General features: G+C 65.9%; 58 protein-coding genes (2 of these 58 running past the window's edge). 31 read left to right on the top strand and 27 right to left on the bottom strand.

Annotation, left to right across the window (positions count from 1 at the left end; genetic code table 11):
* On the top strand, nt 1-405 hold the 3' portion of the coding sequence (locus MUG98_RS14390; protein WP_265108136.1) for an SPW repeat domain-containing protein. 141 nt of this gene lie to the left of the window's left edge; only the last 405 of its 546 coding nucleotides appear in the window; the start codon falls outside the window, past its left edge; it ends in the stop codon at nt 403-405.
* A gap of 15 nt (nt 406-420) precedes the next feature.
* Here MUG98_RS14390 and MUG98_RS14385 read toward each other — a convergent pair whose 3' ends face one another.
* Nucleotides 421-672, bottom strand: a complete 252-nt coding sequence (locus MUG98_RS14385; RefSeq protein WP_265108135.1) for a hypothetical protein — start codon at nt 670-672, stop codon at nt 421-423.
* A 139-nt stretch (nt 673-811) separates the two neighbouring features.
* Here MUG98_RS14385 and MUG98_RS14380 point away from each other — a divergent pair, with 139 nt between their 5' ends.
* The 3 genes from MUG98_RS14380 (at nt 812) to MUG98_RS14370 (ending at nt 2,128) form a co-directional block, all read left to right on the top strand.
* Nucleotides 812-1,363, top strand: a complete 552-nt coding sequence (locus MUG98_RS14380; RefSeq protein WP_265108134.1) for a hypothetical protein — start codon at nt 812-814, stop codon at nt 1,361-1,363.
* Between the two features lie 79 nt (nt 1,364-1,442).
* Nucleotides 1,443-1,916, top strand: a complete 474-nt coding sequence (locus tag MUG98_RS14375; protein ID WP_265108133.1) for a nuclear transport factor 2 family protein — start codon at nt 1,443-1,445, stop codon at nt 1,914-1,916.
* Nucleotides 1,913-2,128 (top strand): hypothetical protein, encoded by a 216-nt coding sequence (locus MUG98_RS14370; RefSeq protein WP_265108132.1) that lies wholly within the window; start codon nt 1,913-1,915, stop codon nt 2,126-2,128. Before MUG98_RS14375 ends, MUG98_RS14370 begins: the two co-directional genes overlap by 4 nt.
* A 51-nt stretch (nt 2,129-2,179) precedes the next feature.
* Here MUG98_RS14370 and MUG98_RS14365 read toward each other — a convergent pair whose 3' ends face one another.
* Nucleotides 2,180-3,136, bottom strand: a complete 957-nt coding sequence (locus MUG98_RS14365) for a zinc-dependent metalloprotease (protein ID WP_265108131.1) — start codon at nt 3,134-3,136, stop codon at nt 2,180-2,182.
* Between the two features lie 78 nt (nt 3,137-3,214).
* A complete protein-coding gene (locus MUG98_RS14360) occupies nt 3,215-3,526 on the bottom strand; it encodes a hypothetical protein (protein ID WP_265108130.1) in 312 nt (103 codons plus the stop codon).
* A gap of 108 nt (nt 3,527-3,634) precedes the next feature.
* Between MUG98_RS14360 and MUG98_RS14355 the strand changes: the two genes are divergently transcribed.
* The 10 genes from MUG98_RS14355 to MUG98_RS14310 all read left to right on the top strand — a co-directional run bounded on the left by MUG98_RS14355 (nt 3,635) and on the right by MUG98_RS14310 (nt 11,661).
* Nucleotides 3,635-3,859: an LSM domain-containing protein gene (locus MUG98_RS14355; protein WP_265108129.1), complete on the top strand. Its 225-nt coding sequence runs from the start codon at nt 3,635-3,637 to the stop codon at nt 3,857-3,859.
* Nucleotides 3,856-4,032 carry a 50S ribosomal protein L37e gene (locus tag MUG98_RS14350; RefSeq protein WP_138781879.1) on the top strand — a complete coding sequence of 59 codons (177 nt, stop codon included), beginning with the start codon at nt 3,856-3,858 and terminating at the stop codon, nt 4,030-4,032. Before MUG98_RS14355 ends, MUG98_RS14350 begins: the two co-directional genes overlap by 4 nt.
* A gap of 190 nt (nt 4,033-4,222) precedes the next feature.
* On the top strand, nt 4,223-5,416 hold the full coding sequence (locus MUG98_RS14345) for a threonine synthase (RefSeq protein ID WP_265108128.1): 1,194 nt from the start codon (nt 4,223-4,225) through the stop codon (nt 5,414-5,416).
* A 464-nt stretch (nt 5,417-5,880) separates the two neighbouring features.
* Nucleotides 5,881-6,108 carry a hypothetical protein gene (locus tag MUG98_RS14340; protein ID WP_265108127.1) on the top strand — a complete coding sequence of 76 codons (228 nt, stop codon included), beginning with the start codon at nt 5,881-5,883 and terminating at the stop codon, nt 6,106-6,108.
* Between the two features lie 7 nt (nt 6,109-6,115).
* The gene (locus MUG98_RS14335) at nt 6,116-7,048 is read left to right on the top strand and encodes a hypothetical protein (protein ID WP_265108126.1); all 933 of its coding nucleotides are present in this window, start codon (nt 6,116-6,118) and stop codon (nt 7,046-7,048) included.
* A gap of 441 nt (nt 7,049-7,489) precedes the next feature.
* On the top strand, nt 7,490-9,271 hold the full coding sequence (locus MUG98_RS14330) for a M3 family oligoendopeptidase (protein ID WP_265108125.1): 1,782 nt from the start codon (nt 7,490-7,492) through the stop codon (nt 9,269-9,271).
* A 323-nt stretch (nt 9,272-9,594) separates the two neighbouring features.
* On the top strand, nt 9,595-10,302 hold the full coding sequence (locus MUG98_RS14325; protein WP_265108124.1) for a phosphoglycerol geranylgeranyltransferase: 708 nt from the start codon (nt 9,595-9,597) through the stop codon (nt 10,300-10,302).
* A gap of 74 nt (nt 10,303-10,376) precedes the next feature.
* The gene (locus MUG98_RS14320; RefSeq protein WP_265108123.1) at nt 10,377-11,036 is read left to right on the top strand and encodes a helix-turn-helix domain-containing protein; all 660 of its coding nucleotides are present in this window, start codon (nt 10,377-10,379) and stop codon (nt 11,034-11,036) included.
* A gap of 146 nt (nt 11,037-11,182) precedes the next feature.
* On the top strand, nt 11,183-11,458 hold the full coding sequence (locus MUG98_RS14315) for a hypothetical protein (protein WP_265108122.1): 276 nt from the start codon (nt 11,183-11,185) through the stop codon (nt 11,456-11,458).
* Complete coding sequence (locus MUG98_RS14310; protein WP_265108121.1) at nt 11,455-11,661, top strand: hypothetical protein; 207 nt, start codon at nt 11,455-11,457, stop codon at nt 11,659-11,661. The genes MUG98_RS14315 and MUG98_RS14310 overlap by 4 nt, the downstream gene beginning before the upstream one ends.
* A gap of 84 nt (nt 11,662-11,745) precedes the next feature.
* Here the strand turns inward: MUG98_RS14310 and MUG98_RS14305 are convergent, their stop codons facing one another.
* Nucleotides 11,746-12,537, bottom strand: a complete 792-nt coding sequence (locus MUG98_RS14305) for an SIR2 family NAD-dependent protein deacylase (protein ID WP_265108120.1) — start codon at nt 12,535-12,537, stop codon at nt 11,746-11,748.
* Between the two features lie 79 nt (nt 12,538-12,616).
* Entirely contained in the window at nt 12,617-13,285 is a 669-nt protein-coding gene (locus MUG98_RS14300) for a helix-turn-helix domain-containing protein (RefSeq protein ID WP_265108119.1), read from the bottom strand.
* A gap of 150 nt (nt 13,286-13,435) precedes the next feature.
* Here MUG98_RS14300 and MUG98_RS14295 point away from each other — a divergent pair, with 150 nt between their 5' ends.
* Nucleotides 13,436-14,782: a cytochrome P450 gene (locus MUG98_RS14295; RefSeq protein ID WP_265108118.1), complete on the top strand. Its 1,347-nt coding sequence runs from the start codon at nt 13,436-13,438 to the stop codon at nt 14,780-14,782.
* Here MUG98_RS14295 and MUG98_RS14290 read toward each other — a convergent pair.
* On the bottom strand, nt 14,779-15,594 hold the full coding sequence (locus MUG98_RS14290) for a DUF8170 family protein (protein ID WP_265108117.1): 816 nt from the start codon (nt 15,592-15,594) through the stop codon (nt 14,779-14,781). The genes MUG98_RS14295 and MUG98_RS14290 overlap by 4 nt on opposite strands.
* 121 nt (nt 15,595-15,715) lie before the next feature.
* On the opposite strand from MUG98_RS14290, the gene MUG98_RS14285 reads away from it, so the two are divergent.
* From MUG98_RS14285 to MUG98_RS14275, 3 genes are all read left to right on the top strand, one after another.
* A complete protein-coding gene (locus tag MUG98_RS14285) occupies nt 15,716-16,357 on the top strand; it encodes a hypothetical protein (protein ID WP_265108116.1) in 642 nt (213 codons plus the stop codon).
* Nucleotides 16,358-16,740: 383 nt separating this feature from the next.
* Entirely contained in the window at nt 16,741-18,045 is a 1,305-nt protein-coding gene (gene aspS / locus MUG98_RS14280) for an aspartate--tRNA(Asn) ligase (protein WP_265108115.1), read from the top strand.
* A gap of 118 nt (nt 18,046-18,163) precedes the next feature.
* Nucleotides 18,164-18,949, top strand: a complete 786-nt coding sequence (locus tag MUG98_RS14275; RefSeq protein ID WP_265108114.1) for a hypothetical protein — start codon at nt 18,164-18,166, stop codon at nt 18,947-18,949.
* A 38-nt stretch (nt 18,950-18,987) separates the two neighbouring features.
* On the opposite strand, the gene MUG98_RS14270 is transcribed toward MUG98_RS14275, so the two are convergent.
* Nucleotides 18,988-20,394 (bottom strand): WD40/YVTN/BNR-like repeat-containing protein, encoded by a 1,407-nt coding sequence (locus tag MUG98_RS14270; protein WP_265108113.1) that lies wholly within the window; start codon nt 20,392-20,394, stop codon nt 18,988-18,990.
* Nucleotides 20,395-20,614: 220 nt separating this feature from the next.
* On the opposite strand from MUG98_RS14270, the gene MUG98_RS14265 reads away from it, so the two are divergent.
* The 3 genes from MUG98_RS14265 (at nt 20,615) to MUG98_RS14255 (ending at nt 25,566) form a co-directional block, all read left to right on the top strand.
* A complete protein-coding gene (locus tag MUG98_RS14265; RefSeq protein WP_265108112.1) occupies nt 20,615-21,448 on the top strand; it encodes a pantoate kinase in 834 nt (277 codons plus the stop codon).
* A 312-nt stretch (nt 21,449-21,760) separates the two neighbouring features.
* Entirely contained in the window at nt 21,761-24,652 is a 2,892-nt protein-coding gene (locus tag MUG98_RS14260; protein ID WP_265108111.1) for a DUF1508 domain-containing protein, read from the top strand.
* A gap of 137 nt (nt 24,653-24,789) precedes the next feature.
* Nucleotides 24,790-25,566, top strand: coding sequence for a 4-phosphopantoate--beta-alanine ligase (locus MUG98_RS14255; RefSeq protein ID WP_265108110.1), 777 nt, complete (start codon nt 24,790-24,792; stop codon nt 25,564-25,566).
* Nucleotides 25,567-25,688: 122 nt separating this feature from the next.
* Here MUG98_RS14255 and MUG98_RS14250 read toward each other — a convergent pair whose 3' ends face one another.
* Complete coding sequence (locus MUG98_RS14250) at nt 25,689-26,012, bottom strand: hypothetical protein (RefSeq protein WP_265108109.1); 324 nt, start codon at nt 26,010-26,012, stop codon at nt 25,689-25,691.
* A gap of 5 nt (nt 26,013-26,017) precedes the next feature.
* On the opposite strand from MUG98_RS14250, the gene MUG98_RS14245 reads away from it, so the two are divergent.
* The gene (locus tag MUG98_RS14245) at nt 26,018-26,293 is read left to right on the top strand and encodes a HalOD1 output domain-containing protein (RefSeq protein ID WP_265108108.1); all 276 of its coding nucleotides are present in this window, start codon (nt 26,018-26,020) and stop codon (nt 26,291-26,293) included.
* Nucleotides 26,294-26,364: 71 nt separating this feature from the next.
* Nucleotides 26,365-27,345 carry a tyrosine--tRNA ligase gene (locus MUG98_RS14240; protein ID WP_265108107.1) on the top strand — a complete coding sequence of 327 codons (981 nt, stop codon included), beginning with the start codon at nt 26,365-26,367 and terminating at the stop codon, nt 27,343-27,345.
* 26 nt (nt 27,346-27,371) lie between these two features.
* Here MUG98_RS14240 and MUG98_RS14235 read toward each other — a convergent pair whose 3' ends face one another.
* The gene (locus MUG98_RS14235) at nt 27,372-28,196 is read right to left on the bottom strand and encodes a DUF7504 family protein (RefSeq protein ID WP_265108106.1); all 825 of its coding nucleotides are present in this window, start codon (nt 28,194-28,196) and stop codon (nt 27,372-27,374) included.
* A 504-nt stretch (nt 28,197-28,700) separates the two neighbouring features.
* Here MUG98_RS14235 and MUG98_RS14230 point away from each other — a divergent pair.
* Nucleotides 28,701-30,647, top strand: coding sequence for a bifunctional metallophosphatase/5'-nucleotidase (locus MUG98_RS14230; RefSeq protein ID WP_265108105.1), 1,947 nt, complete (start codon nt 28,701-28,703; stop codon nt 30,645-30,647).
* 469 nt (nt 30,648-31,116) lie between these two features.
* Entirely contained in the window at nt 31,117-32,052 is a 936-nt protein-coding gene (locus MUG98_RS14225) for a biotin--[acetyl-CoA-carboxylase] ligase (protein ID WP_265108104.1), read from the top strand.
* A 33-nt stretch (nt 32,053-32,085) separates the two neighbouring features.
* Here the strand turns inward: MUG98_RS14225 and MUG98_RS14220 are convergent, their stop codons facing one another.
* Nucleotides 32,086-32,859 (bottom strand): hypothetical protein, encoded by a 774-nt coding sequence (locus tag MUG98_RS14220; protein WP_265108103.1) that lies wholly within the window; start codon nt 32,857-32,859, stop codon nt 32,086-32,088.
* Between the two features lie 105 nt (nt 32,860-32,964).
* Here MUG98_RS14220 and MUG98_RS14215 point away from each other — a divergent pair, with 105 nt between their 5' ends.
* Complete coding sequence (locus MUG98_RS14215; protein ID WP_265108102.1) at nt 32,965-33,135, top strand: DUF1059 domain-containing protein; 171 nt, start codon at nt 32,965-32,967, stop codon at nt 33,133-33,135.
* A gap of 124 nt (nt 33,136-33,259) precedes the next feature.
* Here MUG98_RS14215 and MUG98_RS14210 read toward each other — a convergent pair whose 3' ends face one another.
* Both MUG98_RS14210 and MUG98_RS14205 read right to left on the bottom strand, forming a co-directional pair.
* Entirely contained in the window at nt 33,260-33,736 is a 477-nt protein-coding gene (locus tag MUG98_RS14210) for a universal stress protein (RefSeq protein WP_265112463.1), read from the bottom strand.
* 93 nt (nt 33,737-33,829) lie between these two features.
* On the bottom strand, nt 33,830-34,852 hold the full coding sequence (locus MUG98_RS14205) for an amidohydrolase family protein (RefSeq protein WP_265108101.1): 1,023 nt from the start codon (nt 34,850-34,852) through the stop codon (nt 33,830-33,832).
* A 201-nt stretch (nt 34,853-35,053) separates the two neighbouring features.
* Between MUG98_RS14205 and MUG98_RS14200 the strand changes: the two genes are divergently transcribed.
* Nucleotides 35,054-35,353 (top strand): DUF7130 family rubredoxin-like protein, encoded by a 300-nt coding sequence (locus MUG98_RS14200; protein WP_265108100.1) that lies wholly within the window; start codon nt 35,054-35,056, stop codon nt 35,351-35,353.
* 50 nt (nt 35,354-35,403) lie between these two features.
* Here the strand turns inward: MUG98_RS14200 and MUG98_RS14195 are convergent, their stop codons facing one another.
* Nucleotides 35,404-36,636, bottom strand: coding sequence for an HD domain-containing protein (locus MUG98_RS14195; RefSeq protein ID WP_265108099.1), 1,233 nt, complete (start codon nt 36,634-36,636; stop codon nt 35,404-35,406).
* Between the two features lie 213 nt (nt 36,637-36,849).
* Between MUG98_RS14195 and MUG98_RS14190 the strand changes: the two genes are divergently transcribed.
* A complete protein-coding gene (locus MUG98_RS14190; RefSeq protein ID WP_265108098.1) occupies nt 36,850-37,098 on the top strand; it encodes a hypothetical protein in 249 nt (82 codons plus the stop codon).
* 149 nt (nt 37,099-37,247) lie between these two features.
* Nucleotides 37,248-38,339: an AI-2E family transporter gene (locus MUG98_RS14185; protein WP_265108097.1), complete on the top strand. Its 1,092-nt coding sequence runs from the start codon at nt 37,248-37,250 to the stop codon at nt 38,337-38,339.
* Between the two features lie 107 nt (nt 38,340-38,446).
* Here MUG98_RS14185 and MUG98_RS14180 read toward each other — a convergent pair whose 3' ends face one another.
* On the bottom strand, nt 38,447-39,565 hold the full coding sequence (locus tag MUG98_RS14180) for a Gfo/Idh/MocA family protein (RefSeq protein ID WP_265108096.1): 1,119 nt from the start codon (nt 39,563-39,565) through the stop codon (nt 38,447-38,449).
* Between the two features lie 108 nt (nt 39,566-39,673).
* Nucleotides 39,674-40,639 (bottom strand): alpha/beta hydrolase, encoded by a 966-nt coding sequence (locus tag MUG98_RS14175; RefSeq protein ID WP_265108095.1) that lies wholly within the window; start codon nt 40,637-40,639, stop codon nt 39,674-39,676.
* Nucleotides 40,640-40,834: 195 nt separating this feature from the next.
* Here MUG98_RS14175 and kynU point away from each other — a divergent pair, with 195 nt between their 5' ends.
* Entirely contained in the window at nt 40,835-42,133 is a 1,299-nt protein-coding gene (gene kynU / locus MUG98_RS14170) for a kynureninase (protein ID WP_265108094.1), read from the top strand.
* A gap of 26 nt (nt 42,134-42,159) precedes the next feature.
* Here kynU and MUG98_RS14165 read toward each other — a convergent pair whose 3' ends face one another.
* From MUG98_RS14165 to MUG98_RS14130, 8 genes are all read right to left on the bottom strand, one after another.
* The gene (locus tag MUG98_RS14165) at nt 42,160-43,128 is read right to left on the bottom strand and encodes a sugar phosphate isomerase/epimerase family protein (RefSeq protein WP_265108093.1); all 969 of its coding nucleotides are present in this window, start codon (nt 43,126-43,128) and stop codon (nt 42,160-42,162) included.
* A gap of 218 nt (nt 43,129-43,346) precedes the next feature.
* Nucleotides 43,347-44,429, bottom strand: coding sequence for a Gfo/Idh/MocA family protein (locus tag MUG98_RS14160; RefSeq protein ID WP_265108092.1), 1,083 nt, complete (start codon nt 44,427-44,429; stop codon nt 43,347-43,349).
* A gap of 90 nt (nt 44,430-44,519) precedes the next feature.
* On the bottom strand, nt 44,520-44,723 hold the full coding sequence (locus MUG98_RS14155) for a DUF8005 family protein (protein WP_265108091.1): 204 nt from the start codon (nt 44,721-44,723) through the stop codon (nt 44,520-44,522).
* Nucleotides 44,716-45,927 (bottom strand): ABC transporter ATP-binding protein, encoded by a 1,212-nt coding sequence (locus MUG98_RS14150; RefSeq protein WP_265108090.1) that lies wholly within the window; start codon nt 45,925-45,927, stop codon nt 44,716-44,718. Before MUG98_RS14150 ends, MUG98_RS14155 begins: the two co-directional genes overlap by 8 nt.
* A 2-nt stretch (nt 45,928-45,929) precedes the next feature.
* Nucleotides 45,930-46,937, bottom strand: coding sequence for a carbohydrate ABC transporter permease (locus tag MUG98_RS14145; RefSeq protein WP_265108089.1), 1,008 nt, complete (start codon nt 46,935-46,937; stop codon nt 45,930-45,932).
* Between the two features lies 1 nt (nt 46,938).
* On the bottom strand, nt 46,939-47,952 hold the full coding sequence (locus MUG98_RS14140; protein WP_265108088.1) for a carbohydrate ABC transporter permease: 1,014 nt from the start codon (nt 47,950-47,952) through the stop codon (nt 46,939-46,941).
* Entirely contained in the window at nt 47,949-49,418 is a 1,470-nt protein-coding gene (locus MUG98_RS14135) for an extracellular solute-binding protein (protein ID WP_265108087.1), read from the bottom strand. Before MUG98_RS14135 ends, MUG98_RS14140 begins: the two co-directional genes overlap by 4 nt.
* Before the next feature lie 225 nt (nt 49,419-49,643).
* Nucleotides 49,644-50,720 (bottom strand): TrmB family transcriptional regulator, encoded by a 1,077-nt coding sequence (locus MUG98_RS14130; RefSeq protein WP_265108086.1) that lies wholly within the window; start codon nt 50,718-50,720, stop codon nt 49,644-49,646.
* A gap of 202 nt (nt 50,721-50,922) precedes the next feature.
* Between MUG98_RS14130 and MUG98_RS14125 the strand changes: the two genes are divergently transcribed.
* Nucleotides 50,923-51,762 carry a DUF8054 domain-containing protein gene (locus tag MUG98_RS14125; protein ID WP_265108085.1) on the top strand — a complete coding sequence of 280 codons (840 nt, stop codon included), beginning with the start codon at nt 50,923-50,925 and terminating at the stop codon, nt 51,760-51,762.
* 19 nt (nt 51,763-51,781) lie between these two features.
* Here MUG98_RS14125 and MUG98_RS14120 read toward each other — a convergent pair whose 3' ends face one another.
* The 4 genes from MUG98_RS14120 to MUG98_RS14105 form a co-directional block, all read right to left on the bottom strand.
* Nucleotides 51,782-52,753 (bottom strand): carbohydrate kinase family protein, encoded by a 972-nt coding sequence (locus MUG98_RS14120; protein ID WP_265108084.1) that lies wholly within the window; start codon nt 52,751-52,753, stop codon nt 51,782-51,784.
* Nucleotides 52,754-52,817: 64 nt separating this feature from the next.
* On the bottom strand, nt 52,818-53,894 hold the full coding sequence (locus tag MUG98_RS14115; RefSeq protein WP_265108083.1) for a methionine synthase: 1,077 nt from the start codon (nt 53,892-53,894) through the stop codon (nt 52,818-52,820).
* Nucleotides 53,891-54,919 carry a 5-methyltetrahydropteroyltriglutamate--homocysteine methyltransferase gene (locus tag MUG98_RS14110; protein WP_265108082.1) on the bottom strand — a complete coding sequence of 343 codons (1,029 nt, stop codon included), beginning with the start codon at nt 54,917-54,919 and terminating at the stop codon, nt 53,891-53,893. The genes MUG98_RS14115 and MUG98_RS14110 overlap by 4 nt, the downstream gene beginning before the upstream one ends.
* Nucleotides 54,920-55,090: 171 nt before the next feature.
* Nucleotides 55,091-55,350 carry the final stretch of an outer membrane protein assembly factor BamB family protein gene (locus MUG98_RS14105; RefSeq protein ID WP_265108081.1) on the bottom strand. 958 nt of this gene lie beyond the right edge of the window, so 260 of the gene's 1,218 nt are visible here — the last part of the coding sequence; its start codon lies off the right edge, out of view — the gene reads right to left on this strand; the stop codon is at nt 55,091-55,093.

The raw sequence follows: 55,350 nt of genomic DNA, 5'->3' as shown, positions 1-55,350 counted from the left end.
GAGTCGACGCAGATCGCGAACGAAGAGCGACGGCGCAAGACGTCGATGGTCAGCCTGATCGTCGCCGTCCTCGGCGCGTGGGTCGCCCTGTCGGTACTCGTCTACGACGTCGCGGCGGCGACGCTGTGGAACAACGTCCTCGTCGGTGCCGTCGTCTTCCTCGCCGCCGGTTACAATTACTACCGTCTCAACAACGACGTGCCGCTCAGCGTCGGTATCGCCGTGCTGGTCGCACTGCTGGGGATCTGGCTGATCGTCGCACCTGCACTGTTCGGGATGACCACGGGTCCGTTCTGGAGCACGCTCGTCACCGGGCTGCTCATCGCGGGACTGGCCGGCTACAACGCCTACGACGCGCGTGAGGCCAGAGCGGTCGCAACCGAACCCGAGGCAGAGCCGCCCTGAGCCGATCGCGGCCGGTCAGTTGGCGGATCCGAACTCCGACTCGAGGGTCCGAAGGTGCTGTTCGGCGGCGTGATGCCCCGTCGCGGCGACGGCAAACGCCACCATCGTGACGGCGAAGGCGAGCGAGACGACCGGCGAAACGCCGTTGACGTAGCTGTTGAGGAGTTGCCCGGCGGCCAGCGTCAGCGGAGCGAACAGGAGCAGAGAACTCGTCGCCGGATCGGCGCGAAACAGTGAGACGATCGAGGAAATACGACGTGTTGACATAGTCAAGTGTCGGTTACACGGTCTGTCGAGAGCACCACCGTATTCCTTTTGGTTCGGCGTGGGTCCGGTGACCACGTTCGGCGTGTTCGAATTCGTTCCAACCGATACGTTCTTTCCGTCCGCGTCACAACGGTCACCTATGCGGATTCGCGAGTGGCAGGACATCCTCGAAGACGTCACCGAGCGGGATGCCGACCCCGACGACTGGCGGGCAGTCGCCGGTGACCGGGCCGGAGGCGTCGGCGAAGACATGTACCTCGCGCACCCCCGCGCTGGCGTCTTCTTCCTGAAGACCTACGCGAAGAACCCCTTCGAGGTTCGTGGCGTTGGCACGCAAGTCGCCCGGAAACTCGACGACGAGATCGGGTCGTTCATGCCCCGGGAGGATTCTGGCGGGCGGTTCGCCGTCCAGTCGCCCCCCGAGGACGAGAGCCACGCCGAGACCGTCTCGAAGCGACTCGAGACGGTTCTCGAGACGCACTCGGACGCGCCCACCCGACCGCAGGACCTCTTCGACGACGTGATGGAGGCCCTCGAGAGTCCGGCGTTCGGCCCGATGGAGTACGACCAGTACGATCGCCCGGGCGAACTCGACGACCTCGCCGATCGGTTCGAGGAGGCCGACGAACTACTCGATGCGGAACTCGAGGATCTCATCGAGACCGACGAGGTCGATCGGGGTTTCATGTGAGGGCGCTCGCAGGGGGACGATCGCCCTGCGTTTGCCTCCGGTGGGCCTTTGGGAGCGGACTCCGACACCAACGATAGAGATGAGTGACACTGCCGAAGCCGTCGTCCGAGACTACTACGCGGCGCTCCGTCGGGGTGACCCGCTATCACCGTACTTTCTCGAGCACGAGTCGACGGTCAAGTTCGGCATCAGCGAGGCCCTGTTCGGGTTCGACGAGGTCCGCGAGGCCCTCCACGCACAGACCGAGACGACCGACGGCTGGACCGTCGAGAGTTCGAATCTCGTCGTCGAGAACCGCGGCGGGTACGCCACGTTCGCCGACGAGGTCACGATGGCCTGGACCGATACGGCGAGCGACGAGGACTACCGCTTCGAGACGCGCTGGAGCGGGACGCTGGTCGGGCAGAACGGAGAGCGCGGAAGGAACCCGGTCGATACCGGCGAGTCGAGCACGGCGACTGCAGCCACCGGGGACGCCGATCGCGACCACGAGCACGATCGCCCCGACTGGCTGTTCGCCTCGATGCACGTCAGTGCCCCGCACGAACTATGAGGCGCAGTCCGGGTCGTGACCCCTCGACACCGACCGCGCTGACGTCGGCGTCGACGCGACTCGCGATCGGGTTCGTCCTGCTCGTCGGACTCTCGGGCGGAACGATCGCGTTACAGGGTGGTGCGTCGCTCGTGGTCGTCGCGGGCGCCGTGCTGGGTGGGCTCCTCGTCGGCAGTGCGTTGACGTGGTATCTGTACCGGATCGTCTCGTGACTGCGGACGCGACGGTCGCGAGACGGGCGACCGCCGCTCGGCACGCGAGGCTCACCGTTCGACGCGCTGGAGCCACAGCCCCGGCGTGTCGAGTTCGTCGTGCGTCGGGAGGTTGTCCGGGTGCTCCCAGACCAGACTCGCCGTCTCGAGGTCGCGGACCGCGACGACGTGTTCGAAGAAGTTCTTCCCGCGTTCGTACTGGCGCTGTTTGAGGCCGAGGCCGAGCAGCCGCCGGAACAGTTTCTGGAGCGGCCCGCGGCCCTGCCGGCGCGCGTCGAGTTTCCGGCGCAGGTCCTCGTACTCGTCGTCGAAGGCGTGGTCCATCAGGAGTTCCGCGTAGCCCTCGACGACGGTCATCGCCGTGTCGAGGTCCCGAAACGCCTCCCTGTCGAACGAGCCGTCCGACAGCGCCGAGATCCCGTCCTCCATCCGGTTTTCGAGGTGCGTCGAGAGCCACGGGGCGGCCCCGAACTCGGCGGCGTGGGTCACCTCGTGGAAGGCGATCCAGCGCCGGAACCGATCGTAGTCGACCTCCAGCATGTCGGCGACCTTGAGGATGTTCGGTCGGACGAAGTAGAGGGCGTGCTCGTTGGTCGGCGACTCGGCGAGCAAGAGCGGATCGTACTGGCCGAGGACGTTCCGCCCGAGAAAGGAGAGCAGGACGGTCATCGTCCCGGTGTTGATCGTCCGTGCGACGCCGGGGAACGTCTCGGTGTGGGTCTCGAGCGTCCCCATCACGCGCTCGAACGTCGCGACGTTGGCGTCGATCCAGTGGTGGCGGTTCTGGATCTCGACGGTGTCGGGGACGTCGAAGTCGACGCCGGCGATCGATCGGACCGCGGCGCGGGCGTCACGGACGTCGCGACCGTAGGCCTCGCGCTCGCCCGACTCGAGGTCGAGCGAGCCGGGTTCCGTCGCCGCCTTGGCCGCGTCGGCGGCCGACCGCCAGTCGATCGCGTCGTCGCCGGACGCCCCGGCAACGGCCCGGGCGCTGCGATAGAGATTCACGAATACGGGTACGGGAGGCGGACGCAAAAGCGTTCGGCTCGGTTTACACTGCCGGACAAAAACGTTCGATCGGCAGTATTAGTTGACGATCACGTCCGGTTCTTCCTCGCGTTCGTACTCGTGCTCGTCCTCGTCGTCGCCGGCAAACTTCTTGGCGGCGACGCCGATCCCGATCAGGACGACGAGCGCGATAACCGCACCGATAGCGCCCCTGCCTCCGGATTCGTCGTCGGCCGCGGCGGCCTCGTCCTCGTCGGTCTCCGTCTCCGATTCGAGTTCCTCGTCCGTCTCGGTCCCGCCGATCGGCAGTGCGCTGTCGATGGCCTTTGGGCCGAATTGGGTGTCGCCGTCTAGATGCAACTCGATGAACGTGAATTTCCTGTCGCCCATATCCGGGGAGTCAACGAGTGCATACTTAGCCGTTTGGTTGGCTGTAGATGACTGCAATCCGACCGCTGGACCGGTACGATTAAGTGTCCATCAACTGCGGTCTTTCGTATGAGTGGACGACCGCTGGACGTCCTCGAGGCGTCGCTCGGCGAACGCGTCTCGGTACGTCTCAAGAGTGGCGACGAGTACGTCGGCGATCTGGCCGGCTACGACCAGCACATGAACCTCGTACTGGAAGACGTGACGATTCCGATCGAGGGCGGTGTGGAGGAAGCGCCGGTCGAAGACACAACGATTATACGCGGCGATAACGTCGTCTCGATCACTCCATGACTGGTGCAGGAACCCCGAGCCAAGGAAAGAAGAACAAGACGACCCACACCAAGTGTCGTCGCTGCGGAGAGAAATCCTACCACACCAAGAAGAAGGTCTGCTCGTCGTGTGGCTTCGGCAAGTCCGCCAAACGCCGCGACTACGAGTGGCAGTCGAAGGCCGGCGACAACTGAGCGATCGACCCCATCTTCTCTCACTGCCGTCGACTCCCGAGCGGCGCGACTGCGGCCCGTCGTTCGCTGGCCGGACGTCGATCGGCACCCGTACTGGCTGCGACTTCACCATTGACGCCCGTACTGGCCGCGACTTCGCTGCCGAATCCGCGATGGACAGCCATTAGTCTCGGGCCGCGAACACTCGCGTATGGAGACGACAGCCGCCTTCACCGGCCTCGAGTGTCGTGACTGCGGGCGTGCGTTCGACGCCGCCGAGACCGCACACCGGTGTCCGGACTGTGACGGCATCCTCGATCCGGCCTACGACTACGACGCGATCGACCTCGATCGAGAGACGCTCGCGTCGCGGCCGTTCGACTCGCTGTGGCGCTACGCCGAGTTGCTGCCGTTCACCCGCGAATCGGCGGTGACGATGGACGAGGGGGCGACGCCGCTGGTCGACTGTCCGAAACTGGCCGAGGAACTCGGCGTCGGTCAGGTCCTGCTCAAAGACGAGGGCCGGAACCCGACGGGCACGTTCAAGGACCGCGGCCAGACGGTGGCCGTGACGGCCGCCCGGCAACACGGTGCGTCCGACGTCGCACTCGCCTCCGCGGGGAACGCGGGGCAGGCGGCCGCGGCCTACGCCGGCCGGGCCGGCCTCGACTCGCACGTCTACCTGCCGGCCCGATCGGGCTTTACGAACAAGGCGATGGTCAACGTCCACGGCGGCGACATGACCGTCGTCGGCGGGCGGATCGGCGACGCCGCCGCGGCGTTCGAGGAGGCCCTCGAGGAGCACGACGACTGGTACCCGCTCCAGACGTTCGTCACGCCCTACCGCCACGAGGGCAAGAAGACGATGTACTACGAAATCGTCGAGCAACTCGACTGGGAGGTGCCCGACGCGATCTGTTATCCCACCGGCGGCGGCGTCGGCCTCGTGGGGATGTACAAGGCCGCCCGGGAGTTCCGCGATCTCGGGCTGACCGACGCGTTCCCCGCCTTCTACGCGACCCAGGCCGCCGGCTGTGCGCCGATCGTCGAGGCCTTCGAGACCGATCGCGACGAACACGTCCCCGTGGAGAACCCGGACACCATCTGCGGCGGGATCGAGATTCCGGACCCCGGCGCGAGCCCGTGGATCCTCGAGGCGCTTCGCGAGAGCGACGGTGGTGCGGTGGCGACGGACGACCCGGACATCCTCGAGGCCGCGGTCCAGGTCGCCCAGCAGGAGGGACTGGAGATGGCCCCGACCTGTGCCGCGGCGGTCAGCGGAGCCCGAGAACTCGCCGATCGCGGCGCGTTCGACGGTGACGAGACGATCGTCGTACTCAACACTGGCACCGGAAACAAGGAGGCCGACGTCCTGCGGAGTCACCTGATGAGCCAGGGTGTCTAGCGTCGGGGCGTCAGAGAATCGTTCTCGTCCTCTCGTTTCGATTACGGGCCGATGGTGAGTACGGGCGACCGAGGTCCCACGCCAGTCCGTAATTCGTCCGGGATCGGCCATCAGCAGGTTCGACCGCGGCGAAATTTCCCGTTGGTGTGGTATCTCGGATTCCGGTCGGTCAAAATCCGTTGTTTCGTTTCGGTCCGCCCGCGGTCAACTTCGAGTGACCAGCCGGTTGATCCGGGCGACCAGTCCCTCGATCGTTGCATCTGATTCCTGTTCGTCCTGGGACTGATCTGATTCGGACATCGGTAGCAATTCCCACCTCCTTTATTTAAAACCAAATGATTGTTCTGAATACATAATTTATGGCGTCTGATGCCGCCAGACAACCGATCTGGTGGGTGATTTCACAGCTCTTACGACTGGCCAGAAATTAAACGGTGATGAACGGACGCCACCGTTTAACGGGTATGTCTCGTGTCGAATTACCCGTGCAAACCGACACCTACAGAACGAACGACGAAGCGGAGTGCTGGGACGAACCTGCCACAAAAATCGTCGCTGAGGGTACTCAAGCGAGAGGTGGTGATCCGCTCGATCCCGACCCGCTGTACGAGGGGGCCGGCGTCTCTCGCGTCGGTACGGCGGCTCTCCGGGACGATGCCGACCGTTCGTTCGAGGAAGCGTCCCGTCGCTAACAGTGGCATGGAGAAACACGACAGTCGCAGACGGTCATCGAGCTCCTCCGAGGAACCGTTCGACCGGTCGGTAGACGACGTCCTCGACGAGCTACTCGACGCCCTCAGATCGGACCAGGGCGGGGCGCGAACGGAAGCTCTCAAACGGGCACTCGAACAGGAGTCCGGCACCCGGAGTGTGGAACGCGAGCGGATCGCGGACCTCGAGTCGAAGGTGGAGCAATTATCGACCGACGTCGATGCGGAATCGGAAGGCGACATCGGGGCAGCCCTCGAGGATCTTCGATCCGAGCTCGACTCGACCCGCGACGAACTGGCGACGCTCCGAACGGCGGTCGACTCCGACGAGTCGACGGATGCGACCCTCGAATCCCGAATCGACGACCTCGAAGCCGCGATCGCTGCGTTCGCCGATCGCCTCGCGAGCGTCGAGGAGTCGACACGCAGCGGACGTTCGGAACGCTCCGCGGCCCGCGACTCCTCCGACGACGTCGCCGGGAGCGGGGAACCGGCCGAGGTCTCGGCGGAACGAGTCGATGACGACGTCGCCCGACGGGTCCAGCACATCGAGAAGAATCTGGACACGCGAACCACCGCCCTGGCGTCCCGGATACAGGATATCGAAACGTTGGAGGCTCGTATCGATACCCTCGAGGACCGAATCGACGAACGAACGGCCGCCCTCGAAACCGGAATCGGTGAGGTCAATTCCACGATGGAGGAGGCGATCACGCTGCTCCGAAAGGAAACGAAATCGGAACTGTCGGCCGTCCAGTCGGACCTCGAAAATCTCGACGACGGGTTACGCTCATCGATCGAATCCCTGGAGGAGGACGTCGATGCTCTCGAGGCGCACGCGGCGGACATGACCCTGTGGCGTAACTCGATAGAGGGGTCGACCGGGGACCCGGGAGATGGCCGGGAAGACGAGCCCCAGTGACCTTCTGCGCGTCAAATCGTCGGGAATCGTTGCGGCTGCTGTTCGAGCGTCCGGAAGCGATCGTCGACGCCGTTACCGCGTTCGCGCTACGTGGTATCAGTCCTGCGGAGTACGATACCGCGACTAGTGGAGAAAGTGCATCGAGCGTGGTGAGTCGTGTCCACCCGAGCCTGATCTGCGTGGTCGAACCGATCGCAGGGCCGACTCGGCCCTGCAGTCGGTGGATGGGAATGGACTCCCGCTCGAGCGCTACTTCGGCGGTGCGGGTTCGTCCCCGTCGAACACGTTAGCCGACCGATGCATTTTTGTAACGGACGCGCGATAGCTGGTCTACGGTAGGCGTCCGATGACCAACTAATTTCTCTCCCGACTGGCGCGCGTTTCGACCAGTCAGGCTGCCGTATCGCGTTCGACCGACACGCCGACAGCGACCAGCAACGTATGAGTCTACCGTCACGAGACGACATCGACGAACAGTACCGATTCGACCTGACGCACATCTTCGCGACGCCTGCCGAGTGGGACGACGCCGAAGCGACGCTGCGAGAGCGACTCGCCGCGCTGGAGTCCCGATCGGCCGAGGAACTCCGCTCGGTCGACGACCTCCGCGGGCTGCTCGAACTGACGGCGGAGTGCCACCGACGAAAACAGCGACTCGAACTGTACGCGATGCTCAGTGCGAACGTCGACACCGAATCCGACGCCGCAGCGACGCGGCAGCGTCGTGTCCGCGACCTCGAATCCGCGTTCGAACCGACCGTCGCAGCCGTCCGCCGTCGACTCGGGGAGACGGACGATCGACGGCTCGACGACCTCGTCGACTCGCTCGAGGGGTACCGTCGATACGCGGAGTCCCTCCGCCAGCAGGCTGCCCACGTCCGGGAGCCCGCGGTCGAACGCGTGATCGCCGACCACGGCGAGGTACGCTCCGCGCCGACGCGGATCCTGCGAGCGATCAAGACGGACGATTTCGACCCGCCCACTGTCGAGCGACCGGACGGAGAGACCGTCGCCGTTCGACCGGGGAATCGACGGTCGGAACTGTCCCATCCCGATCGGGACTATCGCCGCCGCGTCTACGACGCGTACTGGGCCGAGTTCGATCGCTTCGAGGGGACGTACGCCCGATCGTACGCGGAAAAACTGTCCGCCGCAGCCACCGACGCGGCGGTTCGGAACTACGCGTCCGTTCGCGATCGCGACCTCCGCGGGACCTACCCCGAGTCGGGGCTCGAGCCGGCGATTCCCGGCACGGTTCACGAAACGCTCCTCGAGGCGATTCGATCGACCCTCGACCCGTTCCATCGCGCACAGCGACGCCGTCGGGATCGGCTCGACGTCGACTCGCTTCGGCCGTGGGACCTCGACGTGTCGATCGCCGACCCGCCTGCCCCGGAGATTCCGTACGAGGACGCGCGAGACCACATCCTCGCGGCGCTCGCCCCACTCGGCGAGGAGTACGTCGATCGGGCGCGATCGTTCTTCGAACAGCGCCGAATCGACGTGTTCCCCACGCAGGACAAACGGACGGACATCCCCGCGTACTGTCCGTCCTCGGCGGCCGACGGCGCGTTCGTGCTCGCGAACTATCGCGGGGACGTCCGTACGATGTTCTTCCTCTGTCACGAACTCGGCCACGCCCTCAACGTCTCGTTCCACCGCGAGGGAGCGACGCCGTACGCGACGTGTCCGACCCCGGTCTCGGAGGTGCCGTCGATCCTCCACGAACTCCTGCTCGTGGATCACTGTCTCGAGGTCGGCGGACCGCTCGCGGCACACGCTCGGAACCGGTTCCTCGAGTGCATCGGCGGCAACCTCTTCGACGGGACGATGCACTCCGCGTTCGCTCACCGGCTCGTAACCGCGATCGAGTCCGGGGAAGCCCTCACCGCAGCCCGAATTCGGGAGGCGTACGCGACACTGCTCGCGGAGTTCCGACCGATCGTCGACTACGGGGACCGGGCCGGGCGAAACTGGCTCGGAACGGGGCTTCGCGAGCCGTACAGTAGCTACCAGTACGTCCTCGGTGCGACCGGCGCGCTCGTCGTCCGCGATCGACTTCGCGACGGGACGCTCGACCCCGGGACGTATCACGCGTTCCTCCGGAACACGGGGCGGGAGCCACCGATCGACCTGTTCGACCGTCTGGGCGCGCCGGTGGCGACTCCCGAGCCGTACGAACGGGCGGCCACTGCGTTCGACGAGTATCTCGAGCGGGTATAGGTCACCCACCACAACCAAGTATTTCTCCTGGGCGTTTGCTGAACACGTATCGATCGTCGTCCGCCACGTCGTTTCGCCGATCGACAGCGAGGGCGACCCGGAACTGTCAGTCGGCGCGATCGAGGCTGGACTCGCTGCGGCACGCGAGTTGCTCGACCGCACCGAAGCGGTGCAGGAGCGTGGCAACTGACCCCCTGTCGGGACGCAGGTCCTGCGCTCGTGTCGGTACGGGTGTCGTCGATCGCTAGCGCCCCGCTTCGGCATGCCCGGCGATCGGGGGCGTTTTCGTAGCGTTTTTGAGCGTTACCGGGAAATCGGGGGGTATGACTGCTCCCTGGGACGACTGGAACCACGTTCTCAAACTCGATCCGGACAAGGAACTCCCCGAGGGAATCACCTACGGCGACCTCTGTGCGACCGGGACCGACGCGATCGAGGTCGGCGGTACGATGGGGATGACCGAGGAGAACATGACCGCCGTCATCGAGGCCTGCGCGGAACACGACGTCCCGCTGTACCAGGAACCCTCGAACCCGAGCGTCGTCGTCGACAACGACGCCCTCGAGGGGTACCTCGTTCCGACGGTGTTCAACGCCGGCTCCCCGTTCTGGATCACCGAGGCGCACAAGGAGTGGGTCCGTCTCGACGACGACCTCGACTGGGAGCGGACGACGCTCGAGGCCTACATCGTCATGAACCCCGAGGCCGACGTCGCGGAACTGACGGAAGCAAACTGCGACCTCGCGGCGGACGACGTCGCGGCCTACGCGACGGTCGCCGAACGGATGTTCGGCCAGGAGATCGTCTACGTCGAGTACTCGGGGATGTACGGTGACGTGGACGTGGTCGCGGCGGCGGGCGAGGCCGTCGACGACGCGACGCTGTTCTACGGCGGCGGCGTCCACGATTACGACTCGTCGTACGCGATGGCCGAGCACGCCGACGTCGTCGTCGTCGGTGACCTCGCCCACGACGAGGGCGTCGAGGCCGTCCGCCGGACGGTCGAGGCTGCCAACGACGCCTCCCGTTAGTCTCACTCCGTTCTCGATCTCAAAAATATCAACGGCCTAAACTGTTTTGCGTCTCCATCGCTAATTACTGTCGTATGAGTCTCCTCGCGGAGTTCGAGGCGGTCGCTCCCGACTTCGTTCTCGGACCCACGCTGTCGGCGATACCGTCGCTCGAGGTAGAACTCGAGGACCAGTACGCCCTCGATCCCGACCGGCCGCTCGCGGTCTGCTGGTTTCGCTGCGACGACCCCGAGCGCCTCGATCCGACGCTGGACGGTGACGGAACGATCGACGAGTTCGAACGGATCGACGAGGGGGACGAGTGGTTCCTCTACCGGATCCGCCGCAGCGACTCGGGCGTCGTCGACGCGTACCGACAGTGGGTCGCCGCCGGCGGCGAACTGCTCGCCGGTCGCGCCAGGAACGGCCGGTGGGAGATCGAGATGCGGTTTCCCGATCGGGACACCTTCAGCAGCTACCACGCGTTTCTGAAAGCCGAAGGCGTGACCGTCGAACTCCGCCGTCTCGCCGACGGCCCGCGCCCCGATCGTCACGACGGTGACGAACGGGCGACGCTGACGGACTCCCAGCGGGAAGCGCTCCGGATCGCCCACGAGCACGGCTTCTTCGAGGTCCCACGCGAGACTGAACTGTCGGCAATCGCCGACGCCCTCGGGATTTCGGACCAGGCCGTCAGTGAGCGACTGCGTCGCGGACAGGCCCGACTGATCGAGGAGCACGTCGTCTCGGACTGACCCTGATCGGATATGGGGGCGACGAGAGCAGAGAGGCGACGAGATCGGGACGATCGCCGCGTCCCTGGCCGTGGGTTGCTACCGCTGGTGGGCCCGTCCGAACTCGGTTCGTCATTCTTATTCAGTGCGGTGACTTCGGACGGATGATGGCAACGCAGTCACCCGCACGACCTGAACGCGGTGAACCGGGATCGTCCGGAATTGCCCGCGAGGGTGCGGCCAGAGACGGCGTCGATCCGACGAAGGTGCCACCGCTGGAGCACAGTCCCGATCCGACGGCGCTGGATGATTCCTTCGGACCGATCACCGCTGGCAACCATCCTGATCGCGGGATCGCAACCGACGACCCGACCCGGGGCAGCGTCGACGGCGACGGCGACGGAACGATCGGCCCGGCCCACCAGCGGACGGACACCCAATGAAATTCTGCCACGACTGCGACTGGTTCGCGGCTGTCGAGGAGGGCACGACGGAACGGGAGCGATCGAAACTGGCGCTCGAGCACTTCGTCGAGACGGGCCACTCGATCGACTCGAGCGAGTCGGTCGGCAGACCGATGCCGCCGGCGATCTGTGAGGAACTCCTCCTCCGCGAACTCCTCCCGTCGCCCGATCGGAAGAACTGAGACGGCCGATCCGGCGTTCGCGCGTTCGTCTCGTCGTCCCGGTCCGCGAACCGTCGTCGAACGGCTACTGTTCCGTGACGAGCGTTACGGTCCCTCGACGAGCGCTCGGATATCCGGCAGTACCTCGACGACGTCGTCCCGACAGATCACGTCGGCGACGCCGTCGCACGGCGTCCGATCGAGGGTGACGATCCCGACGGTCGCACCGGACGCGGCGGCCAGTCGTGGGAGCGACGCGGCGGGTTCGACGACGAGCGACGAGCCGATCGCGAGGAAGACGTCGCTTTCGCGGGCGAGCGATCGGGCGCGCTGGATAACTGCGCCGGGGAGTTGCTCGCCGAAGAGCACGACGTCGGGCCTGTAGATCCCGCCGCAGTCGCACGTCGGCGGGAGTTCGCCGTCCGCGGCGCGATCGAAGATCGGCTCCGCGGCGGTCCGGGTTCCGCAGTCGGCACAGCGAACGCGTCGGGCGTTGCCGTGGAGTTCGAGGAGCGGCAGGTCGTCGCCGCCGGACTCGTCTGCGGAGCGGTCGGCGACGGACGCGGCCGCGTCCCCGTGGAGGCCGTCCGTGTTCTGCGTGAGGATCGCGTCGAGGTGGCCGTCCCGCCCCAGTGCCGCGAGGGCCTCGTGGGCCGCGTTGGGTGCGAATTCGTCGCCGAACAGTTCTCGCTGCAGGTCGAGTCGATCGGCCCAGAAGCCCGCGGGGTCGGACCGGAACCGACCGTAGGTGAACTGCCCCTCGTCGAAGCGCTCCCAGACGCCGTCGTCGCCGCGGAACGTCGGGACGCCTGAGGGGGCGGAGATGCCGGCTCCGGTGAGAGCGACCGCGGTCGCTCCGTTGCCGATCGCGTCGGCGAGTCGCTCGAGGTCGTCCATGCGAGTCGATTGTGGCTGCTCGGTGAAAAGCCCGGATGACACCGTCCGATAGCCGCGGCGCGGCGTCGCCGCTGTTCGACTACTCCAGTGACGTGGCGTACGCCGTGGCCAGTCTCGCTTCGATTCGCCGCAGGTGTTCGCCGACGGTCCCCGTCGCGAGATCGAGCGTCTCGGCGAGTTCGCGCTGGGTCGTCTCCCGCGGCACCTCGTAGTACCCCTCGCGGATGGCCACCTCGAAGAGTTCCCGCTGGCGCTCGGTCAGGTCGGGCGTGGTCCGGTCGACGTCCGGATCGTAGCTGCCGAGTCGCCGGAGGTCGAGGTCGACCCCCTCGGGGAGGTCCGCGACCGCACGCTGGATCGCTCGACTCGAGCCGATGACCGTGAGTTCGAGCCCGCGGTTACTCCCGCCCTCGACGTACTTCAGGGGCCAGTCGACGACTATCTCGCGTCGCCAGAGGATCGACAGGAAATCGCCGACGAGTCCGACGGTGCGACACTGCACGTAGGCGACGCCCCGATCGTCCTCGCCGGCGACGTCGTGTTCGATGGTCTCCGAGGACGCTTCGAGCAGCGTTCGCGCGCGTTCGAGGTCGCCGCGGAGTTCGAGTAGTTCGACGTAGCGCTCCCCGTGGACGGGATGTACGTACCGGATCGCGTCGATCGTCACCGCGTCGCTCCCACCGAAGATGTCGGCGATCGGGTTGCCGCGGTCGTCGTCCCACGACAGTGTGACCGTCGCGGCCCTCATCGCGGCCCTCCGCGGGTCAAACGGCGGGCCCCACCGCGTGCAATCGGTCTGTGCGCGTCCATACGGAGACCGTGTCGACCGATACTTAAGAACCCCGAGCGTGCTCGGCTTCAGGCATAGGTGTCTCGCGCCCCTCGGGTCGACTGCAAAATGAGCAGCGATACCCCCGCTATCGCCGACGATCGACCGCCGGGTCCCGACGGACTGCCGTTCTTCGGCAATCAACTCGCCTTCCTCCGTGACCCGTACGGCTTCATGACGCGAACGGCCCGCGAGTACGGTGACATCGCCCACTGGGAGGACCCCGGTGGGCCGGTGTTCCAGCTCAACCATCCCGACTACATCGAGCAGGTACTCGTCCAGAACAACCAGAACTACGTCAAGGGGGCCCGGTTCCAGAACGTCCTCGGCCCCGTCACCGGCGACGGCATCCTGAACAGCGAGGGGGCGGTCTGGCGGCGCAACCGTCACCTCATCCAGCCCGCGTTCAATCCCGGCCGGATCGAGGAGTACGCCTCGATGATGACCGAGTTCATCGAGGAGGCCCTCGAGGGCTGGGCGGACGGCCAGACCCGGCTGTTCCACGAGGACATGATGGAGGTGACGCTGAAGATCGTCGCCCGGGCGCTGTTCGGCGTCGACATCGACGATTCCGTCGACACCGTGGGCTCGGCCCTCGAGGAGTTCATGCTGGCGTCCGAGAGCCTCTCGCATCTGGTCCTTCCCCCGAACGTTCCCACGCCCTCCCGACGGCGTATCCAGCGTGCGCGAAAAGACCTCGACGCCATCGTCTACCGGCTGATCGAGGAGCGGAAAGCGGACCCGACCGACCGGGACGTCATCTCGAAACTCCTCGAGGTGACCGACGAGAACGGGAACCGCCTTTCGGACGAGCAGATCCGCGACGAGGTCGTGACCCTGTTGCTCGCCGGCCACGAGACGACGGCGCTCTCGCTGACGTTTACGGCGTATCTCCTCGCGACGAACCCCGCCGTCGAGCGGCGACTCGTCGACGAACTCGAGACGGAGCTAGGGGGCGAGACGCCGACGATGGCGGACCTCTCCGATCTCTCGTACACGGAGCAGGTAGTCAAAGAGTCGATGCGCCTCTACCCGCCGGTTCCGGGGATCGTCCGCGAACCGGTCAAACCCGATATCATCGGCGGCTACGAGATCCCGGCGGGTGCGACCATCCGGATGCACCAGTGGGTCGTCCACCGCGATCCCCGGTGGTACGACGATCCGCTGGCCTTCCGCCCGGAGCGGTGGACCGACGAGATGGAGTCCGACCTCCCGAAGCTGGCGTATTTCCCGTTCGGGGCGGGACCGCGACGGTGCATCGGCGATCGCTTCGCGATGCTCGAGGCACGGCTCATCCTCGCGACGATCTACCAGCAGTACCACCTCGAACTCGTCCCCGGGACGGATCTCGACCTGATGGCGACCATTACTGCCCGGCCGAAAGACGAGATCCCGATGACGGTGCAGGAACGCTAGTCGAGGTCGTCGGCCTCGAGTTCCCACCGGGGCGACGCCCCGAGAGCGACGTCGTCGACTGCCGCCCGGAGATCCGGTTCGGTGTGCCAGGTGCGACAGCGACCGTCTTCCTCGAACCGGCGAAACAGTGCGAGGTGGACCCAGCTGTAGGACGGTTCATCGTCTCTGGACGCGAGTTCGTCCTCGAGAAACGCCGTCAGTTCGTGTTCGGTCACGTCGATGCCGTCGTCCCGCGCGGTGGCGATCAGGCCCCGGAGCTCCGCTTTCCGCTGGCCGTCGTCGAGGTCGTCCGCGAACGCGACGTGGCGAGCGATCTCGAATACGTCGTCTTTCGTCTCGAAGCGCCGGCGCCCGAGCCCGTAGTAATCCCGCGGCAGGACCACGGTCCGTCTGAAACAGTGGTCGTGACGGAGCAAGCCGAGTTCGACGGCTTCGCCGCCGGAATCCTTCTCGTAGATCGCGACGTTCCGATCGGCGAACTCGGTCAACAGGTGGAACTTGATCTCGAACTCGAGCGGATCGGTCCGGCCGCGACCGATGGTGAGCCCGAGCGGCGGGGTGTCCCCGAGAACGACGGCGGTGGCGGTCGTCGGTTTGGCGAGTTCGTACTGGGAGATCCGCAGGGACCGGTGGTAGCTCCCGCGATAGCTTCCGAAGACGACGTAGGCCGTGTAGCCGGCGGCCTGCAGCTGTGGGAGTTCCTCGTTCACCCACGTCCGAATGGCCGTATAATCCTCACTGGGAAGCTGTACGTCCGCGAGCGCTCGCTGGAGCGCAGCGTGTACGCACCGCCGATCGTCGCCAGGGGACATCTCTATTATTTTCCAGCCGTCGTCACCTAATGAACGTTTCCAATACGTCGGCTATTTCGAGAATAACCGTCACGGTTCCCCCGAAACACTTACCGGGCTGGCTGCGGTAGTTTCGAGCGAGATGAGCTATCCGCACGCCCCCGGCGATCGGGCGACGTCCGGACGGGGTCCCTCCATCGATCGCGTCTTCGACGTAGAGGACGGGGCGCCGTACGAGACCCAGCGGACCGTCCAGCGGTATCTCTCCCAGGAGACGCGGCACAACCTCCTGCAGGTGATCCTCGGCCACCCGCGACACCTCGTCTCGGTCACCGAGTTCGACTACTACGTCCCGAAGAGTCGATCGACGATCAGCGAACAACTGGCCGACCTGGCCGACCACGAAATCGTCGCGAAATACCGCCACGAACCCAACGCCGACCGGCGGGACGTCCCCGCCGACTTCTGGAGCCTCACGGCGTTCGGCGTCGAACTGCTCGAGGAGTACAACTACCTGCGGGGCCAGCCGATTATGCGCGCGGCCCACGACGCGACCCACAAGACGGAGACGGTCCAGCGCCACGAAGACGCCCCGCGTCCACCCCTTCCGGAAGCGGTCGGCGAGGCGCTCGAGTACGACGAACCGGACCGAGACGACCCGCCGGTAGAAACGTCGATCGCGGAACTCCGCGAGGAGACGTTCTACGCTGACGCTGCCCCTGCCGATCCGGCCGTGCTGAACGAGGACGGAGACGGCGATCGGACGCTGGACGAGTTGTTCTGATCGTCCTGTTGTGCAAATAACGGCAGTGTAGTCGATGATTCGAAAGTAGTATCGAGACCAGGCCCGGTGTGTGAATCGTCGCGGTGACTTCCTTCGTTCGCACCATTCGTGTGAGCGTCGTTGGTGAGACCGTCGGCACCGTCGCTATAGTACGTCGTCGAACCAGTCGAAGACCATCTGGTTCATGATACTCAGATTCCCCGCACCCACGTGCGCGTTCGCGCCCTTCCGCCGGAAGAATCTTCACCGCCACTTCCGGGTGGTCGATTCGCTCGAGCGCTTCGTCCTGCCAGCCGCCGACGACGTCGGAACTCCCATTCCCACCGTTCCCTTTTCGGACGCGAACGATTGCGCTTAAGTTCCGGCGACGGAAATCGAGTGGTATGCAGGACAGAACGTATACTGCCGACGCCGAGCCGGGCGACGACGTGACGGTCGCCGGCTGGGTCCACGAGATTCGAGACCTCGGCGGGATCGCCTTCCTGATCCTCCGGGACACCACGGGCAAGATCCAGATCAAGTTCGAGAAAGACGAGATGGACGACGCCCTCGTCGAGACCGGGCTGGACGTCTCTCGCGAGAGCGTCGTGAAGGTCTCCGGTGTGGTCGAGGAGGAGCCCCGCGCGCCGACGGGCGTCGAGATCACGCCCGACGCCGTCGAGGTCGTCGCGCCCGCGGACCCCGAACTGCCGCTCGATCCCTCGGGGAAAGTCGACGCCGACCTCTCGACGCGACTCGACAACCGGACGCTCGACCTGCGCAAGGACGACGTGCAGGCGGTCTTCGAGGTCCGATCTGAGATCCTGCGTGCGGTCCGCGAGCAGTTCCGCGAGTTCCGCTGTACGGAGATCAACACGCCCAAGATCGTCGCCACGGGGACCGAGGGCGGCACCGAGCTATTCCCGATCACGTACTTCGGCGAGGAGGCCTTCATGAACCAGTCGCCGCAGCTGTTCAAGCAGCTCATCGCGGGGTCGAACATCGAGCGCGTCTTCGAGATCGGTCCGATCTTCCGCGCGGAAGAGCACAACACGCCCCGGCACCTGAACGAGGCGACCTCGATCGACTTCGAGGGGGCGTTCTGTGACGCCGGCGACGCGATGGACGTCGCCGAGGGAATCGTCAAAGCCGCCTACGAGGCGGTGACCGAGAACTGCAGCGAGGAACTCGAGGCGCTCGGCCTCGAAGACGAGTTCGCGGTTCCCGAGGGTGACTTCCCCCGCATCAGCTACGAGGAGGCGATCGAGCGCATCAACGCGACGGGCGAACTCGACGAGCAACTCGTCTGGGGCGACGACCTCTCGACGGAAGCCGAGAAGGCGCTCGGGCAGGACGTCGGCGGCCACTACTTCATCACCGACTGGCCCAGCGAGATCAAGCCGTTCTACATCAAGGATCACGACGACGACGAGCAGCTCTCGACCGGCTTCGACCTGATGCACCCGCGCATGGAACTGGTCTCGGGCGGCCAGCGCGAACACCGCCACGAGCACCTGATCGAGGGCTTCGAACAGCAGGGCCTCGATCCCGACCAGTTCGAGTACTACACGAAGATGTTCAAGTACGGGATGCCGCCCCACGCCGGCTTCGGCCTCGGCGGCGAACGGCTCATCATGACGATCCTCGGCCTGGAGAACATCCGCGAGGCCGTTCTCTTCCCGCGAGACCGGCAGCGGCTGAGCCCGTAACCGGTCCGCTCACGGGGCGTAGATTCCGATCGGACGAGGAGACACGTTCTCCGGCCGTAGTCGATACCGGCCGTCGGTCCCGTCGTCGACTCCCGGCGAGACGCGGCTCGAGGCACGCATGACACACCGACGCACACTCGGAATCGCACTCCTGACCGTGGCGCTCGTCGTCGCGCTCCTGGCCGGCGGGCTCTTCGTACTCGGCGAGATGTTTTACGAGGACAGTTATTCGAGCGAGTACAACTACGACGTCCGGATGGAGACGAACGGGACGCTTTCGAACGCGACGGTCCTCGTCCCGGTACCGGTTCAGGACGGCGGGGTGACCGTCAGTGGCGCGATCGACGACGGCGACTACTACGCACACCCGGAGGCGTTCTCGACCCGGATCGTCGAGACCGATCGCGGACCGATGCTCGAGATCAGCGTCGACGAGTTCGTCGTCGAGCCCGAATACTACCGGGTCGTCGAAGACGGCGACGTGGGTCGGACGGAACGGATCGCGGCCGACGAGTACGACCCGGACGATCCCGACACGTTCGTGCGGGACCGCCAGTCCTACGAACTGACGCTCCGGATCGAGAGCGACGACTCGATCGAGACTCGCGATCCCGTCGGTACGGAGCCGATGCTCGAGCCGCGCGTCGACGTCACCGAGACGACGTGTCCCGACGGGGCGGAACGCTGCTACGAGTACGCGGGACTCGTTTACGCCGAGTACGACGCCGATCCGGCCACCGAGGTCTCGATACGAGTCTCCCACGGCGGCGAGAACTCTTGGTGGGTCGGCGGCTGGAGCGGAAACTGGTACGCAGACGAGGTCGACGCGAACCTCGTCGGCCCGCAAGCGGACTGGATCACTGCGAACGGTGAACTCGAGGCCGGACGGGGATCGTACCGGTAACCGGCAGTCGGCGGATCGCGCCGACGCCGGTCCGCCGCTCACCGCCGCTCGACCACGGTCCCCTCGGCACCGACGGCGATCGATCGATCGGGGCCGATCGCGACGCCGTGGAGCGGCCCGCTCGCGCCCGTGAAGACCCGCTCCCAGTCAGCGGTCGGATCGGCCCGATCGTAGACTGCACCCTCGTCGTCGGTCGCGACGAGTCGATCGCCGTGGCGGGCGAGCGCCGACAGCGCACCGTCGGTGATCCGATCGGGCGTCCACGTACTCCCGTCGTACCGGTGGACGACGCCCGCGTCCGTGCTGACGTGGCACGCTCCTCCCTCGCCCGCCGCGACGTCGGTGAGCGTCCCGTCGGTCCCGTCGACCCCGATCGCGTCGTACGTCTGCCCGCCGTCGTCGGTCCGGAAGACGCCGTCGTTCGTGTCGCAGCAGTAGCCGATCGCGTCGTCGAGCAAATCGACGCCGCTCAGGCTGGAGCCACTCCCCGGCGTCTTGGGGCCGTCCCACGCGAGGTCGCCGTCCCGGTAGCGGCCCCGGATCACTTCTCCCGAACCGTTCGCGAGGAGGATCGTCTCGTCGCCGGTCGCGCCCGCGACGGCCAGTCCGGTCAGGTTGTCCGTTCGATCGGCCGGGGCGGAGTGGTCCGCGTGTCGCCCCGTCGTAATCTCGACTCGTCCAACGGCGCCACCGTCGCCGGCGACCCAGGCGACGTCGCCGTCGGCCGTCGCGTCGACCGCTCGAAGGTCCTGTCCCTGCGCACCCGGGCCGTCCTCGAGAGCGGGATCCCAGTCGTCGCCGGCGGCCACGAGCACCGCGCCACCGTCCCCGACGGCGACCGCGCCGCCGTCAGCGATCGCGACGTCGGCGAGTGTCGCGTCCGTCGGCACGTCGACGGGCGTCCAGTGCAGGTCCGCTTCGCTTTCGTCCTCCTGTTCGCCGATCCCGGGCTTCTGCCCGCCGACTTCGAGTTCCTCCTCACCGGTCTCGGGTCCCAATTCGTCAGGTTCGGGCCCTCCGTCGTCCGTTTCAGGTACGCCCTCGATCCCGGACTCCCGGTCGATCGCCTCACCGTCGGCCGTCGGCTTGGGGTCCCGTCCGTCGGTGGAAGCGGCGTCCGGGGGCGTCGCCGCCGGAGGATCGACTCGCTCGCTCGCGCCGGAATCCGTCCCGAAATCGGTCTGATCGGCCAGTGCGGCCTCGGTCGGCGATCGAGATTCGTCACCGCCCGTCGCGGTCGGGGCCTCGGGGCCGCGCGTCCGCGAGAGATAGAGCACGATCGGCGGCACGACGTAACTGGCGATCGCCAGGACGACGAATCCCCGGTGGACGATGGTGAGCGTCCCGAACGCGGTGAGCCCGGCCGTCGCGACGGCGTGCATCCAGGTCTTCGTGTACCGCCTGAAGAACGCGCCGAAGCCGCCGCTCTCGGACCGGGTCGCCATCCTGTCAGACTCCGCCGGCGATCGATCGATCGGGCGATCGACCCGGACGTTCGTCTCGCATCGCCGGTGTCGACGCGGTCACGACCGTAAACGTGTCCTGTCCGTCCATCGACTCCAACTGGGATTTCAGGAGGGAAAAGTAACGACCCTGTGTGTGCCAGAGCGAGACCGGAGCGGCGAACCTATAGGATTATATCGGCCGAGACGAAAACGGAGGCTAATGCGCGAGGAGGCGACGGCGTTCGTTCCGGGGCACATCACGGGCTTTTTCAGTGCGCATCCGGCCGAGGATCCGACGAAGGCTGGCTCCCGTGGAGCGGGACTGACGCTCACGGACGGGGTCGAGGTCACCGTCGAACCCGCCACGGAATCGGACCCGACAGTCGTACTGGACGGCGAACCGATCGACGTCGAACCGGTGACGACGGTGCTCAAGGCCCTCGATGCACCGGCCCACGTCGAAGCCGAGTCGGACCTGCCGATCGGTGCTGGATTCGGCGTCTCCGGGGCGATGGCGCTCGGGACGGCACTCGCAGCGAACCACGTCTTCGAGCGGAAACTCTCGCGAAACGAACTGGTGACGATCGCTCATGGCGCGGAGGTCCAGGCCGGCACCGGTCTCGGCGACGTGGTCGCACAGGCCCACGGCGGCGTACCAATTCGGCTCGAACCCGGCGGCCCGCAGGACAACAAACTCGACGCGATCCCCGCCCGCGCACGTGTCGAATACGTTACGTTCGGCCAGTTGTCGACGGCGGAGGTGCTCTCCGGCGACACGGACCAGTTGACGGCCGCCGGCAAGGAGGCGCTCTCCCGCGTCGTCGAGGAACCGACGCTCCTGTCGTTCATGTACGCGTCCCGGACCTTCGCCCGCGAAGCGGACCTGCTCACCGAGGACGTCGTCGGATCGATCAGGGACGTCGCGGCGGTCGACGGCCAGGCGTCGATGGCGATGCTCGGCGAGACGGTGTTCGCACTCGGTACGGGGCTGTCCGACGCCGGCTACGAACCGGCGGTCTGTGCGACCCATCCCGCCGGTGCTGTCATCAAGTGAGTAGATACGCCTCTCCTATCAGACTGAATATGGGCCCGTCACGTCGCGACTGTGACTGCGTCGTCACACCTCGCGTGACAGTCTGTGATCGATGACCCGTCGGTCGCTGGACCACTCGGGTGTCGTCTTCGCCGCTCGAAATTCGGTTTTTCTCGGCAGACTTCGGTTCTTTCGACCGTCGCTCACGCTGGACTGTCACATTCACTGAATCGAAGCCTCGCGTCGTTTCCCAGATGAATTATATGACAGGAATGGAAACGATTGCCGAAACTTTATTATATTCCGTTCCAGTTATCGTGGCAAGCTTTGGAAATGTCCTTCAAGACTGACCTTCATCAAGACCTGTTTCGGTTGTACGAACGATACGTCGGCGAACCCGACTCAAAGAAGGACGTATACGGCTACTGGCTGTTCATTCTCGGCTACGTCATCGGTGCCGCGGGCGTGTTCACGTTCGTCCTCGGCTACGCGGGGAACGCCGACTCCTATACTCTGATCAGGATATCCGGCGTGACGGCCGCGACGGGACTCGCGTTCTGTCTGTTCGGGATCGTACTCATGTTGCCGGTCCGGCGACGCGGTATTCAGGCAGGGGCGCTGGGACTGGCTGTCGCCCTGGGAGGCGTCGTCTTCTTCGGATACGCCTATCCGTACAACTGGCGGGAACTCGGGGCCGACTACAGCGTCGAGGTGATCACGGTATACACGATCGGTATCGGGATCATCGCGGGCGTGACGGCACTCGTTCCGATCCTCACGGGGCGGAAAGGGATGTTCGTCGAAGAGGAAGGCACGACCGAAGACCCGCCGATCCTGACCGGCGACGCGCTCGAAGGAGCCCAGTTCGCGGTCTTCCGGGACGAGAACGGTGACTGGACGTGGAACGTCCTTCACCTCGAGGCGCTCGCGGGAACCGAGAGCAGCGCCGTCACCCGCCCCGACGCGCGGGAGGGGATCGAACGCGTCAAGTCCCAGATCAGTTCCGCCGGTCTGATGGAGCTGACGACCTCGGCGTTCCGCCTCTACGAGGGCCGCGACGGCACCTGGCAGTGGGCGCTCGCCCGCGACGACGGCAGCATCGTCGGCACCTGTGCAGGCGAGTTCGACCAGCGAGACGCGGCCGAGAACTCGGTGAGCTTTCTGAAGGACCGGGGCCCGAAGGCCGACGTCATCGAGATCGACGACGCTGCCTTCACCTACACCGAGGAGCGCGACCAGTGGTTCTGGAAACTCGTCGACGACGAGCGAAACCCGCTGGCCGCGGGCGAGGACGGCTACCACACGCAGGAACGCGCCGAAGAAGCCGCCCGGACGTTCGCCGAGCGGTACGATCAGGCGCGGCTGCTCGACATCGAGCACGTCGGCGTCGAACTCCACGAGCGAGGGGACGACTGGACGTGGCGGATCGTCGACGACGCGGACGACGTCGTCGCGACCTGTACCGACGCGTTCGGCTCGCGACGCGGCGCGGAGGAGGCCGCCGAGGCGCTGCTCCCGGAACTCGGATCGGCTGCGATCACCGTCGCCGGCGAACCGACCTACGAGCACTACCAGTCCCGCGACGAGTGGCACTGGCGGCTGGTCGACGAGAACGAACACGTCGTCGCCCAGTCTCCCGAGGGGGTGGCCGATCACGACGACTCGGAGCGACGCGCCGAGGCCCTCCAGACGAACGCCCGCGACGCGGACGTCGCCGAGATCGAAACTGCGGAGTACGAGGTGTTCCCCGCGGCCCAGAAGCTGACGTTCGACGAGGACGACGACCTGTCGATGAGCGCGAACGACCAGTCGGTGGTCACCGACGGCGGAACGGCCGCGGCCGACGGCGAGGACACGACCGAGTGGCAGTGGCGACTCGTCACCAGCGATCGCGAGATCATCGCCGGGAGCAGGGAGCCTTGCGGCAGTCCCGAGGCGGCGGAGGACGCGATCGATCGGGTCCGCGAACAGGCCAACGAGGCGGACCTCATCGAGTTCGAGAACGCGGCGTTCCAGGTGTACGAGGCCGACGACGGCGAGTGGCGCTGGCGGCTGATCGACGAGGACGGCAACGTGCTCGCCGACAGCGGCGAGGAACACACCTCCCGGAGCGAGGCCGCGGAGGCGATGATGACGCTGAAAGAGCAGGCTCCCGACGCGGAACTGCTCGAGATCGAGACCGCGGCGTTCGAACTGTTCGTCAACGAGGACGACGAGTGGGGCTGGCGGCTGATCGACGAGGGCGGCAAACTCGTCGCCGAGGATCCGTCGACCCACCCGACTCGCGATGACGCACGCGAGGCGATGAACCGGCTGCTCGAACACCTCGACTCGAACGTTCGAACGATGGATCGGGCCATCTTCCAGCCGTACGCGGACGACGATTGGCACTGGCGGTTCGTCCTTCCGTCGGGCGAGACCGTCGCCGTCGAAGGCGAGGAGCATCCGACTCGCGACGAACTGGTCGACAGTATCGACTCGATCCGCGAGGCGGCCGCGTCCGCCCAGGCCTACACGGTCGGTGACGTCGCCGTCCAGCTCTACGGCAGCAACGAGTGGCGGTTCCGGCTCCTCGATCGGGACCGCGAGGAAATCGCCGACGCGGACGGCTCCTACGCCGACCGCGACGCCGCACTCGCGGCCGTGGAAGAACTCACGGCCCACGCCGACGAGGCCCCGATCTTCGCGATCGAAGAGGCCGCGATCCGCCTCGACAGCAGCGAGGGCTGGACGTGGGACCTGGTCGATCGGGACCGCGAGGTCATCGCGAGCGGCGTCGGCACGGCGTCGAACAAGGAGGCGGTCATGTCCGACATCGAGACCGTCCGCGATCTCGCGCCGATCGCCGGCCGCGTCGACTTCGACGTCGCCTCGTTCGAACTGGTCGCGGACGAGGACGACGAGTGGCGCTGGCGGCTGCTCGACGAGGACGGCCGGACCGTCGCGACCGGCAACGAGAGCCACGTCTCGAACGAGGCCGCCCGCGAGGCGATCGAGGACGTCCGCTCGCTGATCGAGAAAGCGAGCATCCTCGAGATCGACAGCGTCTCCTTCGAACTCCACAGCGCGGAGGACGAGGACGGCTGGGTGTGGCGGCTGGTCGACGAGTACGGCACCTCGATGGCCGAGAGCACCCAGACCTACGAGGCCAGAACGGAGGCGCGCGAGGCGATGAACAACGTGAAGGCCCACGCGCCCGAGGGCTGGATCACGTTCACCGAGTGATCGCCTGACCGCGACGGCGCGAATCGATTCCGACGACTCTCGTTTTCACCCGTTCCGTTTTCGACACTCGCTCGCGGCGCCGACGCGTTCGACGAGCGACCGGGCCGTTTTTTATCGACTACCTCCAGTGAACGACCGTGACCGATTACGAGACCGTCTCTGCAGAGGTCGAGGACGAGGAAGAGATCCCGGAGGACCACCCCAGATACCAGGATCTCCTCACTCGCCACCGGATCGAGGAGGGCGTCGAGAAGGGGATCACCCACCTCCAGGGAATGCACGCCGAAGGCCGCGGGAGCGCCTTCGACTACCTGCTCGGCGAGGAGACGATTCCCAGCGCGGACGAGGCCGAACGCGTGGCCGCCGCGCACCTGCTGCTCGCCGATCGGCCGGTCCTCTCGATCAACGGCAACGTGGCGGCGCTCGTCCCCGGCGAGATGGTCGCCCTCGCCGAGGTGACCGGGGCCGACCTCGAGGTGAACCTGTTCAACCGGACGCCCGAACGGATCGCGGCGATCGCCGACCACCTTCGCGAGCACGGTGCCGAGGCGGTCAAGGGGCTGGAGGCCGACGCCCGGATCCCGAACCTCGACCACCAGCGCGCGAAAGTCGACGCCGACGGGATCTACGCGGCCGACGTCGTCCTCGTCCCGCTGGAGGACGGCGATCGGGCGGAGGCGTTAGACGAGATGAACAAGACCGAGATCGTGATCGATCTCAATCCCCTCTCGCGATCGCCGCAGGTCGCAGACGTACCGATCGTCGACAACATCATTCGCGCGGTGCCGAACATGACCGCACACGCGCGGGATCTGGCGGCTGCCGACGAGGACGAACTGCGGGGAATCGTCGAGGGATTCGATCGAGAGCGTGCCCTCGAGAACGCGGAAGACCGGATTCGAAACGGTGTCTGAAGGCTCTCGGTGTCCCGGGGGATCCGATGGCCCGCCAGCGATCGCGCGGCCTCGAATTCGTATCGCTGGGTACGACGCGGACAACTGTTCACATATCGTCTTCGAGGAGTAGGCGGGGTAGGTTACTCGAGACGGTGCCAGTACGGGGAATCCTCGAGTCGTGGGCGGGCCGTCTGCAGGTCCGATCGAGCAGCGCCGTAGAACCGTTCCCGTCCGACAGGTGTACGGACCTTCAGGATGACGGTATTATCTGTCACACGGAAGATCGACAGCAGCCACGACGATCCCGTCCGCTCCCACTCGCTGTGAAGTGTCGACTCGTCGTCCCCCACGACACGCGATCCCAGTTCCCAACTCAACCGCGTTAGATGGGGCAGCGTAAACGGGACGACGTCGGGGAGTTCGGCACCAGCGTCGCCACCGTTCTGCGGTGCATGGGTTGCCATACCACGTGGGGTACTTCTCCGTCACCAAAAATACAACCATTTCTCCTCGACACCGTGGCCCGCTCGTCGTTTCGATCGATCGTCAACGACTCGTCGCCGATATCGAAGACGCCGATCCAGCGGACATCGAACCGATCTACGACTGTATCGGCGGGCTGATCGCCGCCCTCTTCTCGTCGCCGCCGCCAGCAGCGGCCGACGCGGAACTGGAGTTCACCTACCGGGGATACCGGATTCACGTCTCCCAAGACGGGACCACCACCGTTCGTCACGCGACGTGACGTCCCCTCGTCGCCGCCCGACGAGCGGGCATTCAGGAGGTATAAATCCCTCCTCCGGCTTTTGTCCACACATGGACACCTACGACCTGATCACGCGAAACGCCGAGGAGGTCGTCACCGACGAGGAGGTTCGCGATCTCGCCGCGGATCCGGCGGGCAAGCGCGTCTACGTCGGCTACGAGCCCTCCGGCGTGCTCCATCTCGGCCACCTGCTGACGGCGAACAAACTCATCGACCTTCAGGAGGCCGGCATGGACGTCGTCGTCCTGCTCGCGGACGTCCACGCCTACCTCAACGGGAAAGGGACGTTCGAGGAGATCCGTGACACCGCCGAGCAGATGAAAGCCCAGTTCGTCGCCTACGGCCTCGACGAGGAGAGGTCGGAGTTCGTCTACGGCTCCGAGTTCCAGCTCGACGAGGAGTACACTCTCGATCTTCACGAACTCGAACTCTCGACGACGATGAACCGCGCCCAGCGTGCGATGGCCGAGATTCAGGGCGACGAGACGGCCAAGGTGAGCCACCTCGTCTACCCGCTGATGCAGGCGCTTGACATCGAGTACCTCGACCTCGACCTCGCGGTCGGCGGCCTGGACCAGCGGAAGGTCCACATGCTCGCCCGCGAGAAGCTTCCCGAACTCGACTACGAGGTTCGGCCCGCCATCCACACACCGATCGTCGCCGACCTCACCACCGGCGAGGGGAAGATGTCCTCGAGCGAGGGCGTGACAATCTCGATGGAAGATTCCACCGCGGAACTCGAGGAGAAGGTCAACTCGGCGTTCTGTCCGCCGACGCGCGACCCTGAAGGCGACCTCGAGAACCCCGTGCTCGAACTGTTCGAGTACCACGTGTTCCCGCGGTTCGAGGAGATCACCGTCGAGCGACCCGAGAAGTACGGCGGCGACCTCACCTACGAATCCTACGAGGCCCTCGCCGCGGACCTCGAATCCGGCGACCTCCACCCCGCCGACGCGAAGAGCACGCTGGCGGCGTCTCTCGACGAACTGATCGCACCCGGTCGCGAGAAACTGCGCGAACTGCGAGCCTGATCGTCGGGCCCGTCGGGTGACGATACCTAGGGCTCTCGGACTCGGAGGTCGGTCGCTCCCCGTTCGACGGTCACGTCGACGATCGATTCGAGCGCGTCCAGCTCGGGCCCGGGACAGGAGTCGGCGTCGACGTGGTAGTGTGCGATCGCGTCGGCAGCACTGATTTCCCGAGTGAGCGCCTCGAGAAACCGTCGTGCAGCCGTCGAATCGACGTGCTGTAACAGTTCGGTGATCGAGTGGAAGCAGACGACGGTCGGGTTCTGGGTTCCCTCCCACGCCGAGAGCTGATCGGCAATCGCGGATTCGAGCGCCGACAGGTCGGTCGGATCCGCGACCGAGGCGACCGACGGGAGGTCGGGTGCCCCGGACGTTCGAGCCGGTGCCGTCGAGGACTGCGATGTAGAGCGGGTGAATCCGCCGACGGTGACGATTCCCGTTTCGGCCGGATGGCCCTCGAGATGAACGGTCGGGTCGTCGAACGAGACGCTGAGAACGTTCTCCCACTCCGGCGGATACGGGGTCAGGAGTTCGGTGCACGCGTCGGTTCGATCCGTCGTCGGCACGAGCACGTTCGAGACGCCGGCGAGTTCCGCGTAAATCGAGTCCGTGTCCCGGACGACCAGTCGCGTCCCGTTCAAGATGGTCACGTGAAACCCCTCGTAGACGACGGAAACGAACTGCGTGGGCTCGTCACGGACGACGGTCTCCAGCGCCTCCGGATCGATGGTCCCGTGAAGCGGCGCTAGCTCGTCGCGGTCCTCGTCGACGATCGACGAGATAGCCCGAACGATCTGTCCTCCGAGCGGTGGGCCTTCTTCGAGGTGTACGTAGCGGGGGGTGTCGGCTGGCATGAAACTACGTATCGGATTCCGTTACGGTCCTCTTATATTGACTGGACGGTTCAGCGATTTACCACCCGCTAATCAGCACCGGCGGGACGGCGATCGGGCGTCGATACTACGATCCGGTGGCGTCGCGATGGCCGGCCCTCGACGGTGGACCGTCGACGATCGATCCGGGTCGGCGCTGTGTCGAACAACGTACAGTTACGCGGAAGGGGATCCGGGACGCGGGCGTTCGGTGACGGGAAACCCGGACCAATCGCCGCCGAATACGAGTCCGACGAACGCTGCCCCACCGAGTTGGTTCGGGAACGGACGGAGCGGGAGACGAAGTGAGAGGATTCCCGTACTGCCCGGCGACGCGCGTGACCGACCGCGAAGAAGGCACGATTCACGGCCGCGTATTCACCACTTTCGACGATCGAACCTATTGATAACGGCCCGGCACTGTCGACATTATCCATACTTTAATCGTCAAAAAAGACTTTACCGAAAAATTGCATCAAAGGGTGTATGGGAAAGCACACGGACCGACCCGATTCGGACGCGTACGAGATCGGCCGGCGAAACGTTCTTTCGGGAGCGATCGGTGGGATCGCAGTCGGACTCGGGGTCGCGGGAACCACCACTGCGAGTGCCCAGTCCGACCCGACGGTAACCGTTCTCCACGATACGCACTTCCACGGACGCTTCGGGGATCCGACCGACGACGGGACGATGGACATCGCCCGGTATCAGACTCTCGTCGACAAACGGCGTACGGCCCGGGAGAACGCCGTCTTCCTCGGGATCGGCGACGACATCGCACCCTCGATCATGGGACTGGCCTACGAGGGCGCGCACATGATCGAGGCGCTGAACTACATGGATCCGCTCGCGGTCGGCGCCGGGAATCACGAGTTCGACTTCGGAATCGACGTGGCCGTCGACCGGTTTGCGGAAAGCGAGTTCCCGTGGGTCGTCGCCAACCTCCTCACCCCCGAGGACGAACCCGTTCCGGAGACGGAACGGTGGATTACCCGAGACGTCGGTGATATTACGCTCGGAATCTTCGGCAGCGGTGTCGGTGCCTTCCACGACATCACCGACTACCCGGACGACTACCGGGCGCTCGATCCGGTCGAGGCGAGCCGGGAGGCGACGGCCGCACTCAGGGACGCTGGTGCCGACGTCGTCGTCCTCGCCTCGCACGCGAATCACTCGACGCACTACGACATCGCCGAGGCCGTCGACGATCTGGACGCGATCGTCGGCTCTCACTCCGAGGTCGTCTTCGACGAACCCGAGACCCACGCGGGCACGCTCATCAGCGAGTTCGGCGACGAGTTCGACCACCTCGGCGAACTCACGCTCGATGCTGACGGAAATCTCGTGGACTGGGACCGACACGATCCCGATCCCGCGGACCTCGACCCCGACGAGGGCATGGCCGCGATCGTCGCCGACTGGCGAACCGCCCTGGAGGAGGAGTACGGTCGAGAGTACTTCGCCTCCGACGTCGCCCTCGACGCCCGATTCGACACCAACTACGCGCGGGAGAGCGAGTTGGGGAATCTGATCTGTGACCTCATGATGGAGTACGCCGAGGAACACGCCGACGGCGTCGAGCAGGTCGACGTCGCACTGCAGAACGCCGGCGGGATCCGATCGAATCGGGTGTACGGGCCCGGCCCCATCACGGGGCTCGCGTGGCTCGACGTGCTTCCCTTCCCCAACACGATCGTCACCATGGAAGTCGACGGGAGCACCGTCGAAGAGATCCTCGAGAGTCAGATCGCGGCGCTCCCGTGGTCCGCGTTCGGTGCACAGCAGTCCGTCCAGGTCGGCGGCGTCCAGTACGAGTGGACCGGCCACTTCGGTGACGGGTCGGTCGAGAACGTCTACGTGCAGGGTGCGCCCCTCGACCGGGAGGCGACGTACACGTTCACGACGAACGACTACGTCGCCGGATTCGACGAGTTCGACGACGCCGAGGTGATCCACGAGTCCGACGACTTCCTCGGGTTCATCACCCTCGAGATGCTCGAAGAGAAGGGCGCGGTATCGCCCTCCGTCGACCATCGCATCCAACGGGTCGACGAGGACGTCGACTCCCTCACGGACCTGGTACGCCGTCGCGGTCGGACGAGCGTCCGCTTCGACGCGCCCGAGAGCCAGACTGCTATCGAAGGCGAGTCGTTCTACGCGGTGAACCAGAACGGCGAACGTCTGGACGCGACCCGTACCGACCTCGAGGACGACGATCTGTGGGTCAGTTTCCCCACCGAACGGTTACAGCAACTCGCTGCGGGTCGCGGCGACCAGGACGTTCGGGTGTTCGGCGGGTTCGACCCGGACGAATCGTGGTACGGGTACGAGGACGACGGCGAACTCCTCGAATTGCCCGTCGCGGCGGCCTGGGACCACTTCGTGATGAAAGGTGACGTCGACGACGAGGCCATTCGAGGTCGCGGACCGTGATCGGTCCGTCGATACCGACTCGCGGCCCGGTTTCCATCGCGGGTCGGCCCCGCTCGCGTTCGAAGCGATCGAGCGAGGGGGGTTCTCACGGTCAAGACCCGAGGCCTGCAGCGTTCGCCACTCGCACGCAAAAGAACGGCGTTGCTCAGAACTCGACCGCCCCGATTGCCGTCTCGTCCGCGCAGTGACGGCAGTCGAAGGTGGTCCTGTATTCTTCACACGGTTCGTGGAGTTCGCGCCCGCACGTCTCGCAGACGTCGATCTCTGCATCGTCTATGCGGGTCTCACAGACGGTACAGATATCGCCTATTTTCATGAGTGATGTTAGCGTACGACACCCCGTACTCGGACCTGCGTTACCGGTCCCGAAAAGCCTAGGGATCGGCTGGAGAGCAAACAGGTCGGGAGATCGGGACGATCGATCGCGAATTCCTCCCGATTGAAGTACGAGCGGCCCCCTTGCGAGCCTATGAACGAGACGCGACGGGCGATCCTCGCGGCGATCGGCGACGGGCCGCTATCGGGCCCGGAACTGGCCGCCGAACTGGACGTCTCGCGAGCGGCCGTCTGGAAGCACATCGAGGCGCTCCGCGAGGCTGGCTTCGAGATCGAGAGCGGTCCCGACGGCTACGACCTCGCCGGGGTCACGGCCTACAACGGCCCGGCGGTCGAGTACGGACTCGACGCACCGTTCACGATCGAGTACCACGACTCGATCGGGAACACGAACGATCGGGCGCGCGAACTGGCGGCGGAGGGGGCCGCGGACGTCGCCGTCCTCGCTGACGAGCAGACCGGCGGGCGCGGCCGCCTCGAACGCGAGTGGTCCTCCCCCTCGGGTGGTGTCTGGGTAAGCGTCGTCTCGCGACCGGCGATCACGCCGGCGAGGGCGCCGCTGTACACGCTCGCCGCCTCGGTCGCGATCACGCAGGCGGCCCGCGAGGCGGGCGTCGACGCGCGGATCAAGTGGCCGAACGACGTGATCGTCCCGATCGACGGGACCGACTACCGGAAACTCGCGGGCATCCTCACGGAGATGGAAGGGGAGACGGACCGTGTCGAGTGGCTCGTCGTCGGGATCGGCGTCAACGCGAATATCGACGCCGACGATCTGCCCGAGACGGCCACCAGTATCCGCGCCGAGGCCGGCGACGTCGATCGCCGGCGCTTCGTCCAACGACTTCTGGAGGCGTTCGACCGGTACCGATCGGACCTCGAGTCGGTCGTGCCGGCCTGGCGCGAGCACGCGCTGACGCTCGGCCAGCGGGTGCGGATCGATCGGCCGACCGGCGACCTCGTGGGGGAGGCGATCGACGTGACCGACTCGGGTGCGCTCGTCGTCGAGACCGACGACGGACGGGAGACCGTCTCCGCGGGCGACTGCGAGCACCTCCGCCCGGTCTGACGGTGCGGGTTCGTCCGGCGTTCGGGCACCGACTTACATGAACCGGGACCAGACCAAGTCCCGCTCGACGTCGCGCAGGATCGATCGCATCTCCTCGAGATCGACCCCGTCGGAACTCGGTGACTCGATCCGCGAGCCCCGGCGTGGCTCTCGACTGCGATCGGTCTCGGCGAACGGTTCCAGGTCGAGTTCTTCGATTAGCTCCGGCGAGGAGATCGAGGCGATGAGGCGCAATATCGACCGATTCACGCCCTTCATGGCTCGCCGCATCTGTCGGAGGTCCGCCAACCGTCGTCGGGTTTCTTCCGAGAGGTCGTCTTCGGTGACGGACGTGCCCGGGTCGACGTCGAGTTCGGTCGGATCGATCACGATGTGTACGTTCCCGATATCGTCGAAGTGAATCCGTTCTCTGTGCTGGCGCAACCGGTTGATCCGATCGACGGTATCGTACAACTCGAACAACGAACGGCGAATCTCGGGCGAGAGCCGGAGGAACATGCCAGTGTGTTTCAACTGTTCGAACGCGGTGGTCGAGAGGGAACTGGGAAACGAGACGACGTACCGGATCTCCATCCTCGTTCCCGGTGGCACCTCGACGGGCAGGTCGACCTGCTGGCGTTGCAGGTCGTCAGTGAGGAGATCGGCGAGTTCCCGCACCCGTTCGCCGTTCTGGTCGAGTTCCGTCTGCATCGCCCGGAGGGACTGGATCTCCTGCCACTGATTCCGCAAGTAAAACGTGAGAAAGACGGCGATCAGCGCGGTCACTCCACCAGCGAGAACCGAGATACTCGTCCCCGTCGCCACCATACGTCGTTCAATCGAGGCCGGAATACAAATGCTTCAACGCCGGCACTGGGACGAACCGTCCCCCGTAAGCAGCAGGTACATGATGTTTGCGCTACTCGATTTCACATGGTCACGGAACGGTATCGATTCGAATGCCACGACGTCGCCGACTGCGACGTGGTCGTCTACAGCGAGTTCGAGGAGTCGATATACGAGGCTGCACGGTCCCACCTGAAGGACGTCCATGGGCGGGACGTCACCGACGAAGACGTCGCGCCATATATCGAGGAACTCTGAGACCACGCGCGTCGCTGCGACGGTCGCTCGTGGCCCCGTACTACGACCTCCGCCGACCGGAGTACAGACCGACGCCGACGCTGTGCGTATCGACGGCGCGACGCGTCCCGCGGAGAACTCGCCCTTACTCGACGGCGACGGGTGACCGTTCGGCCGCCTCGTCGCCTTTCTCGTCGCCGACCCGGACCGTAAGCACGGGGACGTCGGCCCGGCGGACGACCCGTTCCGCGACGCTCCCCAGGAGGAGTCGATCGATGCCGCCGCGGCCGTGGGTGCCCATCACGACGAGATCGCAGTTCTCGGGGGCCGCCCGTTCGATGATCGTTCGACTCGGTGCCCCCTCGCGCACGCTGGTTTCGACTTCGACGTCGTCCGGTGCGAGTTCCTTGGCTCGTTCAACGGCGCCTTCGCCTTCCGTGTACAGTGCGTCGCTGATCCCTTCCCACGCCGTCTCCATGGGAAGGCCGCCGTAGCCGGCGACGTTGACGACGTACAGCACGCGAACCGTTGCGTCGTGGGCGCGCGCGAGGTCGAACGCGTACTCGAGGGCGTACTCGCCCTCTTCCGACCCGTCGGTCGGGACGAGGATACAGTCGTACATCTTGTTACTAGATATCATACCGCACCCACGGGCATAACGTTACGTGAACGTGTAGCAGCGACGATAGGTCCGGGCGGGCCGAGTACCACCCCGTCAGCCCCCGAACACGACCTCGCTGACGTCGTCGACGCCGGCACGCCGGACGACGGCCCGGACCGGGTCCCGTGCCCCGGCGAGGTTGTCCGAGTCCCCGTCGAGAACCAGGAATTCGGCCTCGCGTCCCGGTTCGAGAACGCCGTACTCGAGGTTCGCGAGTTCGGCACCGTTGATCGTGGCCATCCGGAGGATTTCCTCGGCCGGCAGGTCGGAACACTTCGCGACGAACTCCATCTCCCGGAACATCGACGGCGAGTTGAGCATCACGTTGTCCGTACCGAGCGCGAGCGTCGTCCGCTCGGCGAGTTCGTCGACGGGTGGGAAGCCGACGTCGGTCACGAGGTTCGATCGGGGACAGACGACGATCGGGACGTCCTGCTCGGCCACCCGGTCCAGGTGATCCGGCTCGGGATGGACCACGTGCACCAGGAAGTCCGGTTCGAGGTCCAGCGCCGGATCGACGTCGCTCGAATCGACCTCGCCGGCGTGGATCCCGAACGGCTTTCCTGCCTCCCGAGTCGCCGCCCGTTCCCGATCGAACCTGTCGTCGTTGGCACCGCTCGCACCGAAGCCGGCCCCCTCGTGCATGGCGTCGATCGAACCCCGGGCGAACGCGAGCGCCTCGACGTCGAGGCCGTCGGCGGCCTCCTCGAGCATCCGGACGCCGACGACGTCACCCTCGCGGAAATCGAGGCAGGCTGCCGTCCCGCCGCGTTGCATGAACCGGAGCGAGCGGCGCATCCCGGTGACCAGTTCCTCGCGGGAGGCCGCCCGGAGCAGCCGGTGTTTCAACCCGTCCGGCGGAGCGACCAGGTCCTCGAGGGAGAGTCCGCCGCCGGCTTCCTTGGCGATCGAGTCGCCGATGTGGGTGTGAGCGTTGACGAACGCCGGGACGATGACGTCGGTGCCGTCGACCGACTCCTCCTCGATGGCCTCGATTCGGCCGTCGTCGTCCACGACGAGTCGTCCTTCGACGGGGTCGAAGTCCCGCCCTCGCAGTATCGTCCCCGTTCGTTCCATGGAGGAGTGTTCGTGGGGAGTCCCTTCAACGGTTCGGGGTCGGATCGTCGGTCGCGGGATCGACCCCGAATCGATTGTCCGAGAACCGCTGCGCCAACCGGCCGATCGAGAACGGGCCCGGCGTTCGCATTCACGGACTGACCTGTCGCGGGAGGAGAGCCGTGGGTAACGACTATGCGTGACCATACCACACATTCGAGTATGAGTCAACGGGACGACCACCTGTTTGCTGGCGTCACGGTTGGCCAGACGGTCTACGACGACGACGGAACGGAACTCGGCACCGTCCGCGGCGTCGACGACGACGGGTTCTACGTGCTCGCGCCCGACGCGTCCCCCGAGAAGACCATCGGCGAGGCTCGAGACATCACCGGGAAGGACTACGTTATGTGGCGGTGCTGGGAGTGCGGCGAACTGGGCCGGATCGAGGACGAGTTACCCCCCGAGTGTCCGGACTGCGGTGCTCCGCGCGAGGAACTCTACTACTGGGCGGAGGACTGACCGCGACGCGTGACCGGAGCCGATCGGCGGACGCGGTCGCCCGCCGCCGATCACTCGACGAACTGGTCCAGCGTCGCGTCCAGCCCGTCCCGGACCTCGCTCACCAGCGCCCCCTCGATGTCGAGACCGAGCACGGAGACGGCGGCCCGGCCGACCCGATCGCGCACCTCGGCCGGCGAGTAGACGCCCAGCCGCCACTGCGAGTACTGGGCGGCCCGGAGCGCCCCGACCAGCGGCGACTGGTGTTCGAGGGGCCGAATCTCGCCGTTGACCATCACGCGCGACGTCGACTCCGTCATCGACGGTCGACTCGGAACGTCGAGGATCACCGCCTCGGGATCGACGGCTGCCTCGCTCGCGATGTCGCGCTCGAACGCCCGTATCGCCTCGTGGTCGGCCTCGATGATCCCGCCCGGCACGTCGTCCATCTCGGCCCACACCGCCCGCTTGAACAGGTCCCGCTGGTCGAGCCGTCGCGAGAACTCGCCCGTCTCGTCACACGATCGGAGCGCGACGATCAGGTCGTGATCGTCCATCCGCTGGAGGGTGGCGGCGTCGACGTCGGCGTCGGGGGCCTCGAGCAGCCGTTCGGCCGCGCGACGGAGCATCGCCTTGCTGATCCGGGCGACGCTGTGGCTGTAGACGGTCGGATTCATCAGCGCCCGGGCGACCAGCAGGCTCTCGGCGGTCTGGACGTTTCCCTCGTCGAGGACGAGTTCGCCGTCGGCGAACGTCAGTTCCCGGACCAGCCGGCCCGTGTCGATCGTTCCGTACGGAACGCCAGTGTGGTGGGCGTCCCGGACGAGGTAGTCCATCCGATCGACGTCGAGTTCGCCGGAGACCAGTTGCCCGAACCGGCCATCGCCCGCGACGAGGTCGGCGACCGCGTCGGGATCGAGGTCGTGATTCCGCAGGACGTCGCCGACCTGCCCTTCGTCGAGGAGGTCGTGGACGTCGTCGTGGTAGCGGCCCGTCCGGCGGTGGGTCAGCGACTCGAGGTTGTGACTGAACGGGCCGTGGCCCACGTCGTGCAGGAGCGCGGCCGCGTGGACGCGCTCGGCCTGTGTTCCCTCGATACCGAGCTGCTCGAGGCCCGCACACGCGAGGTGATAGACGCCGAGGCTGTGCTCGAAGCGGGTGTGGTTGGCAGAGGGGTAGACGAGCGAGACGGTCCCCAGCTGGCTGATCCGCCGGAGTCGCTGGACGGCCGGCGTATCGATGAGGTCCCGTGCCACACCCTCGACCTGGATGTGGTCGTGGACGCTATCCTTGATGATTTTCATGGGCCTCCATTGGGCGTTCTCCCACAAAAACCGTCGTGAACGGGAGGACGGGCGGCGACGATCGGGGGATCAGTGTGGTTTTCGCGCGCCGATCACTCGCTGTTTGTGCTCCCGCCGTGCACCTCCCGCGCTCACGCGGGGACGATCACCACGAGGGTCGCGATTGCCAGCACTATCCCTAATGGCGTGGCGGTCGACGTCCGGACGCTACGGATGACCGAACTCACGATACCACCGCATCTGGACGAGCAACAGATCGCCGAACTCGTCGCCGAACACGTCGAGGTCGGTGACGAGGTCCAGGTCTGGGAGGCCGATCGAACGGGGGCGGACGATCCCGAACACAGCGGAACAGTGACGGGGATCGAACCCGGCTACCTCGAACTCGACGGACAGCCGCTCGACGAAGGGAGCGTCCGCTACGACGAGATCCACAACGTCGTCCGCGTCGAATCCGGGTGAGCGACGCCGGCCGACGCGACTGCGTGAACCTGGGTACGGCGACGCTGGGCGTAGCAGAACCCCGCGCTCGTGACGTGCACCCGAAGGCCCCTGCAACTGCGTGCAGTGTCACGCCGGTCGCTTTTGCTGCGCGCCCTCGTTTACGGACCATGTGCGCGTTCCACGGGTGGAACGGCCGCCGTGCCATCTGGACAGGTCTCGGTCTGGCCATTGCCGTCGCGATCGGATTCGCCCTCTACAGCTACCTCGGGACCCTGCTCTTCGCGATCTTCCTCTACTACGCTACCCGTCCACTCAACCGCCTGCTCGATCGTCGCGTCGGCCATCCGAACGTCACGGCCTCGATCACGATCCTGCTCGTCGTTCTCCCGATGATGGCCGTCGTCGGCTACGCGGGGCTCGTGGCGCTTCGCGAACTCGACCAGTTCCTCGCCGCGAGCGACCTCGAGACCTACCGGTCGGCCCTCGATCCGTACCTCTCGGTGGCTCGCGAGGGGGACGTGGACCGCTTTCGGGAGGCGCTCGCCTCGGACACTGGCCAATCGATCGCCGCTGCGCTCCAACAGGGGCTTCCGGGCGCTCTCGGCCCGCTCTCGTCGATCGCCGGATCCGTCTTCGGGATCCTCGTGCGGTTCTTCCTCATGATCACGTTCCTCTTTTACCTGCTGCGAGACGACTCGAAGCTTCGACGGTGGTTCTCACGGAGCGTCGACCACGACGAGAATATCGTCTCGTTCCTCGAGGCCGTCGACGACGACCTCGAGACGATTTTCGTCGGCAACCTCGCAATCGTCGGGGTGGCGGCCGTCATCGCCGCCGGTACCTACGTGGCGCTGAACCTGTTCGCGTCGGGCGGCCAGGTCGTCGCCACGCCGGTGTTGCTCGCCTTTCTGATCGGTATCGGGACGCTGATCCCGGCCGTCGGAATGAAAATCGTCTACGTGCCGTACGGGCTGTACCTCTTCGTCCTGTCGCTTGCGACCCCCACGCCGCTCTGGCAGCCGATCGTGTTTTTCCTCCTCTCGTTCACCGTCGTCGACACCGTACCTGACTTCTTCGCCCGGTCGTTACTCTCCGCACGAAGCGGGATTCACATGGGGCTCGTCCTCCTCGGGTACTTCCTCGGGACGCTGGCGTTCGGCTGGTACGGCCTGTTTCTCGGCCCGATCGTCGTCGTGCTCGCGGTACATTTTTCCCACCGGCGATTCCCCGTCCTCGCGAGCACGCTCCTCTCCGAGTGATGCGCTGAGCGTTGCCAGTGAGATGACCGCGTATTGCACGACGAAACCGATCCGAAGCAGAGAAATCAGGGAGAATCGGCCTCGACGCGGTCGGATCGAACCGGTCGCTACTCGATCGAGACCCACTCGCCGCGCTCGTCGCTCTCCTCGATCGCCGCGAGTACGCGCTGGGCGTCGAGACCGTCTTCGAAGCTCGGCGCGAAGTCCTCCTCGGCGGCGACCGCGCTCAGGAACTCGTAGTTCTCGTGGACGAAGGTGTGCTCCCAGCCGATGACGTGGCCCGGCGGCCACCAGTGGTCGACGTAGGGGTCGTCCGCGTCCGTGACGAGGATCGTCTCGTAGCCTCGATCACCCTCCCGCAGGAGTTCGAGTTCGTTCAGGCGTTCGAGCGAGAACCTGAGACTGCCTTTCGAGCCGTGGATCTCGATCGTGTGGTCGTTCTTGTGGCCGTTCGCGAAGCGCGAGGCCTCGAGGGTTCCCATCGCGCCGTTTTCGAACGCGACCTGCGCGGAGTAGGCGTCGTCGACGGTGACGGGGCGAGTTTCGTCGCTGCCCTCCACCGGTCGTTTATCGACGAAGGTCTGTAAGTGGCCGCTCACGCGCTCCATCTCGCCCGCGAGGTCGTCGTCGCCGACGAGGAAGCGAAGCAGGTCGACCGTGTGCGCGCCGAGGTCGCCGAGCGCGCCGGAACCGGCCATCACCTCGTCGTTGCGCCACGACCACGGGGCGTCGGGATCGACGAGCCAGTCCTGGAGGTACCGCCCGCGGACGTGGTGGATCTCCCCGAGTTCGCCGTCGTCGAGCAGCCCTTTCGCGTACCGGATCGCGGGGACGAATCGGTAGTTGAACGCAGTACCGTTCGTGACGCCGGCGTCGCGGGCGGCGTCGGTCATCCGCCGGGCGTCCTCGAGGGTCGGCGCGAGCGGCTTCTCGCAGAAAACCGGCGTGCCGGCCTCGAGCGCGGCGATCGAGGGCTCGGCGTGGACGTGGTTCGGCCCGAGATTGTAGAAGACGTCGACGTCGTCGACGACGGGTTCCCAGTCGGTCGCGATCGAGTCGAACCCGAGTCGATCCGCCGCCTCGCGCAGTGCCTCTTCGTCGCGGCCGACGAGCACGCTCCGCTCGACGTCCGGGGCGTCCGGGAAGAACATCGGGAGCCGAGAGAGGGCGTTTGCGTGAGCTTTCCCCATGAACCGATAGCCGAGTACGCCGACTTCGAGCGTCATGTGTATTCGTTCACAACAGCTATAGTTAGAAGTTTTCGTCCCGACGATCGAGTTCGTGTCCGGATATGTCTCGAAAGCGGAAATGCCGACGTCTCGAGAGCCGAAACGTCACAGCAACGACGACCCGTTCCCTCCGATCGCGGTGGTTATCTCGTCTATCGCGACCGCGGCGCGGTCGACGTCGTCGGTGAGGCTCAGAAATCCGTGCGCGAGCGACGGATAGTGGAAGTGGTGGGTCTCGACGCCGGCCGCTTCCAGTCGGTCGGCGTACGCGACTCCCTCGGACCGGAGTACGTCGTGACCGGCAGTTGCGATCACGGCGGGCGGACAGCCTGCAAGCGTCTCGGCGCGCAACGGCGCTGCGAGCGGATCGTCGGCGTCGGTGGGATCCGCGAGGTACTGCTCCCAGAACCACTCCATATCCGCGCGAGAGAGGAGCACGGCGTCGGCGTGCTCGCGGTACGATCGAGCGTCGAAATCGCGGTCGAGGATCGGATAACAGAGCACCTGCGCAGCCAGCGAAACGTCTCGATCGCGCGCTCGGAGCGCGACTGCGGCGGCGAGGCCGCCCCCGGCGCTGGTCCCCGCGACGCCCAGGCGATCGGGATCAACGCCGATCGAATCGGCGTTGTCGCGCGTCCACTCGAGGGCGGCCCAGGCGTCTTCGACGGCCGCGGGAAACGGATGCTCGGGTGCCAGTCGGTAGTCGACCGAAATCACCACCGAACCGACGCGCGTCGCGAACTCCCGGCAGAGGTCGTCGGCGGAATCGAGCGTGCCGAGGACCCAGCCGCCGCCGTGACAGAAGACCAGCGCCGGCAGGGAACCGTTCGTCGCCTCGGCCGGCGTTTCGGGCCAGTAGATCCGCAGGGAAAGGTCACCGCCGGGTCCGTCGATACGCCGGCCGACGACCTCCTCGACGGGTGGCCCGGTTCCCGCCGAAAACGCCTCGTCTTCGACGCGCCGCGCTTCGGCGACGGACATGCTGTGCCACGGAGGGAGGTCGGCTACCCGGCCCTCCCGGAGAACGTCGGCGAACTGCGGGTCCAGTTCGTCGGCTGCGTCTCGATCCATACGCCGTTCCACGTACCGACTCCCAATTAGCGGTTCCCATCGTGTCGAGGCAGTCGGAGCGCGACGAGTGACGCGTGTCGTCGGTGCCCACCACCCCGCAACCCCACGGGGACGGAAGGACGAGTTCCGTGAGTACGATACCAGTGAGCGTGCGGACGTCGAAACGTTTCAGTCGGACCCGTCCAACCGTACCCCATGGACGATTTCGACCCGGACCGAACTCACGACGACGGCGTCGCGTACGCCCGCCGTCGGGACGCCGACGACCCGCTCTCGGGGTTTCAAGATCGGTTCGACGTTCCGGACGACATCTATCTGGACGGCAACTCGCTGGGACCGATCTCGGATGCGGCCGAGCAGGCACTCGAGCGAGCGGTCGAGGAGTGGCGGGAGCTCGGTATCAGGGGATGGACGGACGCGGGCCGGCCCTGGTTCTGGTACGGCGAGTCGCTCGGAGACGACCTCGCGCCGCTGGTCGGTGCCGACGGCGAGGAGGTGGTCGTCGCAAATTCCACGACGGTCAACATCCACACGCTCGTCGGCACGTTTCTGGACGCTCGAGGGGACCGCCCGCCGGGGATTCTGGTCAACGAACTCGACTTCCCGACCGACCACTACGCGATCCGTGCACAGTTGCGCCAGCGCGGGTACGATCCGGACGAACACCTCCACGTCGTCGAGAGCCGAGACGGCCGCACGATCGCGGAGGCTGACATCGTTGCCGCGGTAGACGACCACGAGGTCGGCATCGTGTTCATGCCGTCGGTGCTCTATCGAAGCGGACAACTGCTCGATATCGAGCGCATCACCAGTGCGGCCCACGAACGGAACGCACTCGCCGGGTTCGACCTCGCACACTCGGTCGGCGTCGTCCCGCACGACCTCTCGGACGTCGGCGTCGACTTCGCGGTCTGGTGTCACTACAAGTACCTCAACGCCGGACCGGGTGCGATCGCCGGACTGTACGTCAACGACCGTCACTTCGGTACGACCCCGGCGCTGGCGGGGTGGTGGGGACACGAGAAGGAAACCCAGTTCGAACTGCGCGAGCGGTTCACGCCCGCCGATTCGGCCGGGGCGTGGCAGATCGGGACCGTCCCGGTGTTCAGTGCCGCGCCCCTCGCCGGGGTGCTCGAGCTCGTCGACGAGGCCGGTATCGACGCGATTCGAGCCAAGTCGCTCGCGCTGACCTCGTATCTCATCGCGCTCGTCGACGACCGGCTCGCGGATCTGGACTGTTCGATCGCTACACCGCGGGCCCCGGACGAGCGGGGCGGCCACGTGGCAATCGAACACCCCGAGGCGGAACGTGTCAGCGAAACCCTCCGCGAGCGCGGCATCGTCGTCGACTTCCGCCCGCCGAATATCGTTCGAGTCTGTCCGGCACCGCTGTACACTCGCTTCGTCGACGTCTGGGAGTTCACGGAGCAGCTTCGAGAGGTTCTCACGAATCGCGACTACGAGAACGCAGACGTCGGCGACGAGGTGACGTGACGGGCAGAGAGAAAGACGTGTATTCCCTACTCGGCCCAGTAGGCTTCCCCGGGCTGTTCCCGGAACAGAGCCCGATCGAGCAGTTCGACGGCCTTCTCGAGTCCCTCGCGGGAACTGGTCAGCGAGTCCTCGTGCTCGATGCTCAGCGTGCCGTCGTAGCCGACCATCCGCAGGGTCGAGACGAGGTCCTTCCAGTGGGACTCGTCGTGGCCGTAGCCGACCGATCGGAACAGCCACGAGCGGTTCGGTTCGTCGTCGTACGCGGTCGTGTCGAGGACCCCCTTCTCTCGGGCCTGTTCCTCGTAGATTCGGGTGTCCTTCGCGTGGAAGTGGTGGATGGCGTCGCGCTCGCCGAGAAAGCGGATCGCGTCGGTGATCGAGATGCCCTGCCAGTAGAGGTGTGAGGGGTCGAAGTTCGCGCCGACGCGCTCGTTGGTCGCCTCGCGCAGCCGGGCCATCCCGTGGGGCTCGTAGACCAGCATGTTCGGGTGCATCTCGATCGCCAGATCGACGCCGCGGTCGTCCGCGAACGCCGCGAGGTCGGTCCAGTAGTCGACCGCGACCTCCCACTGGTACTCGTGGGCCTCGGCGTGTTCCGGCGGCCACGGGGCCGTGATCCAGTTCGGGACCTCGTCGTCCGGACCGCCGGCGGGCAGTCCCGAGAAGCAGGTGACCGTATTCACGTCGAGCTGGTCGGCGAGTTCGATCGCCTCCCGAAGTTCCGCGTCGGCCTCGTCGGCCCGATCGTCGTCCGGGTGCAGCGGGTTGTTGTGCGTCGCGAGCGCGCTAACGTGCATCCCGTACTCGTCGAGCAGGCCGTGAAGGTTCGCCTGGGCGTCCTCGTCGTCGAGATAGTCGTCGCGGACGAGGTGGTCGTCGCCGGGATAGCCGCCGACGCCCGGTTCGATCGCGTCGACGCCGATGTTCGAGAGGTACTCCAGTGCGCCTTCGAGCGATTCGTCCGCCAGTGGCGGGGTGTGAACGCCGATATCCATACGGTGAATCCGACGGCATCACCGACCATAAATCCAGTGCTGGAAAATCGTACAATTTGACGGGTAGCGCAGCTCTAGGATCGATTTTCGGGCTTTCAGTCCGGGCCGAGTCGGTGGTCGCGTCGTTCCGTCCCGACGGTCGCGCCGAAGCCGATCGGGGCCTCCGTCTCCGGGTCAGACCTCCTGGAGTCTCCGGATCGGCCCGTCCGGAGTCCGAGTCAGACCTCCTGGAGTCGCTTCTCCAGCGATACCGTGTGTCCCTCGGCGCTCGATCGGTAGATCGCGTCGACGATCCGCTGGACGGTCAGCGCCTCCTCGACGCCGCTGCCGTCCTCGCGCCCGGCGTCGATCGCTTCGAAGAACGCTCGCTGTTCGGCCGCGTGCGGGTCGTTCTCGCGAGGTTCGATGGTCGCGTCCACGAAGTGGTCCGTCCCGTCGGAACTCGCCGAGTGGAGCGTGAGTTCGTTCTCCATGAGGTCGAACCGGGCGGCGGCCTCCGTCCCGCGGATGACGAACTCGTGGGTCGGCGGCCGGTTCGTCGCCCACGCGACCTCGAGCGAGATCGTCCGGTTGCCCGCACAGCGAACGAACGCGCTCGCTGAGTCGTCGACGTCGAACGCACCCGGGCCGCTGTCGTCGCCCCACATCTCGAGGTACGCGTAGTCCTCGCGTGAGCCGAACTCGGATCGGGTGACGCCGGAGGCCTCTTGGACGTCGGGGTCGCCGAGCAGGTACAGCGCGAGGTCGATCGCGTGGACGCCGAGGTCGATGAGCGCGCCGCCACCGGAGATTTCGCGTCGGGTGAACCACGATCCGCGACCGGGTACGCCGCGCCGACGGACGTAATTCGCCTCGACGTGGGTCACCTCGCCGAGGTCGCCGCGATCGATCCGCTCCCGGAGCAGTCGGACCGTGTTCCGGAACCGGTTGTTGAACCCGACCATGCACGTACTGTCGGCGTCCGCGGCCGCGTCGGCGATCCGTTCGGCGCTCTCGATCGAGTGGGCGAGCGGCTTCTCGAGGAGGACGTGCAGGTCGCGATCGAAGGCCTCGACGGCGTACTCCTCGTGGAACTTGTTGGGGGTCGTGATCACGACGGCGTCGATGTCGTCGAAGAGGCGGTGGTGATCCGCGTAGGTCTCGACGCCGTAGCGATCGGCGAATCGGTCGCGCGCCTCGGCCGAGACGTCCATCCCGCCCACGAGGGGGACGCCGAGTTCCGCGAGTCGATCGGCGTGGTGCTGGCCGATGTTTCCGAGCCCGACGATGCCGGTCCGGACGGATGGCGCTCCCGACGTCATCGATCCTCCACTGACTCGTTACGTTCGGCCGACTCCGCTCGATCGACGTCTCCGATCGTCGTTCGCTGCGCGCGGGGACCGCCGCTGCGCTCAGTACAACTGCTCTTCGTTCTCCTGTCGCTCATTGTCGTGTTCCTGCTGTCGGTTGCGTCGGTGTCTGTTGCGCCGATACTGTCTGATTCCCGGGAGGATCTTGTTCTTCACGTCGAGGGCGAACGAGACGATCCCGTAGATCCAGAAGAAAAACAGGACCGTCAGCCCGCCGTAGTAGACGATCGGCACGAGGCTACTCATGCTGGCCACCGGATTCGGCTTCCGCCGCGGCCTCCGCGTTGCCACCCGCAAGCTGCCGGGCCGACAGGTCCGCGATGCCGTGCGTGATCGCCTCTCCCGGGGCCGTCTCGAACAGGTGAATCTTCGATCGATCGAGGACGACCGACACGGGTTCGTCTTCCGCGATGTCGGTGTCCGGATCGACGCTCATCAGCAACTGGTTCGACGCGGCGGAGGCCTCGTTGCTGGTCATCATCTCGCTGCTCGCGCCGTCGAGCGAGAGGTAGACGAAGATTTCGTCACCCATCGGCTCGAGGACGTCGGTTCGCGCCTCGATTATCTCCGAACTGCTCTCGACGGCGTCGGCGTTCCGCTCGAGGTAGATGTCCTCGGGCCGGATTCCCATCGTGATTCCGTCGTCGACGGACTCCAGGTCGCCGGGATCGAACTCGAGGTCGAAGTGATCGGTCTCGAGCCCGCTGCCGGCCAGTTCGCCCTCGACGAAGTTCATCGACGGCGAGCCGATGAAGCCGGCCACGAACAGGTTCGCCGGCTCGTTGTAACAGGTCAGCGGCGGATCGATCTGCTGCAGTTCGCCGGCGTTGATGACCGCGATCCGATCGGACATGGTCATCGCCTCGGCCTGGTCGTGCGTGACGTAGATGATGGTCGTGTCCAGTTGCTTGTGGAGCCGCTGGAGTTCGGTTCGCATGTGGACGCGCAGCTTCGCGTCGAGGTTCGCCAGCGGTTCGTCCATCAGGAAGACGTCGGGTTCGCGGACGATCGCGCGAGCGATCGCGACCCGCTGTTGCTGGCCGCCCGAGAGTTCGTTCGGTTCCCGATCGAGCATCCCCTCGAGCTGGACGATGTCGGACGCCTGTTCGACCCGGCGATCGATCTCGTCCTTGTCGTACTTCCGTAGCCGGAGGCCGAACGAGATGTTCTCGTAGACGTCCATGTGCGGGAACAGCGCGATGTTCTGGAAGACCATCGAGACCCCGCGGTCTTTCGGCGGGAGGGTCGTGACGTCCCTGTCTCCGATGTGGATCGTCCCCTCCGTCGGTTTCGTGAGACCGGCGATGGTCTCCATCGTCGTCGACTTGCCACAGCCCGAGGGACCGACGAGACAGACGAACTCGCCGTCTTCGATGTCGAGATTCATCTCGTCGACGGCGACGACGTCTTCGTAGCGTTTCGTGACGTTATCGAGTGTTACGCGTGCCATAGTTACTCCTTGAGTGCTCCTTCAGTCAGTCCGCTGACGATCTTTTCCTGTGCGACCACGACGAGGATCAACATCGGCAACACGCCGACGATACTCGCTGCTGCCATCAGATTGAAATCCGTTGTGTACTGGGTCTGGTAGCTGAGGATACCGCCCACCAGCGGCGACCACTGGGAGGGCTCGTTCTGCAGCGCCATGATCGAGCTGAAGAAGTACTCGTTGTACACGGCGATGAACGTCAACACGGCGGCGGTCGCGACGCCGGGTGCCGACAGCGGCATGATCACCCGGAACAGCGCGCCCAGTCTGGTCGTTCCCTCGACGCGTGCCGCATCCTCGAGCCCGTCCGGAATCTGCGAGTAGAACGTGGTGAGGATGAAAATCGACAGCGGCAGGAACAGCGCGCTGAAGGGCATGATCATCGACCCCGGCGTGTTGACCAGCCGCGGCGGCGCGAACAGTTCGACCCCGAGGAATGGGACGACGAGCGGGTTCCCGAGGAACGCTTCGAACAGCGGGATCAGGAACGCCGCCGGCGGGAAGTACGAGATCGCCAGGATGGCGAGCATCATGGCCCCGCGGCCGGGGAACTCGAGCCGTCCGAAGACGTACCCAGCAAGGCTCGCGAGGACCAGGACGATGATCGTCGTCGCCGTCGCGAGCACGAAGCTGTTGAACACGTAGAGGTGGAACGGAACCTGCTGGAACACCTCCACGAAGGCCACGACGTTGAACCCCTGTGGCCTCGGGAACGGTACCTCGCCGAGGAGGGGTACGGCCACGTCCCAGTTACCGCGTCGAATCAGGCCGCTCGGGGTCAGCGCCAGCACCAGCAGCCAGTAGAACGGGAACAACGTCGTCACGAGGAAAAACGCCATCACGACGTAGAACAGTGCCCTGTACAGCCGGCTGCGTTTCTCGGGATCGTTGACGACGCCGCGAGTCCACCGGTCGAGTGGCCCCAGGTCGTCGTCGGTCGACTGCGCCGGTGGTTCGGAAGCAGTCGCCATCTCAGAGTCCCTCCTTGTACTGCTGGTAGATGACGCCCAGCACGGCGATACCGATGATTCCGGCCGTGACGAACGCGATCGCGGACGCGAGGCCGCGGTTCGTGTTGAACGTCGCGACGACCATACACGACAGCGACGGAACGGTCGTACAACCCGACACCGAGTCGATGAGCCCGTAGATCCGCATCGCGTCGATCGTCCGGAACAGGATTGCGACGCCGAGCGCCGGCAGGACCAGCGGGAACGTGATCAGCTTGAATTCCTGCCACTTGGTCGCGCCGGCGACTTTCGCCACGTCGTAGAGGCTCCGATCGATGCTCTGGAGGCCGGCGAGGATGAGCAACGCCATGAACGCCGACGTCTTCCAGATGTCCGCGACCGTGATGATCAACAGCGAACTTATCGGATCGTTGAGGGTATTGGTCGGCGCGACGAGTCCCCAGTCCGCCAGCGGTTCCACGAGGAACCCGGCGGTCGGGTGGAACATCAGATAGAAGATCATACCCTGGATGACGATCGGAATCGCCCACGGGATGATGATCGCGGCGCGGACCCACCGGCGGCCACGGAAGTCCTGGTCCAACACCAGCGCCTGCCCGAAGCCGATGAGCGTCTCGAAGAAGACGCTCACGACGGTGAAGATGAGCGTCACTGCGAGCGCGCTCCGGAGCAACCCGTCGAAGTGGACGAACGGGAAGCTACCGCTGGTGCTGACACCCGGGAGGAACGTGGTCGATCCGGGGAACCGCGGATCGGCCGCGCCAGTGAACATTTGCACGTAGTTCTCGAACCCGACGAACTCCGGGTTAGTGAGGACGTTCTGGTACATCGACAGCTCGAACGTCCGCAAAAGCGGATACAGCGCGACCGCTCCCAGCAGGAGCATCACCGGCGACAACAGCAGGTAGGCGAACCCTGTCTCGCCGAGGTTCTCCATCCAGCGCGTGATCGCGACGACCGGCCCCGATCGGTTCGATTGTCGTGTGGGACCGGTCGTCCTATCTTCGGTACTCATCCTTGTGCTTCGATATTTTCAAGCCCTTCCTGGAGATCGGCGGCAGCGTCGTCTGGACTCTTTTCTCCTGCGACTGCGAGGTTGACTTCTTCCGCGATGCGGCTGGACTCGTCCGGCCAGACCGACGTCACGGGACGTGCCATCGCGTTCTCCCCGGCGACACGGAGCGTTTCCATGTAATTGCCCATCGGTTCGGCCTGCTTGACTTCGTCAGTATCGAAGAGGGCGGGCTTCGGCGGGATCCAGCCCCAGAGGTCCCACATTCCGAGGTTGAAATCGTCAGTCATCGTCGCACGGATGACCTCGAGCGCTTCTTCCTTGCGTTCGGAGTTGGGATTAAGCACCAGGTGCCAGCCGCCGAGAGCAGACGTCGTCCCGCCGGTACCCGGCTGGTTGGCCTCGTCTTCGGTCACGGCGTACGGAATCGGCATCGCGCCGTAGTCCTCGACCGGGATCGGATCGTCCGCGTCGGAGGTGTTCAGGTTGATGGCGTAGGGCCAGTTGCGCTGCATGGCTGCCTGCCCGTTGAGAATGGCCTCGCGCGCGTCTTCTTCCGCCCAGGAGGTGATGTCCGGGGTGGCGACGCCGAGCGGGTACTCGTCCTCGAGCGTGTGTTCGTCCGCTTCGTCGGCGACGAACGTGCGCATCATCTGGAGCCCTTCGATGAACTCCGGTTCGTCGACCGTCACCGGGCGATCGCCGACGGGTCCGAACAGGTTGTCGCGCCCGCCGAAGTAGGCGCCGCCGAACGAGGACATGACCTCGTTCCACGTACAACAGGACGTCCCCTCGTACTGGTCCCACTGGGTTGCGAGTCCGTATTCCGCGTCGGAAGCGTCGACGATCTCTTGAGTGATCTCGGCCCACTCCTGCCAGGTCATCGGCTCGGTGGCCCACGTCTCGAAGTCGCTCTCGCCGTAACCGGCTTCCCGCGCGTAGTCCTTGCGGTACTGCATCGTCGGGTAGTCCGGAAACATCGGGACGCCGTACAGATCGTCGTTGTCCGGATCGCGGGTCGTCGCGGTGAACGCCTCGAAGTATTCGTCCTCGACCGTCGAGAGTTCGTCGTCGTCGAGTTCTTCGCTCAGGTTCGCGATGTGACCGCGCTGGATGAAGATGTTCACCCACCCGTTGTCCATCAGGAACAGATCCGGCTGGCTTTCGCCCGCCTCGAGCAGGTTCGTGTACGTCTCTCGCCGGGCCCCCGTATCTTCGTCACCGGGCTGCAGCCGAACGTCGACCCCGTCTGCGCCGCTGTTCTGAACTAGTTCGACGATCTCGTCGCCGATTTCGTTCGCCGCGTTCGGGTCGAATCCCCAGACCACGGAATCGTCGGACGATTCGTTCCCGTAGATACAGCCTGCAAGTCCGACGGCTGCTCCACCGGCCCCCGCTGCCTTGACGAACGTTCGTCGCGAGACGCTCGAGCCTTCGTTCTCGTTCCCCTGTGAGTATCTCTCACTCATAGAAAAGAGTATGAGGGTTATTCGTATTTATACCTAATGGATCAACTACAACAGGTGTAGTTAACCAGATCTATTCTGTCAGCGGACGACGACGGTCGGGATCGCTGAACGGATCGGCGGCGCACCGTTCTCGCAGGGCCCACCGTCTGCGCACGGACGCGAAGACGCCTCTAGAACTGGGTCACGCGGCCGAAAACAGCGACACGACGCGTCGTCGCCGAGCGGTCACTCGATCGACTCGATCGTGATCCGCACCGCCTCGTAGTCCTCGATCATCGCGCCCCAGCCGCCGACGGTGAAGCTCTCGTCGTCGTCGACGACCGTCAGTGAAGCCTGACCGGCCAGCTGCGAGAGGGGCGTCGCCCGATCGTCGCTCGCGGAGATGCCGGCGTACGTGGCGTCGACGATCGTTCCGTGTCGGGTTACCTCGCGGCCCGTGTCCGTCGCGAAGCCGTGGATCGTCGCCTCGATTTTCCGGTCGTCCTCGAGCAGCGGCATGACCTCCTGAAGACACTGCCGGAGGTCGACGTAGGTGAGCGGCGGCTCCTCGCGGCGGGCCGAGTAGATCGTCTCCTGGACCTCCCAGAGGCAGGTCAGGAAGTACCAGTGGAAGACGTACGAGTGGGTTCGGTCGTTGACGATAACGCCGTACTCGTTCGTCGAGTTGCCGTGCGGCGAGAAACACGTCCACGATCGATCGACCAGCGCGAGAAACGGCGAGGGGATGTCGCGGTACCGCGCTTCCGTACACGTCCGGGACAGTTCGTCGACCGACGGGAGTTCCGGGTTCCCGTCCAGCGCCGGGAACAGGCAGACCTTGACGTCGACGCCGTTCCCGGTGGCCACCGCGAGCGCGTCCGAGAGGTCGGCGAACTGGGCGGGCGTCAGGCCGATCTGGACCTGGTTCGTGGCCGACCGGATCAACTCGTCCGTCTGCGTCAGGACCGTATCGAGCCGCTTGACGATACTGACCCTGTGATCCTCGATGTCCGGCCGACTCCAGCGATCCTCGATCTCGTCGGCCGCGGTTTCGAAGCGGGTGGCGCGCGATCGCAGGTCCGCGAGCACGTCCGCCGGGTCGTGCGCCCGTGCGTGCAGGCTGTCCTGTTCGTAGGTTTCGATGTACCCCTCGTCCTCGAGGTCACGCAGCACGTCGTAGATTCGCGGGTCGGGCACCGAACTGGCCTGTGCGACGTCGGTCGCCGACGCCGACCCGAACTCCAGCAGCGTCACGAACGCGTCGGCCTGGTACGGCGAGAGGCCGGCGTCCTCCAGCGTCTCGGTGAGTTCGTCGCTGTCCATCGAGACTCACCGCCCCGCGACCGAGGGTGTCCATCGACCGTACCGGCCGCCGATCCGGCGATCGGGCCCGCTCGCGGGGGCGCGATACGACCGTCGCCTGTGCGTTTCCGTTTCGCTCATTCTTGACAGCATATAACACCTGTTGTAAAAAAGACTGTCGCTGGCGCCACACTCAAGGCGATCCGGGGGAAACGGTCGCCGCATGACCGATCCACTCGAACGGGTACGGCGGCCCGAATACACCGGTGAGAACCGGTGCTGGCCGTGTACCGTCACCAACAGTCTCCTGCTGTCCGTTCTCGTCGGCGCAGTTGCGATCCTCGGCCGACGGACGGCCGCCGCGGCGATCGCGGTCGTCGGGGCCGGCGCGATCGCCCTCCGTGGCTACGTCGTCCCGTACACGCCGCGGTTCGCACCTCGTCTCGTCGCGGCGCTCCCGATCGAATCGTTCGACTACGGTGAGCCAGCCGGCGGGACGGGGTCGCTGTCGGATTCGAGCAACACGTCGGACGCGGCCACGGACGCTGCTGCACCGACCGGCGAAGCGGTCCTCGGGGAACTCCTCGAAGCGGGTGCCGTCGTCGCCGAGGGCGACGAGATCTACCTCTCGTCCGACTTCCAGGACGACTGGCGCCGCGAGGTGCGGACGCTGCGCGAGGCCGACCTCGCCACGCTCGCTGCGGTCGCCGACGAACAGACGCCGCCGTCGATCGAGGCGCGGACGAGGCGGGGCTGGGGTCGACCCGTCCTGGTGCTCGAGGGGGACGACGTCGAACCCGTCACGCTCCGACGGGGGGTCGCCATCCCCGAACTCGCCGCCGCGCGCGCCCTCGAATCCCGCGTCGAGTCCGGCGCGATCCGTCGCGCCGCCGGCCGTCCGTTGCGTTCGCTCCTCGAGGCGTGTCCGCTCTGTGACGGCGAGTTGACCGTCAATCAGTCGAGTTGCTGCGGCGAGGTGACGCCGATCGGGAAGACGCCTACGGAGAAACTCGTCTGTCCCGCCTGCAACGAGCGGTTCTTTATTTTCGACGAGGAGCACTGAACAGCGAGCGCACTCGCGATTACTCCTCCGCGATCGATCCCTCGCGGATCGAGTCGACGGTCTCCCGATCCGGGAGCGCCGCCATCGCACCGGCGGCCGTCGTCGCGGCAGCCCCGACCGCGTTGGCAAAGGAGAGCGTCGCGGCCAGATCGCGGCCCTCGCGCAGTGCCGCGATCGCGCCGGCGACGAAGGCGTCGCCCGCCCCGGTCGTGTCGACGACGTCGGGATCGTAGCCGGGATGACGCGCGATCCCGTCCCACGACGTCTCGTCCGCGGCGACGGCGATCGCACCCGCGTCGCCGCGGGTGACGAACACGACCTCCGGCCCGACCGCCATCGCATCCCGGGCGATCGCCTCGGCGGACTCGCCCTCGAAGCCGAGCCGCGAGAGTTCGCCCGCCGTCGCTTTCAGCACGTCCACGTTCGAGAGCGCCTCCCGGACGACGGTCCGGTAGGTGTCCGCGTCCGGCCACAGCTCCGGCCGCTCGTTCGGGTCGAACGAGACCGTACAGTCGCGGTCGGCGGCCCGATCGAGCAGGTCGAGGGTCGCCTCGCGGGACCGACCGCCTGAGAGCGCCACGCCGCCGGCGTGGATCCACTCGAGATCCGCGAGCACGGCGTCGTCGATCCGGCCCGGCTCGAGGCGGGTGTCTGCGGTCCCGTCCCGGTAGAACGAGAACTCCCGATCGCCGGTCTCGTCGTGGGTGACGAACGCGAGCGAGGTCTTCGCGTCGGGATCGAGTTCGAGGAATCGCTCGGGGAGGCCGTACGCCGCGAGCGTTTCGTGGAGGTATCGTCCGAAGGGGTCGTCACCGACGCGCGTCCAGAACAGCGGCGCGTCCCCCAGCCGAGCGAGCGCCACGGCGACGTTCGCCGGTGCGCCGCCGGGTCGGCGATCGAACCCCTCGACCGCCGCGATCGGGCCGGGTTCCTCGGGAAGGAAGTCGATCAGCGCCTCGCCGGCGACCAGGATCTCGTTCTCGCGGTTCATGGCGCGTCCTTCGATCGACTCCCGATAATGGTTTCGGGAACGCGATCGGCAGTCGCGTCCGCGATCAGTCGTCCGCAGGTGCAGCGGTACTGCGTTCGACGTCGATATTGCCCTCGTCGAGGTCCCGTTCGACGTTGCGAGCCGCCTGCACCATGTTCTCCATCTTGCCGTAGGCGACCTCGCGCGGGAGCAGCTTCACGCCGCAGTCGGGCGAGACGACGAGTTGTTCCGGCGGGACGACTTCCAGTCCCTTCTTGATGTTTTCTTCCATCTGCTCGACGGATTCGACCTCGGCAACGTGGACGTCGCAGACGCCGAGCGCCAGGTCTTTATCGAACGCGGGGTCCTTGAACACGTCCAGTTGCTCGTAGTCGCCGTTGGCGAGTTCGAGGTCGAACTCGTCGACCGGGAACTCGAGCATCTCGGGGTAGATGCGAGAGTAGTCGCCGTAACAGACGTGGAGGCCGATGCGGACTTCCTCGGGAATGTCGGCGACGATGTGTTCGAGCGCCTCGCCGACGATGGCGTGGTCGTCGGGCGTGGTCGCGAGCGCGGGCTCGTCGATCTGGATGTACCGGGCACCGGCGTCGACGAGCTTCTCGATCTCCTCGTTGACGAGGTCGGCGAGGTCGTAGGCGAGTTCCTCGTCCTCGTCGTAGGCCTCGTTGAACGACCAGCTCGCGAGGGTGTAGGGGCCCGTGATCGGGACCTTCACGGGGCGGTCGGTGGTGCTGGCGGTAAACTCGTACTCGTCGACGAGCCAGTTTTCGTCGTACTCGACCTCGCTGACGACGCTCGGCTTGTCGAAGTAGTTGTGTCCCCAGACCTTGACGGGGCCGTTGAACTCGTAGCCCTCGATGCGGTGGGCGAAGAACTCGACCATCTCGTTGCGCCGCATCTCGCCGTCGACGACGGCGTCGAGTCCGGCGCGTTCGTGTTCGTTCGTGATGAGGCGGGCGGCGTCGTCTTTGGCTTCCTGCCAGTCCTCCTCGTCGAAGTCGCTCTCCTCGTCCTCGTAGAGCTCTTTCGCCCGGTTGAGCCACTTGGGCTTCGGGTAGGAGCCGACGACGGTCGTCAGCAGGAAGTGGTCGTTGTCGTGATCGGGCTGTCGGAACTGATCTTTGTTTTCGTTGGTGCTCATGCTGCTTTCACCTCCGCGAGGTCCGCGGCTTCTCCGAGCGCCTCGAGTTTCTCCTCGAACTTGCCGTAGGGTAGGTAGAACGTCTCCGTGTTCGTGGTCAGGTAGACCGTCTCGAACTCCGTGACGGGAAGCTGATCGTACACCCAGTCGACCCGGTCGCGGATCGCTTCGGGGTCCTCGACGAGCGTGTTCTGCCCGTCGGCGAGCCCCAGCGAGACGCCGTCGGTCGCGCCGTACTCCTGGATGTTGTAGAGGTTGTCGTCCCGGTTCGCGACGAAGTCGAAGCCGACCGCGTCGATATCGGCGTCGAGCAGGTGCGCGTAGACCTTTTCCTCGAGTGCACCCCAGTAGGGCTGGACGACGACGTCGGCGTCGGTCGCGCCCGCGACCCGATCGATCGCCTCGCTGGCGCGCTCTGGTCCGGCGGCAGCAGCCGCCCCGTCGACGCCGTCCTCGGGGGCCGACTCGACGAGCGAGGGTTCGAGCAGGAACAGCGTCTCGTGGGCGGGGAAGGCGTCGACCTCTCCCGCGAGGAAGTCGGCGATCGCGTCGAGGAACGCGGCCTCGTCGCCGTAGTGTTCGTCGGTGGCGAGATCGGCCAGCGAGTACGGGCCGGGGAGGACGGCCTGCAGGTCGTCGCCGTCGGCCAGTTCCGCCGCCGACTCGAGTTCACCGGCGACGTCACCGGAGAAGCCGAGGTCGCCCCGAACGACGGGTTCCCGGTAGAAGTTGTTGTTGTCGTAGTAGCGGACGATTCCGCGCGTTTCGACGGCGTCGTGGACGGCCAGCGGATGGGCGAGCATGTCGTCCCAGCGGAGTTGCCCTTCGACGATCCGATCGAGCCCCGCCTCCTGCTGTACGTCGATCACTTCCTCGCGGGCCGCCTCGTAGGTCGCGGTGATCTCCTCGCCCTCGTCGCCGCTGACGAGATCGTGTTTCTGGTGACCCTTGAGGTTCGAGAGGTCGTCTTTCGCCCAGTCCGGGAGTGGATAGAGCCCCGGCGTGGTCGAGACGTAATCAGTCATTCGTGAGGCGGGCTAGGCTATACCGACGCTTAATATTTTCCATCCCGTCTAATACGCAGTAGTAATTCCTTCAGGACGGTGGCGGCGGTTCCGGTAGTAGTGCACGCGGTACGCCGACCGACGGTCTCGTACGGAAGTGCGAGGAGAACGCTCCGTCCTGAGGCGGGAATGTCAATCGAGCGCCAGTAGCGCGTACGTCTCGTCGTCGACCTCCGCGACGAGGTACAGCGTCCCGTCGTCCAGGACCGGCCCGGGCCCGACCCGACCGGCGAATTCCCGATCGAATCGGAGTGCCGGCCCGCCATCCGGACCGTCGCCGGGCGTCGGATCGAGAGCCCGGAGCCGATCGCCGCCGACGAACAGGGTGTCGCGACCGAACGCCGGCGCGGTGTGCTGCCAGTCGCCGATCTCGTACTCCCAGTATCGGGTTC

The organism is Halosolutus halophilus, assembly GCF_022869805.1.
GTDB lineage: Archaea > Halobacteriota > Halobacteria > Halobacteriales > Natrialbaceae > Halosolutus > Halosolutus halophilus.
Note: the sequence above shows the minus strand (reverse complement) of the source record. Positions and strands in the feature narration are given on the sequence as shown.

Coding starts and splice junctions, on each gene's coding strand:
- MUG98_RS14385 (WP_265108135.1), bottom strand. CDS start 672: ATGTCAACACGTCGTATTTCCTCGATCGTCTCACTGTTTCGCGCCGAT.
- MUG98_RS14380 (WP_265108134.1), top strand. CDS start 812: ATGCGGATTCGCGAGTGGCAGGACATCCTCGAAGACGTCACCGAGCGG.
- MUG98_RS14375 (WP_265108133.1), top strand. CDS start 1,443: ATGAGTGACACTGCCGAAGCCGTCGTCCGAGACTACTACGCGGCGCTC.
- MUG98_RS14370 (WP_265108132.1), top strand. CDS start 1,913: ATGAGGCGCAGTCCGGGTCGTGACCCCTCGACACCGACCGCGCTGACG.
- MUG98_RS14360 (WP_265108130.1), bottom strand. CDS start 3,526: ATGGGCGACAGGAAATTCACGTTCATCGAGTTGCATCTAGACGGCGAC.
- MUG98_RS14355 (WP_265108129.1), top strand. CDS start 3,635: ATGAGTGGACGACCGCTGGACGTCCTCGAGGCGTCGCTCGGCGAACGC.
- MUG98_RS14350 (WP_138781879.1), top strand. CDS start 3,856: ATGACTGGTGCAGGAACCCCGAGCCAAGGAAAGAAGAACAAGACGACC.
- MUG98_RS14345 (WP_265108128.1), top strand. CDS start 4,223: ATGGAGACGACAGCCGCCTTCACCGGCCTCGAGTGTCGTGACTGCGGG.
- MUG98_RS14340 (WP_265108127.1), top strand. CDS start 5,881: ATGTCTCGTGTCGAATTACCCGTGCAAACCGACACCTACAGAACGAAC.
- MUG98_RS14335 (WP_265108126.1), top strand. CDS start 6,116: ATGGAGAAACACGACAGTCGCAGACGGTCATCGAGCTCCTCCGAGGAA.
- MUG98_RS14330 (WP_265108125.1), top strand. CDS start 7,490: ATGAGTCTACCGTCACGAGACGACATCGACGAACAGTACCGATTCGAC.
- MUG98_RS14325 (WP_265108124.1), top strand. CDS start 9,595: ATGACTGCTCCCTGGGACGACTGGAACCACGTTCTCAAACTCGATCCG.
- MUG98_RS14320 (WP_265108123.1), top strand. CDS start 10,377: ATGAGTCTCCTCGCGGAGTTCGAGGCGGTCGCTCCCGACTTCGTTCTC.
- MUG98_RS14315 (WP_265108122.1), top strand. CDS start 11,183: ATGGCAACGCAGTCACCCGCACGACCTGAACGCGGTGAACCGGGATCG.
- MUG98_RS14310 (WP_265108121.1), top strand. CDS start 11,455: ATGAAATTCTGCCACGACTGCGACTGGTTCGCGGCTGTCGAGGAGGGC.
- MUG98_RS14305 (WP_265108120.1), bottom strand. CDS start 12,537: ATGGACGACCTCGAGCGACTCGCCGACGCGATCGGCAACGGAGCGACC.
- MUG98_RS14300 (WP_265108119.1), bottom strand. CDS start 13,285: ATGAGGGCCGCGACGGTCACACTGTCGTGGGACGACGACCGCGGCAAC.
- MUG98_RS14295 (WP_265108118.1), top strand. CDS start 13,436: ATGAGCAGCGATACCCCCGCTATCGCCGACGATCGACCGCCGGGTCCC.
- MUG98_RS14290 (WP_265108117.1), bottom strand. CDS start 15,594: ATGTCCCCTGGCGACGATCGGCGGTGCGTACACGCTGCGCTCCAGCGA.
- MUG98_RS14285 (WP_265108116.1), top strand. CDS start 15,716: ATGAGCTATCCGCACGCCCCCGGCGATCGGGCGACGTCCGGACGGGGT.
- aspS (WP_265108115.1), top strand. CDS start 16,741: ATGCAGGACAGAACGTATACTGCCGACGCCGAGCCGGGCGACGACGTG.
- MUG98_RS14275 (WP_265108114.1), top strand. CDS start 18,164: ATGACACACCGACGCACACTCGGAATCGCACTCCTGACCGTGGCGCTC.
- MUG98_RS14270 (WP_265108113.1), bottom strand. CDS start 20,394: ATGGCGACCCGGTCCGAGAGCGGCGGCTTCGGCGCGTTCTTCAGGCGG.
- MUG98_RS14265 (WP_265108112.1), top strand. CDS start 20,615: ATGCGCGAGGAGGCGACGGCGTTCGTTCCGGGGCACATCACGGGCTTT.
- MUG98_RS14260 (WP_265108111.1), top strand. CDS start 21,761: ATGTCCTTCAAGACTGACCTTCATCAAGACCTGTTTCGGTTGTACGAA.
- MUG98_RS14250 (WP_265108109.1), bottom strand. CDS start 26,012: ATGGCAACCCATGCACCGCAGAACGGTGGCGACGCTGGTGCCGAACTC.
- MUG98_RS14240 (WP_265108107.1), top strand. CDS start 26,365: ATGGACACCTACGACCTGATCACGCGAAACGCCGAGGAGGTCGTCACC.
- MUG98_RS14235 (WP_265108106.1), bottom strand. CDS start 28,196: ATGCCAGCCGACACCCCCCGCTACGTACACCTCGAAGAAGGCCCACCG.
- MUG98_RS14230 (WP_265108105.1), top strand. CDS start 28,701: ATGGGAAAGCACACGGACCGACCCGATTCGGACGCGTACGAGATCGGC.
- MUG98_RS14225 (WP_265108104.1), top strand. CDS start 31,117: ATGAACGAGACGCGACGGGCGATCCTCGCGGCGATCGGCGACGGGCCG.
- MUG98_RS14220 (WP_265108103.1), bottom strand. CDS start 32,859: ATGGTGGCGACGGGGACGAGTATCTCGGTTCTCGCTGGTGGAGTGACC.
- MUG98_RS14215 (WP_265108102.1), top strand. CDS start 32,965: ATGGTCACGGAACGGTATCGATTCGAATGCCACGACGTCGCCGACTGC.
- MUG98_RS14210 (WP_265112463.1), bottom strand. CDS start 33,736: ATGTACGACTGTATCCTCGTCCCGACCGACGGGTCGGAAGAGGGCGAG.
- MUG98_RS14205 (WP_265108101.1), bottom strand. CDS start 34,852: ATGGAACGAACGGGGACGATACTGCGAGGGCGGGACTTCGACCCCGTC.
- MUG98_RS14200 (WP_265108100.1), top strand. CDS start 35,054: ATGAGTCAACGGGACGACCACCTGTTTGCTGGCGTCACGGTTGGCCAG.
- MUG98_RS14195 (WP_265108099.1), bottom strand. CDS start 36,636: ATGAAAATCATCAAGGATAGCGTCCACGACCACATCCAGGTCGAGGGT.
- MUG98_RS14190 (WP_265108098.1), top strand. CDS start 36,850: ATGACCGAACTCACGATACCACCGCATCTGGACGAGCAACAGATCGCC.
- MUG98_RS14185 (WP_265108097.1), top strand. CDS start 37,248: ATGTGCGCGTTCCACGGGTGGAACGGCCGCCGTGCCATCTGGACAGGT.
- MUG98_RS14180 (WP_265108096.1), bottom strand. CDS start 39,565: ATGACGCTCGAAGTCGGCGTACTCGGCTATCGGTTCATGGGGAAAGCT.
- MUG98_RS14175 (WP_265108095.1), bottom strand. CDS start 40,639: ATGGATCGAGACGCAGCCGACGAACTGGACCCGCAGTTCGCCGACGTT.
- kynU (WP_265108094.1), top strand. CDS start 40,835: ATGGACGATTTCGACCCGGACCGAACTCACGACGACGGCGTCGCGTAC.
- MUG98_RS14165 (WP_265108093.1), bottom strand. CDS start 43,128: ATGGATATCGGCGTTCACACCCCGCCACTGGCGGACGAATCGCTCGAA.
- MUG98_RS14160 (WP_265108092.1), bottom strand. CDS start 44,429: ATGACGTCGGGAGCGCCATCCGTCCGGACCGGCATCGTCGGGCTCGGA.
- MUG98_RS14155 (WP_265108091.1), bottom strand. CDS start 44,723: ATGAGTAGCCTCGTGCCGATCGTCTACTACGGCGGGCTGACGGTCCTG.
- MUG98_RS14150 (WP_265108090.1), bottom strand. CDS start 45,927: ATGGCACGCGTAACACTCGATAACGTCACGAAACGCTACGAAGACGTC.
- MUG98_RS14145 (WP_265108089.1), bottom strand. CDS start 46,937: ATGGCGACTGCTTCCGAACCACCGGCGCAGTCGACCGACGACGACCTG.
- MUG98_RS14140 (WP_265108088.1), bottom strand. CDS start 47,952: ATGAGTACCGAAGATAGGACGACCGGTCCCACACGACAATCGAACCGA.
- MUG98_RS14135 (WP_265108087.1), bottom strand. CDS start 49,418: ATGAGTGAGAGATACTCACAGGGGAACGAGAACGAAGGCTCGAGCGTC.
- MUG98_RS14130 (WP_265108086.1), bottom strand. CDS start 50,720: ATGGACAGCGACGAACTCACCGAGACGCTGGAGGACGCCGGCCTCTCG.
- MUG98_RS14125 (WP_265108085.1), top strand. CDS start 50,923: ATGACCGATCCACTCGAACGGGTACGGCGGCCCGAATACACCGGTGAG.
- MUG98_RS14120 (WP_265108084.1), bottom strand. CDS start 52,753: ATGAACCGCGAGAACGAGATCCTGGTCGCCGGCGAGGCGCTGATCGAC.
- MUG98_RS14115 (WP_265108083.1), bottom strand. CDS start 53,894: ATGAGCACCAACGAAAACAAAGATCAGTTCCGACAGCCCGATCACGAC.
- MUG98_RS14110 (WP_265108082.1), bottom strand. CDS start 54,919: ATGACTGATTACGTCTCGACCACGCCGGGGCTCTATCCACTCCCGGAC.